General features: G+C 60.3%; 47 protein-coding genes, 2 tRNA genes and 2 riboswitches (1 of these 51 running past the window's edge). Of the genes, 26 read left to right on the top strand and 23 right to left on the bottom strand.

The features are described from left to right. Together ACA052_RS16610 and nfuA are read left to right on the top strand one after the other, a co-directional pair. Positions 1 to 556, top strand: partial view of an acyltransferase family protein gene (locus ACA052_RS16610; protein ID WP_497645840.1) — the 3' portion only. Its footprint begins 479 nt before the window's first position; 556 of the gene's 1,035 nt are visible here — the last part of the coding sequence; the start codon falls outside the window, past its left edge; it ends in the stop codon at positions 554 to 556. A gap of 57 nt (positions 557 to 613) precedes the next feature. Then, positions 614 to 1,198 carry a Fe-S biogenesis protein NfuA gene (nfuA, locus tag ACA052_RS16605; protein WP_007898222.1) on the top strand — a complete coding sequence of 195 codons (585 nt, stop codon included), beginning with the start codon at positions 614 to 616 and terminating at the stop codon, positions 1,196 to 1,198. A 149-nt stretch (positions 1,199 to 1,347) separates the two neighbouring features. Here nfuA and cobM read toward each other — a convergent pair whose 3' ends face one another. From cobM to ACA052_RS16585, 4 genes are all read right to left on the bottom strand, one after another. Next, positions 1,348 to 2,094 carry a precorrin-4 C(11)-methyltransferase gene (gene cobM, locus ACA052_RS16600; RefSeq protein WP_497645839.1) on the bottom strand — a complete coding sequence of 249 codons (747 nt, stop codon included), beginning with the start codon at positions 2,092 to 2,094 and terminating at the stop codon, positions 1,348 to 1,350. Between the two features lie 83 nt (positions 2,095 to 2,177). Beyond that, complete coding sequence (locus ACA052_RS16595; RefSeq protein WP_497645838.1) at positions 2,178 to 2,591, bottom strand: cobalamin biosynthesis protein; 414 nt, start codon at positions 2,589 to 2,591, stop codon at positions 2,178 to 2,180. After that, positions 2,588 to 3,292 carry a CbtA family protein gene (locus ACA052_RS16590; RefSeq protein ID WP_497645837.1) on the bottom strand — a complete coding sequence of 235 codons (705 nt, stop codon included), beginning with the start codon at positions 3,290 to 3,292 and terminating at the stop codon, positions 2,588 to 2,590. The genes ACA052_RS16595 and ACA052_RS16590 overlap by 4 nt, the downstream gene beginning before the upstream one ends. An 11-nt stretch (positions 3,293 to 3,303) precedes the next feature. Further along, complete coding sequence (locus ACA052_RS16585) at positions 3,304 to 3,495, bottom strand: CbtB domain-containing protein (protein WP_497645836.1); 192 nt, start codon at positions 3,493 to 3,495, stop codon at positions 3,304 to 3,306. 120 nt (positions 3,496 to 3,615) lie between these two features. Then, positions 3,616 to 3,843: riboswitch (cobalamin riboswitch) on the bottom strand. A 199-nt stretch (positions 3,844 to 4,042) separates the two neighbouring features. Further along, positions 4,043 to 4,255: riboswitch (cobalamin riboswitch) on the top strand. A gap of 97 nt (positions 4,256 to 4,352) precedes the next feature. Between ACA052_RS16585 and cobW the strand changes: the two genes are divergently transcribed. The 4 genes from cobW to ACA052_RS16565 all read left to right on the top strand — a co-directional run bounded on the left by cobW (position 4,353) and on the right by ACA052_RS16565 (position 11,098). Next, positions 4,353 to 5,420 carry a cobalamin biosynthesis protein CobW gene (gene cobW, locus ACA052_RS16580; RefSeq protein ID WP_497645835.1) on the top strand — a complete coding sequence of 356 codons (1,068 nt, stop codon included), beginning with the start codon at positions 4,353 to 4,355 and terminating at the stop codon, positions 5,418 to 5,420. Between the two features lie 3 nt (positions 5,421 to 5,423). Next, on the top strand, positions 5,424 to 9,290 hold the full coding sequence (gene cobN / locus ACA052_RS16575; RefSeq protein WP_497645834.1) for a cobaltochelatase subunit CobN: 3,867 nt from the start codon (positions 5,424 to 5,426) through the stop codon (positions 9,288 to 9,290). A gap of 153 nt (positions 9,291 to 9,443) precedes the next feature. After that, the gene (locus tag ACA052_RS16570) at positions 9,444 to 10,442 is read left to right on the top strand and encodes a magnesium chelatase ATPase subunit I (RefSeq protein WP_497645833.1); all 999 of its coding nucleotides are present in this window, start codon (positions 9,444 to 9,446) and stop codon (positions 10,440 to 10,442) included. 53 nt (positions 10,443 to 10,495) lie between these two features. Beyond that, positions 10,496 to 11,098 carry a vWA domain-containing protein gene (locus ACA052_RS16565; protein WP_497650342.1) on the top strand — a complete coding sequence of 201 codons (603 nt, stop codon included), beginning with the start codon at positions 10,496 to 10,498 and terminating at the stop codon, positions 11,096 to 11,098. Positions 11,099 to 11,185: 87 nt separating this feature from the next. Here the strand turns inward: ACA052_RS16565 and ACA052_RS16560 are convergent, their stop codons facing one another. Further along, a complete protein-coding gene (locus ACA052_RS16560) occupies positions 11,186 to 12,409 on the bottom strand; it encodes an NADH:flavin oxidoreductase/NADH oxidase family protein (protein ID WP_497645832.1) in 1,224 nt (407 codons plus the stop codon). Between the two features lie 77 nt (positions 12,410 to 12,486). On the opposite strand from ACA052_RS16560, the gene ACA052_RS16555 reads away from it, so the two are divergent. Continuing rightward, positions 12,487 to 12,897, top strand: a complete 411-nt coding sequence (locus ACA052_RS16555; RefSeq protein WP_497645831.1) for a MerR family transcriptional regulator — start codon at positions 12,487 to 12,489, stop codon at positions 12,895 to 12,897. Here ACA052_RS16555 and ACA052_RS16550 read toward each other — a convergent pair. Beyond that, positions 12,881 to 14,422 (bottom strand): MFS transporter, encoded by a 1,542-nt coding sequence (locus ACA052_RS16550; RefSeq protein ID WP_497645830.1) that lies wholly within the window; start codon positions 14,420 to 14,422, stop codon positions 12,881 to 12,883. The genes ACA052_RS16555 and ACA052_RS16550 overlap by 17 nt on opposite strands. A 165-nt stretch (positions 14,423 to 14,587) precedes the next feature. Between ACA052_RS16550 and ACA052_RS16545 the strand changes: the two genes are divergently transcribed. Then, positions 14,588 to 15,457: a LysR family transcriptional regulator gene (locus tag ACA052_RS16545; protein WP_497645829.1), complete on the top strand. Its 870-nt coding sequence runs from the start codon at positions 14,588 to 14,590 to the stop codon at positions 15,455 to 15,457. Positions 15,458 to 15,541: 84 nt separating this feature from the next. On the opposite strand, the gene ACA052_RS16540 is transcribed toward ACA052_RS16545, so the two are convergent. The 4 genes from ACA052_RS16540 to wecB are packed head-to-tail and all read right to left on the bottom strand — an operon-like array spanning position 15,542 to position 22,897. Beyond that, the gene (locus tag ACA052_RS16540; RefSeq protein ID WP_497650341.1) at positions 15,542 to 16,411 is read right to left on the bottom strand and encodes a DUF4434 family protein; all 870 of its coding nucleotides are present in this window, start codon (positions 16,409 to 16,411) and stop codon (positions 15,542 to 15,544) included. Between the two features lie 2 nt (positions 16,412 to 16,413). After that, positions 16,414 to 19,575: an NfrA family protein gene (locus tag ACA052_RS16535; protein ID WP_497645828.1), complete on the bottom strand. Its 3,162-nt coding sequence runs from the start codon at positions 19,573 to 19,575 to the stop codon at positions 16,414 to 16,416. Beyond that, the gene (gene nfrB / locus ACA052_RS16530; protein ID WP_497645827.1) at positions 19,572 to 21,746 is read right to left on the bottom strand and encodes a cyclic di-3',5'-guanylate-activated glycosyltransferase NfrB; all 2,175 of its coding nucleotides are present in this window, start codon (positions 21,744 to 21,746) and stop codon (positions 19,572 to 19,574) included. Before nfrB ends, ACA052_RS16535 begins: the two co-directional genes overlap by 4 nt. Then, positions 21,743 to 22,897, bottom strand: coding sequence for a non-hydrolyzing UDP-N-acetylglucosamine 2-epimerase (gene wecB, locus ACA052_RS16525; RefSeq protein ID WP_497645826.1), 1,155 nt, complete (start codon positions 22,895 to 22,897; stop codon positions 21,743 to 21,745). Before wecB ends, nfrB begins: the two co-directional genes overlap by 4 nt. Positions 22,898 to 23,564: 667 nt before the next feature. Between wecB and ACA052_RS16520 the strand changes: the two genes are divergently transcribed. The 8 genes from ACA052_RS16520 (at position 23,565) to ACA052_RS16485 (ending at position 30,288) form a co-directional block, all read left to right on the top strand. After that, positions 23,565 to 24,413, top strand: a complete 849-nt coding sequence (locus ACA052_RS16520; protein ID WP_497645825.1) for a transporter substrate-binding protein — start codon at positions 23,565 to 23,567, stop codon at positions 24,411 to 24,413. Between the two features lie 51 nt (positions 24,414 to 24,464). After that, positions 24,465 to 25,127, top strand: a complete 663-nt coding sequence (locus ACA052_RS16515) for an amino acid ABC transporter permease (protein WP_008015908.1) — start codon at positions 24,465 to 24,467, stop codon at positions 25,125 to 25,127. A gap of 8 nt (positions 25,128 to 25,135) precedes the next feature. Continuing rightward, positions 25,136 to 25,798, top strand: a complete 663-nt coding sequence (locus tag ACA052_RS16510) for an amino acid ABC transporter permease (RefSeq protein ID WP_497645824.1) — start codon at positions 25,136 to 25,138, stop codon at positions 25,796 to 25,798. Next, positions 25,795 to 26,601, top strand: coding sequence for an amino acid ABC transporter ATP-binding protein (locus ACA052_RS16505; RefSeq protein ID WP_497645823.1), 807 nt, complete (start codon positions 25,795 to 25,797; stop codon positions 26,599 to 26,601). The genes ACA052_RS16510 and ACA052_RS16505 overlap by 4 nt, the downstream gene beginning before the upstream one ends. A gap of 44 nt (positions 26,602 to 26,645) precedes the next feature. Next, positions 26,646 to 27,035, top strand: a complete 390-nt coding sequence (locus ACA052_RS16500) for a RidA family protein (protein WP_414879754.1) — start codon at positions 26,646 to 26,648, stop codon at positions 27,033 to 27,035. Between the two features lie 132 nt (positions 27,036 to 27,167). Further along, positions 27,168 to 27,932, top strand: a complete 765-nt coding sequence (locus ACA052_RS16495; RefSeq protein ID WP_497650340.1) for an IclR family transcriptional regulator — start codon at positions 27,168 to 27,170, stop codon at positions 27,930 to 27,932. Between the two features lie 41 nt (positions 27,933 to 27,973). After that, a complete protein-coding gene (locus ACA052_RS16490; protein ID WP_497645822.1) occupies positions 27,974 to 29,191 on the top strand; it encodes an amino acid deaminase in 1,218 nt (405 codons plus the stop codon). Between the two features lie 161 nt (positions 29,192 to 29,352). Beyond that, complete coding sequence (locus ACA052_RS16485) at positions 29,353 to 30,288, top strand: sugar kinase (RefSeq protein ID WP_497645821.1); 936 nt, start codon at positions 29,353 to 29,355, stop codon at positions 30,286 to 30,288. Positions 30,289 to 30,392: 104 nt separating this feature from the next. On the opposite strand, the gene ACA052_RS16480 is transcribed toward ACA052_RS16485, so the two are convergent. Both ACA052_RS16480 and ACA052_RS16475 read right to left on the bottom strand, forming a co-directional pair. Then, positions 30,393 to 30,668: a peptidylprolyl isomerase gene (locus tag ACA052_RS16480; RefSeq protein ID WP_007898282.1), complete on the bottom strand. Its 276-nt coding sequence runs from the start codon at positions 30,666 to 30,668 to the stop codon at positions 30,393 to 30,395. Between the two features lie 55 nt (positions 30,669 to 30,723). Beyond that, positions 30,724 to 33,261: a PAS domain-containing hybrid sensor histidine kinase/response regulator gene (locus ACA052_RS16475; protein WP_497645820.1), complete on the bottom strand. Its 2,538-nt coding sequence runs from the start codon at positions 33,259 to 33,261 to the stop codon at positions 30,724 to 30,726. Positions 33,262 to 33,597: 336 nt separating this feature from the next. On the opposite strand from ACA052_RS16475, the gene ACA052_RS16470 reads away from it, so the two are divergent. Continuing rightward, on the top strand, positions 33,598 to 34,707 hold the full coding sequence (locus ACA052_RS16470) for a PilT/PilU family type 4a pilus ATPase (protein ID WP_497645819.1): 1,110 nt from the start codon (positions 33,598 to 33,600) through the stop codon (positions 34,705 to 34,707). 143 nt (positions 34,708 to 34,850) lie between these two features. Here the strand turns inward: ACA052_RS16470 and ACA052_RS16465 are convergent, their stop codons facing one another. The 11 genes from ACA052_RS16465 to ACA052_RS16415 form a co-directional block, all read right to left on the bottom strand. Beyond that, entirely contained in the window at positions 34,851 to 36,806 is a 1,956-nt protein-coding gene (locus tag ACA052_RS16465; protein ID WP_497645818.1) for an acetoacetate--CoA ligase, read from the bottom strand. A 121-nt stretch (positions 36,807 to 36,927) separates the two neighbouring features. Beyond that, positions 36,928 to 37,701 carry a 3-hydroxybutyrate dehydrogenase gene (gene hbdH, locus ACA052_RS16460; protein ID WP_497645817.1) on the bottom strand — a complete coding sequence of 258 codons (774 nt, stop codon included), beginning with the start codon at positions 37,699 to 37,701 and terminating at the stop codon, positions 36,928 to 36,930. A 7-nt stretch (positions 37,702 to 37,708) separates the two neighbouring features. Continuing rightward, positions 37,709 to 39,100 carry a GntP family permease gene (locus ACA052_RS16455; protein WP_497645816.1) on the bottom strand — a complete coding sequence of 464 codons (1,392 nt, stop codon included), beginning with the start codon at positions 39,098 to 39,100 and terminating at the stop codon, positions 37,709 to 37,711. A 282-nt stretch (positions 39,101 to 39,382) separates the two neighbouring features. Beyond that, complete coding sequence (locus ACA052_RS16450) at positions 39,383 to 40,798, bottom strand: sigma-54 interaction domain-containing protein (RefSeq protein WP_497645815.1); 1,416 nt, start codon at positions 40,796 to 40,798, stop codon at positions 39,383 to 39,385. Between the two features lie 118 nt (positions 40,799 to 40,916). Continuing rightward, on the bottom strand, positions 40,917 to 42,488 hold the full coding sequence (locus ACA052_RS16445) for an ABC transporter ATP-binding protein (protein WP_497645814.1): 1,572 nt from the start codon (positions 42,486 to 42,488) through the stop codon (positions 40,917 to 40,919). Positions 42,489 to 42,502: 14 nt separating this feature from the next. Continuing rightward, entirely contained in the window at positions 42,503 to 43,525 is a 1,023-nt protein-coding gene (locus tag ACA052_RS16440; protein WP_497645813.1) for an ABC transporter permease, read from the bottom strand. After that, the gene (locus tag ACA052_RS16435) at positions 43,525 to 44,586 is read right to left on the bottom strand and encodes a microcin C ABC transporter permease YejB (protein WP_497645812.1); all 1,062 of its coding nucleotides are present in this window, start codon (positions 44,584 to 44,586) and stop codon (positions 43,525 to 43,527) included. The genes ACA052_RS16440 and ACA052_RS16435 overlap by 1 nt, the downstream gene beginning before the upstream one ends. Then, on the bottom strand, positions 44,586 to 46,454 hold the full coding sequence (locus ACA052_RS16430) for an extracellular solute-binding protein (protein WP_497645811.1): 1,869 nt from the start codon (positions 46,452 to 46,454) through the stop codon (positions 44,586 to 44,588). The genes ACA052_RS16435 and ACA052_RS16430 overlap by 1 nt, the downstream gene beginning before the upstream one ends. Positions 46,455 to 46,587: 133 nt before the next feature. Next, on the bottom strand, positions 46,588 to 46,869 hold the full coding sequence (locus tag ACA052_RS16425) for a peptidylprolyl isomerase (RefSeq protein WP_497645810.1): 282 nt from the start codon (positions 46,867 to 46,869) through the stop codon (positions 46,588 to 46,590). Positions 46,870 to 46,962: 93 nt separating this feature from the next. Further along, positions 46,963 to 47,844: a lipase family alpha/beta hydrolase gene (locus ACA052_RS16420; RefSeq protein ID WP_497645809.1), complete on the bottom strand. Its 882-nt coding sequence runs from the start codon at positions 47,842 to 47,844 to the stop codon at positions 46,963 to 46,965. 227 nt (positions 47,845 to 48,071) lie between these two features. Further along, positions 48,072 to 49,145, bottom strand: a complete 1,074-nt coding sequence (locus ACA052_RS16415; RefSeq protein ID WP_497645808.1) for a 3-deoxy-7-phosphoheptulonate synthase — start codon at positions 49,143 to 49,145, stop codon at positions 48,072 to 48,074. 625 nt (positions 49,146 to 49,770) lie between these two features. Between ACA052_RS16415 and ACA052_RS16410 the strand changes: the two genes are divergently transcribed. From ACA052_RS16410 to ACA052_RS16370, 9 genes are all read left to right on the top strand, one after another. After that, positions 49,771 to 50,529, top strand: a complete 759-nt coding sequence (locus ACA052_RS16410; protein WP_497645807.1) for a carbon-nitrogen hydrolase family protein — start codon at positions 49,771 to 49,773, stop codon at positions 50,527 to 50,529. After that, positions 50,529 to 50,972, top strand: a complete 444-nt coding sequence (locus tag ACA052_RS16405) for a GNAT family N-acetyltransferase (RefSeq protein WP_497645806.1) — start codon at positions 50,529 to 50,531, stop codon at positions 50,970 to 50,972. Before ACA052_RS16410 ends, ACA052_RS16405 begins: the two co-directional genes overlap by 1 nt. A 126-nt stretch (positions 50,973 to 51,098) precedes the next feature. Then, positions 51,099 to 51,740 (top strand): response regulator transcription factor GacA, encoded by a 642-nt coding sequence (gene gacA / locus ACA052_RS16400; RefSeq protein WP_008015884.1) that lies wholly within the window; start codon positions 51,099 to 51,101, stop codon positions 51,738 to 51,740. Positions 51,741 to 51,742: 2 nt separating this feature from the next. Beyond that, on the top strand, positions 51,743 to 53,566 hold the full coding sequence (uvrC, locus tag ACA052_RS16395) for an excinuclease ABC subunit UvrC (protein WP_497645805.1): 1,824 nt from the start codon (positions 51,743 to 51,745) through the stop codon (positions 53,564 to 53,566). 32 nt (positions 53,567 to 53,598) lie between these two features. Then, positions 53,599 to 54,159 (top strand): CDP-diacylglycerol--glycerol-3-phosphate 3-phosphatidyltransferase, encoded by a 561-nt coding sequence (pgsA, locus tag ACA052_RS16390; RefSeq protein WP_059405901.1) that lies wholly within the window; start codon positions 53,599 to 53,601, stop codon positions 54,157 to 54,159. A gap of 63 nt (positions 54,160 to 54,222) precedes the next feature. After that, positions 54,223 to 54,298 (top strand) — tRNA-Gly (locus ACA052_RS16385). Between the two features lie 46 nt (positions 54,299 to 54,344). Next, positions 54,345 to 54,418: transfer RNA gene (locus ACA052_RS16380), tRNA-Cys, on the top strand. 1,107 nt (positions 54,419 to 55,525) lie between these two features. Next, complete coding sequence (locus tag ACA052_RS16375; RefSeq protein ID WP_497645804.1) at positions 55,526 to 56,272, top strand: substrate-binding periplasmic protein; 747 nt, start codon at positions 55,526 to 55,528, stop codon at positions 56,270 to 56,272. Between the two features lie 176 nt (positions 56,273 to 56,448). Next, complete coding sequence (locus ACA052_RS16370) at positions 56,449 to 57,597, top strand: SH3 domain-containing protein (protein WP_497645803.1); 1,149 nt, start codon at positions 56,449 to 56,451, stop codon at positions 57,595 to 57,597. The last annotated feature ends 74 nt before the right edge of the window (positions 57,598 to 57,671 follow it).

The following is a 57,671-nucleotide window of genomic DNA, read 5'->3' as shown; positions in this document are numbered from 1 at the left end:
GCTGATCGTCGCGGCGCTGCTGTTCGCGGTGTGCCAGGCCTGGACGGGTTATGGCTGGGTCAGCGAGTTTTATCGCTCGAATATCGTCTATGAGTTCCTGCTGGGGATCACCATCGGCATGGTCTACCGCCGAGGCTGGATCAAACCGGGGTTATGGCTGCCGTTGCTGGGGATCGGCGGCGCGCTGATGGCGATTTACCTGCTGCCGCCGGCACCACGATTGCTGGCCTGGGGCTTGCCGAGCGCCGTCCTGGTCATGGCGTGCATCGCATTGGAGCGCCATTTCGTGAACAACCGGGTGTTTGAACTGCTCGGCAATTGTTCCTACTCGGTGTACCTGATGCATGTGTTGGTGCTGTCGACCGGTGGATTCGTCGCACAACGCTACGGCTTGAATCCCTACGTCATGTTCGCGGTTTGCGCGGCGACTATCGGTCTGGCGTCCTGGGCAAGTTACGAATGGGTGGAAAAGCGCAGCTATCGGTGGCTTAAAGGCTGGATTGACGGCGAAACGGCCGCTCAACCGGCGCCGGCTCTTTCCCGACAAAAATACTAGGACTTTGTGCGGCGCGATGATTGGCGTAAACTGCGCCCAAGCCTGCGAGGAGTTTCCATGACCGCTATTACCATCACCGACGCCGCCCACGATTATCTGGCTGATCTGCTCTCCAAGCAGAACACCCCAGGCATTGGCATCCGCGTCTTTATCACCCAGCCTGGCACCCAGTACGCCGAAACCTGCATTGCTTACTGCAAGCCGGGCGAAGAAAAACCTGAAGACACGGCATTGGGGCTGAAAAGCTTCACTGCCTACATCGATTCGTTCAGCGAAGCCTTTCTCGATGACGCAGTCGTTGACTACGCCACCGACCGCATGGGCGGTCAGTTGACCATCAAGGCGCCAAACGCCAAAGTCCCGATGGTCAACGCCGACAGCCCGGTCAACGAGCGCATCAACTACTACCTGCAAACCGAGATCAACCCGGGGCTCGCGAGCCACGGCGGTCAGGTCAGCCTGATCGATGTGGTCGAAGACGGTATCGCCGTGCTGAAGTTCGGCGGCGGTTGCCAGGGCTGCGGCCAGGCGGACGTCACCTTGCGTGAAGGCATCGAGCGCACCTTGCTCGAGCGTATTCCCGAGCTCAAGGGTGTTCGTGACGTGACCGACCACACGCAGAAAGAAAACGCCTACTACTAAGTAAGGTGTTCGCTGCAGAAACGAAAAAACGGCGCCCCGTGAGCGCCGTTTTTTTATGGGTGAAGCTTTAAAAGATCGCAGCCTTCGGCAGCTCCTACAGGAGAGCGCATCCCCATGTAGGAGCTGCCGAAGGCTGCGATCTTTTGATCTTAGGGGCGATACAAATGCGCATGCCCCGCACGGTACAACGATGAATCGCTGAACTGATCGCTCCCCAACACCCGACCCACCAAAATCAACGCCGTACGCCGAAACCCCTTGGCTTCGACCTTCCCGGCGATATCCGCCAGCGTTCCCGCCACCCAATCCTGATCCGGCCAGGTCGCACGGTGGATCACCGCAATCGGACAATCCGCGCCGTAATGCGGCAGCAATTCAGCCAATATTTTCTGCAGATGATTCACCCCGAGATGAATCGCCATGGTTGCCCCATGCTGCGCCAGGCTCCCCAACTCTTCACCGGCCGGCATCGCAGTCTTGTCGGCATAGCGAGTCAGAATCACGCTCTGAGACACGTCCGGCAAGGTCAGTTCCGCCCCCAACAGCGCGGCACACGCCGCCGTCGCTGTCACACCGGGAATGATTTCAAACGGAATATCGAGTTTACGTAAATAACGAATCTGCTCGCCAATGGCCCCATAAAGACTCGGATCACCGGAGTGCACCCGTGCCACGTCCTGTCCGTTCCCGTGGGCCGTCTTGATCAGCTCGATGATTTGTTCCAGATGCAATTCGGCGCTGTTGACCACCTGTTCGGCGCAATGACCGTCGAGCACGGCAGTGGGCACCAGAGAGCCGGCATAGATGATCACCGGGCAGCTGCGAATCAGCCGTTGGCCTTTGACGGTGATCAACTCCGGGTCGCCCGGACCTGCGCCAATGAAGTAGACGGTCATCGTCGGTTCCTGTGAGAAAAAAGGGCCTGGGCAGGCTTCAGATGAAGATTGCTCATGATCGAAGGTGGTGATTATCGGGGATTTTACGCAGCGCAGGCCAATGCCAGGGTCGCCTGGGCATATTTTTGCCGCGAAATGAGCAATTTCGCCGGTGCCTGTGTCAGTTGTTCCACGAGGGCGAGGGCGGCACTTTCTGCAACGCCGTAGCAACCGGTGCGCTCGAAAGCGATGTCCGAACGGTGGCTGAGTCGCGGTTCATAGTCGGTCAATTGCGCGCTGCTGAAGTACATCAAGGGCAGCTCGAGTTGTGCAGCGAGTTCGAGCAGGCCAGGTTCATCACGCTTCAGGTCGATGCTGGCCAGCGCCTTGATCTGGTGAAGTTCGATTTGATGCGCCTGTAACGCCTGCTCGAGTAGCGCGCGCAGCGTGCTGACGGGGCAGCCGCGCTGGCAGCCCAGGCCGACCACTAAGGTCGGCGCTGTGCTGGCATCCGTCATGCGTGGTATTGGCCATCGCTTTTGCGGCGGAACAACCAGGCGCTGATCAGGCCCAGGGCCAGCCAGAATCCCATGTTGGTCAGCTGCGAAGCGATTTTGAACTGGGCTTCCAGGGCTTCCGGCGCGAGCATCGAGTGCACTTCCGGTTGTGGCGCGCCGATCACGTGTGGAACCACCAGGATGGCGGCACCCAGCACTTTCATCAGCCAGTGACGGCTGAACACGATCAGTGCGATACCGACAGCCGTGGAGGCGGCAGTGCCGATCCACCAGATCTGCCGTTGCGCCAGATCGGCTGCGACCGTGCCCGGCAGTTCCGGTGGCAGGCCCAGCGTCGGCGCCAACACGAAGGTCGCGTAACCGGCCAGGCCCCAGAGCAGGCCCTGAGAAGTTTTGGTCGGAGCACGCAAGGTGTAGAGACCGGCGAGCATCAAAGCGAAGCCGACAGCGACCACCAGGTTACCGCCAGTGGTCGACAGCACGCGCTGCCAGCCGTCTTCCGGCTCCCAGGCTTCGGCATCGTGGGTGTGCCCGGCCAAGGCAGCGTCGGCGTGTTCGTGAACTTCAACGGCCGGTGCGGCCTTCTCGTAGGTTTCCGCCTGAAGAATCAGCGGCGCCACCCAGAAACTTTGCAGCAGGGTCAGCAACAGGGCGGCCAGCAGCCCGGTGAAACCTGCGGTTTGCGCAATACGCTTGATCATGTCAGCAGGTCTCAATGGCACGGGAACGCGGAGCTGTGTCGGGTATCGTGCGCGGCGTTGTGCACGGCTTCGATGTGCGAGAAACCGGCGAAATACACCAGGCACGCGCCAAGGATTGACGCACACACGGCGGCGGTCAGACGTTGAGTCAGGGTCGTGGTGGTGCTGGCGGTGCTGTGGTCGGTGCTGCTGATGATCGACATGGCGCTTCCCTCTGGTCTGTCAGCGGGTGAATAGAGCGCATGGAGGACCCCTGCGAATCGGGCACGCAGAGATTCAAACAGCGCCCGCCCACCGCGGGTTTGTTATTCAGTGAACGTAATCGTCACTTTGTGTTGCGGGCCGGTCTCCGGGCTCACGAGGGGCTTTGGCGTCAGCCGAAACCTGCAAGAATCACCTTCCCATGCCGAACTGCTGTCACAGTGGATTTGATTCTTCGCTCGCTTACCGTTGCGGGGGCAGCACCGGACTGACATGGCTTTGAGTAAAGCACATGATTCACCGGTTTCCCGTTTCACCCTGTGAAGGGCACCCGTAACAAGATGCGTAGGAGAGCATGGGCGGGGGTTGGGCGTCAATTGGCAAGGGTTCTCAACTGCATGCCGGAACCCCGACTGGTCCCCTGTAGGAGCTGCCGAAGGCTGCGATCTTTTGACTTTGTTTTTTAAAAACAAGATCAAAAGATCGCAGCCTTCGGCAGCTCCTACAGGAGTAGCGGCAGGTCACGATTGACCCGCCCTCACACCATGCGTAGCCTTGCGCTTTCGAGGTTCTTCGGCGATTGCCGAAGCTAAGAAGGGAACGCGGTCGATGCCGCGGCTGCCCCCGCAACTGTGAACGGTGATGTTCGCTGCCACGCCACTGCACGCTTCAGCCCTGAAGCCCGCGGGAAGGCGCAGCAAACGCCAGTCTAGCGACAGGCACACCGTCAGCCAGGAGACCTGCCTCGAAACGAATTCTCACTACAACCGGGCGGGGTGATCCGGTGGCGAAATCTTCCGCGCGTTCAATCGCTGCGGTCGTCGTCCCGTTTGCCCGCCACCTTGCCAAAGGGCATCCGATGAAAACACTGGCCAAACTCCCCGTCACCATCGTTACCGGCTTCCTCGGCTCGGGCAAAACCACCTTGCTGCGGCACATGCTCGACAACGCACAGGGCCGCCGCATTGCGGTGATCGTCAACGAGTTCGGCGAGCTGGGCATCGACGGTGAAATCCTCAAGCAATGCTCCATCGGCTGCACTGAAGAAGAAGCCAACGGCCGCGTCTACGAACTGGCCAACGGCTGCCTGTGCTGCACCGTCCAGGAAGAATTCTTCCCGGTGATGCGCGAGCTGGTGGCCCGGCGCGGTGACCTCGACCACATCCTCATCGAGACCTCGGGCCTGGCGCTGCCAAAGCCTCTGGTCCAGGCCTTCCAGTGGCCGGAAATCCGCAGTGCCTGCACCGTTGACGCGGTGATCACCGTGGTCGACAGCCCGGCCGTGGCGGCTGGCACGTTTGCCGCGTTCCCGGATCAGGTCGATGCCCAGCGCAAACTCGACCCGAACCTGGACCACGAATCGCCACTGCACGAACTGTTCGCCGACCAATTGGCCAGCGCCGACCTGGTGATCCTCAACAAGGCCGACCTGATCAGCCCTGAAGACCTGGCCCGTGTTCGCCTGGAAGTCGCCGAAGAACTGCCGCCAGCCGTGAAGGTTATCGAAGCCAGCAGCGGTCGGGTGCCACTGGACGTGCTGATCGGCCTCGGCGCCGGTTCCGAAGAACACATCGACAGCCGTCACAGCCACCACGACCATCACCACGATGGCGACGATCATGACGACCATGATCACGATGCCTTCGACTCCATTTCCATCGAGCTGCCGCAAGCCGACGAAAGCCTGCTGATGGACGCGCTGACCCAACTGGTGGTCAAGCACGGCATCCTGCGGGTCAAAGGCTTCGCCGCGATCCCGAACAAACCGATGCGTTTGCTGATCCAGGGTGTGGGCACGCGTTTCGACAAGCACTTCGACCGTCAGTGGGGCGCCGATGAAGCGCGCACCACACGGCTGGTGTTGATCGGCCAGGAGCTGGACGCCGCTCAACTCGAAGCGCAATTGCGCGCTGCGCTCAGCGTTTAACCCATGCACCTGCTCAGGACCCAGCCCGGCGGTTTCGTGTCGGATGACAACATCGCCGACCTGGGACAAACCCCCGCCGAGCTGGTGATTCTGTGCAGCGGCGATTCCAGCCTCGCGCTGCTCGCCGAAGCCGCGCAGCAACTGCCCGACGATTACCCGAGCGTGCGCCTGGCCAACCCGATGCAGGTGCAGAACCATGCCTCGGTCGATCTGTATGTCGACGAAGTGCTGCGCCACGCCAAGGTGATCCTGATCTCGCTGCACGGTGGCATCGCCTATTGGCGTTACGGCGTCGAGCGGCTGGTTGAGCTGTCCCAGCGGGGCGTGCAGCTGATTCTGGTACCCGGCGATGATCGCCCGGACCCGGAGCTCAGCGACTTGAGCACCGTGGTCGCTGAAGACCGGGATCGGCTCTGGCAGTTTCTGCGTCAGGGCGGTATGCGCAATGCTCTGGATTTCTTCCGTTGCCTGGCCAATCGTTGGCTGGATCGCGACTACGCCTGGGCCGAGCCGCAAACCCTGCCGCGCACCGCGATCTACCACCCGCACAAAAGCCCCGCTGAACTGAGCGATTGGCAAGCCGACTGGCAGGCCGGTCAACCGGTGGCGGCGGTGCTGTTTTATCGCTCGCATTTGCAGGCGGCGAACACTGCTTTCATCGATGTTTTTTGCCAGCGTTTGCAGGCGGCGGGATTGAACCCGCTGCCGATCGCGGTGGCCAGTTTGAAAGAGCCCGGCTGCCTGACGGTGGTCGAGGACCTGCTGGATGAAACCGAAGCCGGCGTGATTCTCAACACCACCGGCTTCGCCCAATCCAGCCCCGAAGCGCCGCACTTGCGGCCGTTCCGACGCAACATTCCGGTGATCCAGGCGATCTGCGCGCAGGACAACGAGCCCGGCTGGCGTGCCAGCGAACAAGGCCTCGGCCCGCGCGACCTGGCGATGCACATTGCGCTGCCGGAACTCGACGGGCGGATCATCAGCCGACCGATCAGCTTCAAGGATCTGGCGTGGCGCAGCGAGCGCAGCCAGTCCGACGTCGTGTGTTATCGGCCGCAACCGGAACGCATGGATTTTGTCGCTGAACTGGCGCGGCGCTGGATTGATCTGGCGCGAGTGCCGAATGCTGAAAAACGCATCGCGTTGATCCTCGCCAACTACCCGACTCGCGACGGTCGCATTGGTAATGGAGTTGGCCTCGACACCCCGGCCGCTGCGCTGAATATCCTGCGTGCACTTCATAAAGAAGGTTATCCGCTGCCGGCCGAGTTACCGGACAGCGGGACCGCGTTGATCCAGCAATTGCTTGGTGGTGTCAGCAACGATCTCGACACCCTCGACCAGCGTCCATGTCAGCAAAGTCTGGCGATGGACGACTATTTGCTGATGTTCAACGCCTTACCCGAAGCCAACCGTCAAGCCGTAATGGATCGCTGGGGGGCACCTGAAAGCGATCCGATGTTTCGTGGCGGCCGGATGATGATCGCCGGTCTGCGTTTTGGCCTGACCTTCGTCGGCATTCAACCGGCCCGCGGTTATCAGGTTGATCCGAGCGCGGTCTATCACGACCCGGACCTGGTGCCGCCACACGCCTATCTGGCGTTCTACTTCTGGCTGCGCAACACCTACGGCGCCCACGGCGTGATTCACGTCGGCAAGCACGGCAACCTCGAATGGCTGCCGGGCAAAGGCGTCGGGCTCTCGGAAAATTGCTGGCCGGACGCGCTGCTCGGGCCGCTGCCGAATATTTACCCCTTCATCGTCAACGACCCGGGCGAGGGTGCCCAGGCCAAGCGCCGCACCCAGGCAGTGATCATCGATCATTTGATGCCGCCGCTGACCCGCGCCGAAACCTACGGGCCGCTGCGCAACCTTGAGCTGTTGGCCGACGAATATTACGAAGCGCAACTGCTCGATCCTCGCCGCGCCCGCGAGTTGCAGCGCGACATCCTGCAACTGGTGCGCGATACGCACATCGACCGTGAACTGCAACTCGACGAGAAACTGGACAGCGACGCCGATGCGGCGATCTGGCTGCCGCGCCTGGACACGTACTTGTGCGATTTGAAGGAATCGCAGATCCGCGATGGCCTGCACATTTTCGGCGAATCGCCGACCGGGCGCTTGCGTATCGATACCTTGCTGGCGCTGCTGCGGATTCCCCGTGGCGACGGGCGTGGGGCGCAATCGAGTTTGCTGCGGGCGTTGGCCAAGGCGTTCGAATTGGGCTTCGATCCGCTGGATTGTGCGTTGGCCGAGCCATGGGCCGGACCTCGTCCAGCTGAATTGCAGCGCGTCGCTGATGAAGTCTGGCGCACCGCCGGTGACACCCGCGAACGCCTCGAGTTGTTCGCCGCACAATTGATCTCGCAGACACTGGATCAATCTCAAGCCACGCACGGACCCTGTGGGAGCGGGCTTGCTCGCGAAAGCGGAGTGTCAGTCGACGTTGATTTGTCTGACATACCGCTTTCGCGAGCAAGCCCGCTCCCACAGGGGGCAGGTTGGTCCGAAGTAGGCGCCATCATCGACAACCTGCGCGAAGTCGTCGCGCCACGCCTGGACGCCTGCGGCCCTGCGGAAATGCGCGGCCTGCTCGACGCCCTCAGCGGTCGTTTTGTCCCCGCCGGCCCCAGCGGTGCGCCAAGTCGCGGTCGCCTGGACGTGCTGCCCACCGGGCGCAACTTCTATTCGGTGGACGTGCGCAACCTGCCGACCACCACCGCGTGGCGCATAGGCTTCCAGTCGGCCAACCTGATTCTCGAACGACATTTGCAGGACCACGGCGATCACCTGCTTCAGCTTGGCCTGTCAGTCTGGGGCACCGCGACCATGCGCACCGGCGGCGATGACATCGCGCAAGCCATGGCGCTGATGGGCGTGCGTCCGGTCTGGGCGACGGGCAGTCAACGAGTCGATGACTTTGAAATCCTACCGCTGAGCCTGCTCGACCGACCGCGGGTGGACGTGACCTTGCGCGTGTCCGGGTTCTTCCGCGATGCGTTTGCCAACCTGATCCGTCTGTTCGATGCGGCGGTGCAAGCGGTTGCCGCGCTGGATGAACCGGATAATTTGAACCCGTTGGCCGCCAAAGTCCGCGCCGAGCGTGAAGCGCTGATGCAATCGGGATTGGATGAAGAGGCGGCGAGACGCCAGGCCGGCTGGCGCATTTTCGGGGCCAAACCCGGTGCGTACGGCGCGGGTGTGCAGGGCGCCATCGACGGTCGTCTGTGGCAAAGCCGCGACGACCTGGCCGAGGTTTACCTGAACTGGGGCGGCTACGCTTACGGCGGCTCCGACGAAGGCACCGCCGCCCGCGAACAGTTCGCCCAGCGCTTGAGCCAGGTGCAAGCGGTCCTGCAAAACCAGGACAATCGCGAGCATGACTTGCTCGACTCAAACGACTATTACCAGTTCCAGGGCGGCATGCTCGCTGCCGTGGAAAGCCTCAGCGGCGAAGCGGCAGCCAGTTACCATGGCGACCACAGCCAGCCGGACCTGCCAAGGATTCGAACCCTGAAGGAAGAGCTGAACCGGGTGATTCGTTCCCGAGCGGCTAACCCTAAGTGGATCGATGGCGTGAAGCGTCACGGCTATAAAGGCGCGTTTGAACTGGCGGCGACGGTCGATAATGTGTTCGCCTTCGACGCCACGACGCAACTGATCGATGATCACCAGTATGCGTTGCTTGCGGATGCGTATCTGCTGGACCCGGCGACCCGGGATTTTGTCCGGGAGCATAACCCTCATGCGTTGCGCGACATGACCGAGCGCATGCTCGAAGCGCAGCAACGGGGGATGTGGAAGGAGCCGGGCGAGTATCGCGAGGCGCTGGAGAATTTGTTGCTCGATATAGAAGAAGACAGCTAGTGCACCGCGAATCCTGTGGGAGCGGGCTTGCTCGCGAAGGCGGCGTGTCAGGCAACATCAATATTGCATGACCCACCGCATTCGCGAGCAAGCCCGCTCCCACAGGGGAGGAGTTGCAGCTGATAGATCACCGACCATGACCGAGAATTAATAATGACCGACACCCCCCATTTCCCGCTCTCCGCCGTGGTCGGCGCCGACGATCTCAAGCTCGCCCTGTGCCTCACCGCCATCGACCCGAAGATCGGCGGCGTACTGATCGAAGGCCCGCGCGGCATGGCCAAATCGACCTTGGCTCGAGGTCTCGCGGACCTGCTCGCCAGCGGTCAATTCGTCACCTTGCCGCTCGGTGCCACCGAAGAGCGCCTGGTCGGCACCCTCGACCTTGACGCGGCCCTGAGCGAAGGGCGTGCGCAATTCTCCCCCGGCGTATTGGCCAAGGCTGACGGCGGCGTGCTTTACGTCGACGAAGTCAATCTGCTGCCGGATCACCTCGTAGACCTGCTGCTCGATGTAGCCGCCAGCGGCACCAACCTGATTGAGCGCGACGGCATATCCCACCGCCATTCGGCGAAGTTCGTGCTGATTGGCACCATGAACCCTGAAGAGGGTGAATTGCGTCCGCAGCTGCTTGACCGTTTTGGCTTGAACGTCGCTCTCAGCGGTCACACCGCGCCAGCCGAACGTGGCCAGATCATCCGCCGTCGCCTCGATTTCGACAGCGATCCCCAAGCCTTCTGCGCCCACTGGGAAAACCAGCAGCAATCGCTGCGTGAGCGTTGCGAGCACGCACGCAGCGCGCTGGCGAACATCCCGCTCGACGACAGCGCACTGGCACAGATCACCGAGCGCTGTTTTGCTGCCGGCGTCGACGGCCTGCGTGCCGATCTGGTCTGGTTGCGGGCGGCCCGTGCCCACGCCGCGTGGCGAGGGGCGAGCGCGATCAGCCTTGAGGATATCGACGCGGTGGCCGAGTTCGCCTTGCGTCATCGTCGCCGCGAGCAATCGCCACCTGCACCGCAACAGAACCAGGCGCCCTCCAATCAAACCGCCAGCCCCAGCGAAGGTCAGGGCCAATGGGGCGAAATGCCGGCCCAGACGCTGCCGGTCGGCGCCCGACGTGAAGTGCCGAGCTGGCCAAAAAAGCCCTAGGCATTCGCCCTCGATCTGACGCGGGGGCGGATGCCAGGCCCCGTGCCGGACGGCTGGATAACGGCAAGCAGGGCAAGCGTCACGCCGCGCGTAGCGGCTCGGTCAATTGGCCCGGTACCTTGCTTAACGGCCGCCCGCGTCAGCGCGAGGATGTGTTGTTTCACCTGCGCACCCGCTCGCCCCATGAACTGTGGCTGGTAATCGTTGACGCCTCGGCCTCGACGCGGCGCCATCAAGCATTAAGCGATGCCAAGGGTTTGCTGGCCCAATTGTTCGACGACGCCTACCGCCAGCGCGCACGCCTGGCCTTGCTCACGGCCAGCGGCCACACGCCGAAATGGCAGGTGCAAGGGTTGAAAGCGTCCGCCGGTTTGCGCGACTGGCTCGATGGATTGGGCGCGGGCGGCGGCACGCCGTTACTGGCGGCGCTGGGCGAGGCAGGGCGCTGGTTGGGGGCTCGGCAGAAGCGCTTTCCAGCGGAAAAGCAGCGACTGTTGTTGGTTACCGATGGCCGTTTGAAGGACTGGGCGATGTTGCCCGCGTTCGACTGCCCGGGGCTGTTGATCGACATCGAGCGTGGGCCGATCCGGTTGGGACGTGCGAAGCAGTTGGCATTAGAACTACAAGCCGATTATCGGCATATCGATGATATGTAGTGCATCGAAAAGATCGCAGCCTTCGGCAGCTCCTACAGAAGCATGCGTACTCCTGTAGGAGCTGCCGAAGGCTGCGATCTTTTGATCTTACTTGCCCATCGCCTGTCGGTATTGTCGAGTCCGCCGAGCGATGTACACCTGATCCAGAATCAACGCCAGCAGCGCCGAAACCCCTGGCCGAGTCTGACGCCCGCGGCTCAGGCGATGGAGCTGGAACTTCACCACCGCCATGCTCGCCAGTGCGGCCAGCGGCTTGCGTTTCCAGCGGATCGGCGGCAATTGCGGATGACTGTTGCGGCCTTCGCGCCAGTGTTTGACCAACTGCGGTTCGAGCGCCAGCGCGGTGCCGATCCCGGCCATGGCGATGCCGCTGTCCAGCACCTGTTCGACGATCGCCAGGCGTCGAATCCCGCCGGTCACCATCACCGGCATGCGCGCCACACTGGCCAGTTCGCCGGCCATCTCCAGGAAATACGCCTCGCGCGCCAGCGTCCGGCCATCCCGTGCCTCGCCTTGCATGGCCGGTGCTTCGTAACTGCCGCCGGAGAGTTCCAGCAGGTCCAGCGGCTGATCGTTGAGCCACTCAATCACTTGCCGCGCATCATCGGCATCGAAGCCGCCGCGCTGAAAGTCTGCGGAATTGAGCTTCACCGCGACGCAAAACTGCGGCGACACTGATTGACGCACGGCGCTGACCACCGCCAGTAGCAGGCGCGCGCGATTTTCCACGGACCCACCCCAGTGATCAGTACGGCGATTGGTCAGCGGCGAGAGAAACTGGCTGATCAGGTAACCGTGTGCGGCATGAATCTGTACGCCAGTGAACCCGGCTTTTTCCGCCAGCGCGGCGCTGGTGGCGAAGCGTTGAATGACCTCTTCGATATCGCGCTCGCTCATGGGCTTGGGCTCGGCAAACAGCTTCGAAAACCCGCCCAGATCCAGGGCCACCGCCGAAGGCGCCAACGCCTGCTGACCGAGGTTGGCCATGGTCTGGCGGCCGGGATGGTTAAGCTGCACCCAGAACTGCGCCCCGCCGGAGCGGCCAATCGTTGCCCATTGGCGGAAGCGATCAAGGTGGCGATCGTCTTCCAGCACTACGCCCGCGGGCCCGGTCATGGCGCGGCGGTCGATCATCACGTTACCGGTCAGCAGCAGGCCGGCCTCGCCGTCGGCCCACGCCTGATACAGCTGGAACAACGCATCGGCCGGTGCCTGCGCGGTGTCAGCAAGGTTCTCTTCCATCGCGGCTTTGGCGATGCGATTGCCGATGGTCTGGCCGTTGGGCAAATTCAACGCTTGGAAGGGCGACATGCTTGACTCCTCATCAGTGAAGAGCAGAGGCTAAGCTTAAAGTTAACTTTAATGTCAAGCAGGCAAATGAGGTCGTGATGAAGATTGGTGAATTGGCGCAGTTGAGCGGGTTGAACGCGTCGCGTATCCGGTTCTACGAGGCGCAGGGACTGATTCAGAAAGTGGAGCGCCGGGCGAATGGCTACCGGCATTATCCCGACCAAGTGCTGCAAACGCTGAATCTCATCGCCTGTGCCCAGCAAGCTGGATTCAGCCTGGAAGAGTTGAGGCAGCTGTTGCCGGACACCGCCACCGGCGAGTTCAAGCATGCCGAACTGGTGGCGGGACTGAGGCGCAAAGTCGATCAGATCGAAGAAATGCAGCTGCACCTGGCGCAGAGCAAGGCGAAGCTGCTATCAGTGATCGACGACATTCAGGCGCGGCCCGACGGTATGGGCTGCGATGCGAATGCCGAGCGGGTGTTGGCGTCATTCAAGCATTCGCGCTGATGGCGGTAGCTGATGGGGCGGGAATCGGATGGCGCATCAGCGTGCCGACCACCAGCGCTCCTAGCAATGCCAGTAAACCGGCGACCCACAGCAACAGGCTGAACCCGCCGACAAAGGCTTGCCGCGCCAACGGCTCGACCATCGAGCGAGCGCTGTCGGGTAACAGGCTCATCGCCGCCGCCATGTCCCCGGCCACCACCCGCGAGGCGATGCCCTGGGTTTGGCCAAGCCATTGCGCGCCCTGTGCCGACAGACTGCTGCGCAACAACAGTTCGGTGTGGCTGGCGAGCAACGCACCGAACACGCCGATGGCCAGCACGATCGCGCTGAAACGCATGGTGGTGCTCATGCCGGACGCCATGCCGGTGCGCTCCCGTGGCACGCAGGCCATGATGTTCTTTTGCGTGTCGCCATTGAGCAGCCCGGCACCGGCGCCGGTCACGGCAATCGCCAAGGCGAAGGGCCAATAGCCGCCGCTGCTGACGGCCCAGGCACTGAGCAGGTTACCGCAGCCGACCAGCGTCAACCCCGTGGCCATCAGCGTCGACGGCGTATACCGCCCCGTCAGGCGAGCGCCGATGCGCGGGCCAATCAGCATGGTCAGGGCAAACGGCAACATGCCCAGGCCCGAGGCGATGGCCGAAAACCCCAAGCCGTTCTGTAAGTAAAACGGCAGCAGGGTCATCATCACCTGGGCGCATCCGGCGTAGGCAAACATCCCTAAGAGCGCGCCGATGAATCGCGGGTGTTTGAATAAACTCAGGTCGACCATCGGCCGCTGTTGCATCCGCTCAATCACCACGAACAGCCCCAGCAGCAGGGCGCCGCCGATGAGTCGGGTGTAGGTCAGCGGATGGTTCCAGCCGACCCGGTTGGCCTCGATCAGGCCCCAGATCAGGCACAGCAGGCTCGCACTGAACGCCAGGCTACCCCAGGGGTCGAGGCGTGCCGATTGGGTGTCGCGAGAGTCGGGCACGGCGCGCCAGACCATCGCCATCAGGAACAGGCCCACCGGCACGTTGAGGTAAAAAATCCAGCGCCAGCCAATGTATTCGGTAATCAGCCCGCCCACCGTCGGCGCGGCGGTCATCGCCACGCCCATGCAAGCGCCCCAGAAGGCCCAGGCCTTGGCCCGTTCTACTTCGTCGTGAAAAGTGTGACCGATGGAGGCCAGGGCCGACGTCAGCAGCAGCGCCGCGCCAACGCCCTTGAGCGCCCGGGCGATGTCGAGGAACAGCGCGTTGGGCGCCGCACCGCAACCCACGGACGCGAGAATAAAAAGACCGAGACCGCACAGCAGGGTTTTCTGGCGGCCGAAGCGGTCGGCGATGCTGCCGGCCGGGAGTAACAGCGCGGCGAACGCCAGCATGTAGGCGCTCACCACCCATTCGATGTCAGCAAAGTTCGCCCCAAGATCCCGGGCAATGCTGGGCAAGGTCACGGCGACGATATTGGTATCGAGCACGATCAGCGAACACACCGCCGACGCGGTGAGCAGGGTCAAGCGTGGACTGACCTGGTTCATGGCGTGGTTACCTGTTGGGCAAGGTCGTGGGTGGTGGCGGTGACAAGGGGTTTGACGTGCATAGTGTGGGCTCTCTACTGTGATTGCAGAGCGAGCTTATCGCGACCTCTTGCGGGCTTTGTTAGCCAGGCATCGGGACTTCATTACCTTTGAGCTAATGCACCCATGGACATACGGCATTTCCGCTACTTTCTGGCCGTTGCCCGGCAAGGCAACTTCACCCGCGCCGCTGAGCAACTCGGTATCGCTCCGCCGACCTTGACCCGACAGATCCAGGACATGGAGAACGAACTCGGCACGCGACTGTTCGTGCGCCAGACACGTGAAGTCAGCCTGACCGAAGCCGGCGCCGCACTGGTGATCGAAGCCGAGGCGACGGTGCGGCAATTTGAATACGCCCAGCACAATGCCCAGCGGGCAGGGCGTGGGGATATTGGGCATATCGAACTGGGTTACGTGGCGTCGGCGGTGTACTCGGGTTTGCTGCAAAAACAGGTGCAGGCCTTCAGCCGCGAATGTCCGGACGTCAGCCTGAACGTTCGGGAAAGCCCCATGGTGTCATTGCCGGCGATGGTGGTCGAAGGGCGATTCGACATTGGTTATGTCCGCTCACCCATGACCTTGCCCGAAGGCCTGGAGGCGATTCGCCTGGCTGCGGAAGGCTTTGTGCTGGCGCTGTCCAGCGAATCCGGGTTGTGTCGTTTTACGCAGATCAGTCCGGAGCATCTGCAAAACGAGACGTTTATCTTGCCGGAGCAAATCAACGGCACATTGCAAGTCGCCGCCGAGGGCGGGTTCTCACCGAAACTGGGTGCGCAACCAGGCGGGCTGGTGGCGGTGATTGCCTTGGTGTCATTGGGGCAGGGCGTGGCGGTGGTGCCGGCATCGGTGGTCGGGCATGTCGGATTACCCGGCGTGGTGTATCGGCCAATCAAGGGGTGTGAAGCGAGCTCCTGGCTGTCGTTGATTCATCGGCGCTTCGAGAAATCCCGGGCGGTGGTGAGGTATATCGAGCAGGTCAAACAGTTGGGGTAGATTCAAAAGATCGCAGCCTTCGGCAGCTCCTACAGGGGAATACGTACCTCTGTAGGAGCTGCCGAAGGCTGCGATCTTTTGATCTTATTTGACATCGCCAACCTTGCCCTTGAGCTGGTTATCAAGAATCACCTTCCCCCAAGGCCGATAACGCAGCGAAAACACCGCCGTCGGATGGCAACCCGCCGGGGACGCGTCCGGCGTGGCCGGCTCCGCACGGAACGGTTGACCGTCAGCACTGACCTGACGGAACGCTTCACGCACGATGCCGACCGAGCAAGGCAGTGCGCTGGCGTAGCCGGCGCGTACCAGCGCAGGCAAGCGCCCGGTGCCCGCGCCGTCCTGCCACCAGATGTGAACTTGGTTCGCCGCCAATTCCCCCAGCCACTGCGCATTCACCTGGGGTGCGAGCTTGCCAGCGCTGAACGCGCTGACATGCAACGGCGCATCGAGTTTTTCGGCGAAGTCCTTGAGCTGGCGCAGCAGGGTTTGCCGGCGATCGGGGGCCAGAAAGTGCACGTCATCCAGCTCCGGCGGCAGGTACCAGCCGATGACCGGAAGTTTCCAGTCCTGGCGCAGCCGCTGTTGTTGCGCCAGCGATTGTCCGAGTTGCGCTTGCCAGTACATCGCCAGTCCGGCGCTGTCCAGTTCATTGACGCGCTGGTAATAGGCCGGGTCCATGGCCAGGCCCACCACCAGGTTCAGTCCTTGCTCATGGGCCAGTTTCAAGCTGCTGGCGAGCCACCCCGTGGGACCACCGAAGTCCGAATCGCCGTACGCCGTCCATTGCACAATCAGTGTGTGCACGCCTTGCCTGGCCGTGTCCTGCCAGATCTTCTGCCATTGCGCCTGGCTAAGGCTGGCGTCGACGTTCAGCGGTTGGTAGAAGATCCGCTCATCGGCCCGCGCCAACAGACTGCCAAGTAACAGGCACACCACCCACAGAAATCGCATCATCAGAAGTTCAACTCCACGCCCAGCAGCACGCCGTTGCCGCCCTCATACAGGTTGCCGCCCAGGGATTGCTGATATTCGGTGCGCACGGTCAGGTGTGCGCGGTAGGCATTGTAGAGGTCATCGTCGAACCACCATTGCCAGCGCAGGCCGATGCCAGTGCGCAGGTCCTGGCGCCAGTCGTTGCTCGGGTCTTGGCTGGCAAATTCGAGAAAGCCATAAGGCATGAGGGTTTGCGCGCCGTTGAACGGTAGTTTCCAGGTGTGGCCCTGCTGGAACCGCGACAGCCATTGGTGATCACCAGCCTTGGTCCACCAGGCGGCGTCGAGGTACAGAAAGCGTTCTTCCCAGTCGCTTTCATCGACGCGCCAGTCGTTGCGGAAACGGCCCTGGTCGAGGAACGAAGCGGTCGCGCGCAGCAGGTAATCAGTGGTGGTGTGGCCATCCTGACGGTGATCGTCGACCTGGTCTGACAGCTTGTCGGGATTGAGCGTTTCGCCCAGGCTGAGGCCATGATTGTCCTTGTCGTCGAACTGGCTCTGTTTGTAGAACTCGCCATAGAAGTTGATGTTCGCCGTGCCCCACGGCTTGTAGCGCAGCCCGACACCGGTGGCGATGGATTCTGCGTAACTCGACCGACCCTGGCCACCGAGCAAGGCCCGGCCATAGACCGACAGCGTGCTGCCGGCGCGGCTGGGTTCTTCACCGAGGGCGTGGTCCCACATGGCCAATTGCACGTTCTGCGAGGTCGAGCGGCGTTGCGAGCCGGTGCTTTCGTCAGGACGCAAGAAATCGTTGGTCGAGACCCCGGCCGGCGACCAGGTGCTGGCGACGGTGCGGCTGTCGCGACGGGACAGGGTTTCGTGAGCGCGGCGCTGACGATAACGCCGCGCTTGCATGCTGCCGTCTTTGTCGTCGGCGGCCACCGGGTTTTGCTCCAGATCGATCACCCGGCGCAGTTCCTTGCGCGCCTGAGCGCTGTCTCCCACTTCGTCATAACGCACGGCGAGGGTTTCGCCGAGGCGGTAGTCCTCCGGGAAATCCCGGGTGGCGCTTTGCAGGTAAGGGATGGCTTTGGCGCGATCTTCCTGGGTCGAGGCGCCCGCGAGACGCATGCCGTAATCGGCCCGATAACGCGGATTGCTCGGCTCCCGGCGCACGGCTTCCGCCAGCCAATCCGTGCTTTGCTGCCGTTCCCCGGCCTTTTGCGCCGTCACCGATGCGGCATAGAAATGCCCTGCATCGGGCGCCTGCTGCAAGGCGCTGCGTTGACGCTGCAAGGCGAGGGCGTAATGACCCCGAGCGTCGGCAATCGCTGCGCCCAAGGCCCATTCATTGGCACCCCGGGCGCGGCTTTGTTGCCAGTAACGTTCGGCCGTCTGAGCATTGCCAGCCGTCAGCGCGCTGCGGCTGGCGGTGAGCCGGGCGTTATCACTCAGTTCGGCCTCGGGGATGCTGCGCCAGATCACCATGGCGCCGGACGAATCACCGGCCGCTTCCAGGGCATAAGCAAGCGGCAGACGGCTTCCACGGTCGCCGAGTTTTTCCGCCGCTTGGTAATAGACCACCGCTTCCCCGGGCCGCTCTGGCATGGCGCAACGTCCGAGGGCGCGATAGTCGCCTGCCGCTTGTGGGTGAGCGCCAATGGCTTGCTGCACCGTATCGCACTGACCGCTCTCGGCCAGTTGCGCCAACAGTTGACCACGGGTGGCGGAGTCGACATGGCCGAGCAGCGACACGATGCGTTGCTGCTGCGCCGGGGTCGGTGTCGATGAGGCATAGAGCCCCGCGAGGCGTTGCAGCAGGGCGACGGGCAGCTTGCCGCCGTGACGGTCGTAAGCAGTTTCCAGTAGTTGCTGCGTGTGCTCACGCTGGCCGGCGTTCAGCGCCAGATAGGTCGCCTGATTGAGCGAAGCAAGATTGCCGGTTTGCTGGTAATGCTGCTCCCACAACGCCGCCGCTTCGGTGTTGCGTCCTAACGCCTGAACCAGCTCCGCTCGACGCTTCAGCACCTCGGCGGTCTGCGGCTGGCTGGCGAGCCAGGCCATGACGTTGTCGCTCTGGCCCTCGGCTTGCCAGATGTCCAGCAAACGGGCCTGGCGCCGGCTGTCCCAAGGTTCCGGCAGGCGTGTGCCTTGCAGCAGTTCAGTCGCGTGCAGGCGCTGGGCGAGAACCAGCCAGGCTTGTGGATCGTCATCCGCCCGGCAGCCACGCAATTGACTGAGCGCCGCTTGCGGATCGCGCCGCGAAAGCCACTCCGCGGTCTCCAGGCACGGGCGCTGCAGCTCGGCACTCAAGCGCTGAACCGTCTCGGTGTCGCCGGTTTGTCGGGCCAGCTCCCACAGTCGCTGTTGCTGGGCAGGTTCGGCGAGGTCGCTGGCCGGTAGCGATTGAATCCAGCGTTGGGCTTGCGTGATGTCGCCCATGGCAATTGCCCGATCAGCCATCGCCAACCGCGTTTTGCGCGCTGCTTCTGGGCTCGGCGCCTGTTGCAGCAGTTGCTGCAAAGGCTTTTCGTCGAGGCGTTGCACATACGCGTTGGCCAGTCGCTGCCAGCCTTCGGCGTCCAATTGATGGCTGGCTGCCAGGGGGGCCAATTGGGCGATGGTGCCGTTCCAGTCGCGCAACTGCTCGGACCAGTTGGAGAGGGCCAGGTGCAGAATCTTGTCGTCACCTTTGGGCACCAATTGCGCCAGCCAGTCGTGCGCTCGGCCGGCGCCGCCGAACTTGGCCAGGCTCAGGCTGTAGGCTTGCCACAGGCGCACGCGCTGGTTGAGATTGCTGGTGGCCATCCACTGTTCGACTTGTCCGCTGCCGGGTGGGTCCTGTTCGATCCAGGTCAGACGCAGGTTGAGCAGGGCGTCGTTGTTGTCGGGGTTGTCCGGCAGCGCATGCACGGCGTCCTTGTACCGCCGTTGCTTGGCCAGCGCCTCCACCAGCAACGCCCGGGCCTCCTCGTTTTTCGGCACCTTGGCCAGCAGGTGGCGCATCAGCCGTTCGACTTCGGCCCAGTTACCTTTTTTTGCTTCACGGTAGCTGCGGTCCATGTAGGGAAAACTGCGGAATTGTTCGAAGTCTGTCAGCGCTTCGGCCTGCACCCACGCGGCGGCACCTAGGCACAGCACCAGGGCGGCGAGCAGGGCATGTCGACGGGCGGGCTTCATTCGACCTCCCGGGCAATGCGGTAGGCGGCTTGCTGTTCGCTGGCCTGTTCAAGCAGCGCCTGTTCGAGCACTTCCTGGGTGATCATGCCGCGTGAAATCAGATGTTGGCCTAGCGACATGTGCTCGGCATCGAAGTCGATCAATGCCTGGTTGAACAGGCTCGGCGGGACCATCCCGCGCACTTGCAGCAGATTGCCCAGCAGGATCTGGTGACGACCGACGCGTTCGAGCAAGTCTTCATCGTTCTGATGCCGCTCCAGCACTTCGAGCATGTGATGCACGTCTTGATTCTGGTGGCGGCTGGCGTACCAGTAGCGAATACCCAGCGTGACCCGGCCCTGCGGCGCGAGGCGGCAGCGCACCGGGCGTTTCAATTGGCGGCTGATGGCGCCCAGTGAAACCTGGCTGACCGGCCCTTCGCAAGCCAGGACCAGCGTGTCGCCTTCTTCGGCCACCGGCAGCACGCCGTAGTGCGAGGCGACTTTGCGCGGTACGAGATCGATCAGGCGCTGGTCCAGTTTGAACGGGTTGAGCGGGGCCCATTCCATGTCCAGTTGCTCGGCCAGGGTTTCCACCAGTTGGGTGCTGTTGATGTGTTCGCGCAGGAGCAATTCATGGCCCAGCCGACGCCGCACCGGGCTGGTGATCGCCGCTTCCAGTTGCGCTTCGGTGAGCAGGCCTTTTTCCACCAGTCGATGCCCCAGCGGTGTGCGCTGAGTCTTGGTCAGGGCCGGGAATTCATGGGTGGTCTTGTCCCAGGCCACGCGACGCGAGTCGCCCATTTCAATAACCTGGCGCAGCGCCCGCAAATTGGCGAAAAAATTGACGAAGTTGCTCCAGACCATGCGCGGGGCCGACAACAGGCCTTCGCCCAGGCCGTAATAACGGGTGACGAACCATCCGCGCTGGAACAGTCGATTGAGCAGCATCAGGCCGTTGAGCCAGAGCAACATCGAGAGCAGCGGGCTGTCAGAAAGAATCGACGGGTAGCGCCAGGCATTCGGCGACACCACCGTCACCAGCCACATCGCCAGCAGCACCAGGAACAGCAGGTTGACCAGGAAACTCAGCAGGTAAGCGATCAACCCACGGCGGTCACGCCACAGGAAATAGTTGAGCCGTCCGTGGGCGCTCCATCCGAGGTTCTTGGTGCCCTGGAAAACGATGCCGACGATCCATCGCGATTTCTGGCGGATCGCGTGCTTCAAGTCGCGGGGGAAGTGCTCGCGCACGCAGATCACCTGGGAAAACGCGCGGTCCATGCCAAACACCCAAGGCTGTTCGAGGGCCAGTTTCGGGTCGGTCACCGAGTAGCGGGCGAAGATGCATTTCATGCCTTTTTGCTTGAGACGAAAACCGATGTCGTAGTCCTCGGTCAGGCTCTGCACGTCGAAGGCAATGCCGTCGCCGTCTTCGAGCAGAGCACTGACGGCCTTGCGGCTGAAGCAGGTGCCGACCCCGGCGCTGGGCACTTGGCCGGTCATGGCTTCGCGGACAATCACGTCCTTGCCGTGGTTTTCGGCGAACTCGTCGACGTAGTGGCCGGCGGTGAAACCTCGCCACTCCGGTGCGTAGGGGTAGACCGGAATCTGGATCAGGTCCTTGCTCGGCAGCAGGTAGTTGAAGAGGCGCAACTCCATGGGAGAAATCACGTCTTCGGCGTCGTGCAGGATGAACCCGGCGAACTGGATCTTTGCTTCGCTTTCAAAGCGCAGGATCGCGTCGATGATGTTGTTCAGGCAGTCGGCCTTGCTGGTCGGACCGGGGCGCGCGCACACCACTTTGTGCACGTTGGGATAATGCCGGCAGACCGCGTCGACATCCGCCTGGGTTTCGGCGTCGTTGGGGTAGGTGCCAACGAAAATCTGGTAATTCTCATAATCGATGGTCGAGGCCGCCAGCCGTGCCATTTCGCCAACCACGCCGACTTCGTTCCAGGCCGGGACCATGATCGCCAACGGTTTTTCGGCAATGGCGTAGAGCCGCTCTTCATCGGCGCGCTTGAATTTTTCATAGATTCGCCAGCGCCGGATCAGCTTGCGGCTCCAGTACACCACGTCGATGAACAGGTCATCGAGCCCGAGCACGAACATCAGCAGGGCCAGGGTGATCGCGAAGTATTTGAGGCCGAACAGCACATAGGCAAAGAAGTCAACGAGACCCAGGCTCATACGGTTTTGCCCGCTGCAGCGCGGTGTTTCAGCCAGATGCACAGGCGGTTGGCGATACGTTCGCTGGCGTGGCCGTCGCCGTAGGGGCTGTGAACGCGGCTCATGCGCTGGAACGTGGCGTCGTCATCGAGCAACAGGCTGGCTTCCTTGACGATGCGCTCGGTATCGGTCCCCACCAACAGCACGGTTCCGCCCTCGAGCACCGATGGCCGTTCGGTGACATCGCGCAATACCAGCAGCGGTTTGCCGATGGCCGGGGCTTCCTCCTGGATGCCACCGGAATCGGTGAGGATGAAATGCGCACGACCCATCAGCCAGACGAAATGCTGGTAGTCCTGCGGTGCGACGAGATAGATGTTGGGGGTGTTCGACAGCACGCTGTACACCGCGTTTTGCACCTGTGGATTAAGGTGCACCGGGTAGACGAATTGCACGTCGGGGTAACGTCGGGCGAGCTCGGCAAGGGCCAGGCAGATGTTGCGGAAACCGCCGCCGAAACTCTCCCGGCGATGGCCGGTGATCAGCACCATCCGCCGAGTGTCGTCGAGTACGGCCAAAGGCGAGTCAGCCGCCGGGTGCCACTGAATGTCCTGTTGATGGGTGCGCATCCACAGCAGCGCATCGATCACCGTATTGCCGGTGACTTCGATATCGGCGTTGGGCACACCTTCACGCAGCAGATTCGCTTCGCCCTTGGTGGTGGGCGTGAAATGCAGGTCGGCGATGACGCCCGTCAGGCGCCGATTGGCTTCTTCCGGCCAGGGCGAGCGCAGGTTGCCGGTGCGCAGGCCCGCCTCGACATGGCCAATGGGCAAATGACGATTGAACGCGGCGAGGGCGGCGATGAAGCTGGTGGTGGTGTCGCCATGGACCAGCACGATGTCGGGTTTTATCCGCTCGTAAGCCTGGTCGAGGTGAATCAACAATTGTTCTGACAGGCCGTTGAGCGTCTGGCCCTGGGTCATCACTTGCAGGTCCTGGTCGACCGTGAGCTCGAAGGAGTCCAGCACCTGCTTGAGCATTTCCCGGTGTTGGCCGGTGGAACAGATGTTCAGATCGACACCTGGCCATTGACGCAACACTCGGGCCAGCGGGGCCATCTTGATGGCCTCCGGACGAGTACCGAAAACCATCATGACTTTGAAAGACATTGGCCCTCCGGGACAGCTTGCGCCGGGTGCCTCCTGGCCATTGAGACTGCGTATTACCTGATCTTTCAATAAAGCAGCCGCAGACGAGGTTGTCCAATTCCGGGTCAGCCCGTTAAGCAGCAACGCAATCCGTAGCAGCTGGCGAAGCCTGCGTCCGGCGGGGTAGCAGCTGTCGAGCTTGCGAGGCTGCGTTCGGCTGCGCAGCAGTCGTGAAATCAGGTAGCGCGGTCCTTCAGGATTATTTCATGCTCAGGTTTTTACGACTGCTGCGCAGCCGAACGCAGCCTCGCAAGCTCGACAGCTGCTACAGCGCCGAACGCAGCCTCGCAAGCTCGACAGCTGCTACAGCGCCGAACGCAGCTGCTACGAGCGCCGGACGCGGGCTTCGTTCAGCTGCCAAAAGGTGTGTGGCGTGCTTTGCTTCATTGTGAGTCGCGGTTTCGCATTTGTGGTGCGAGTACCCGTTCGTTGTAGCCAACAGTAGCGTTCGTCAGGTGTGCGATTAGTAACGCCATTTTTGGCCTGTTGTGCATCCTCCTGATTCAAAACACTTTTCAATCTCCCCAACACACCCCCCACAACCTGTGGCACACTTTCTGCTGTCTATTCCGTTGTTACACACCAACTTCCGGTATAGCGGAATACACATCACCCTGGAGTGCTTGCCATGCATCGCCGACCTTCCTTGTTAAAAGCGTGTGTTTTTCTTGTCGCAGCTTCTGCTGCTGCCATGGGCGTGGCCCAGGCGGCGGACAGTAAGCTCGATAGCGTGCTGGCCCGTGGCAAGTTGATTGTGGGCACGGGCAGTACCAATGCGCCGTGGCACTTCCAGGGCGCGGACGGCAAATTGCAGGGTTTCGATATCGATATCGGGCACATGATTGCCAAGGGCTTGTTCAACGACCCGAGCAAGGTTGAGTACGTGGTGCAATCGTCCGATGCGCGGATTCCCAACCTGCTGACCGACAAGGTCGACATCAGTTGCCAGTTCATTACCGTCACCGCCAGCCGTGCCCAGCAAGTGGCGTTCACGCTGCCGTACTACCGCGAAGGTGTCGGCCTGCTGCTGCCGGCGAACAGCAAGTACAAGGAAATCGAAGACCTGAAGGCCGCCAACGACAGCGTGACCGTGGCCGTGCTGCAGAACGTGTACGCCGAAGAATTGGTGCACCAGGCGTTGCCTAAAGCCAAGGTCGATCAGTACGACAGCGTTGACCTGATGTATCAGGCCGTGAACTCCGGCCGTGCCGATGCCGCTGCCACCGATCAGTCGTCGGTGAAATACCTGATGGTGCAAAACCCTGGCCGCTACCGCAGCCCGGCCTACGCCTGGAGCCCGCAAACCTATGCCTGCGCGGTCAAGCGCGGTGATCAGGACTGGCTGAACTTCGTCAATACCACCTTGCATGAAGCCATGACCGGCGTTGAGTTCCCGGCTTACGCGGCCTCGTTCAAGCAGTGGTTCGGTGTCGATCTGCCGACACCGGCGATTGGTTTCCCTGTCGAATTCAAATGATCCCGTGAGAGTGGGGCGCTTTGACGCGCCCCGCTCAAGGTACTGCTGACCATGAACTATCAGTTGAATTTTGCCGCCGTCTGGCGCGATTTCGACACCTTGCTGGCGGGGCTCGGCCTGGGTCTTGAACTGGCGCTGGTGTCGATCGCCATCGGTTGCGTGATCGGCCTGATGATGGCGTTTGCTCTGCTGTCGAAGCACCGCGCGTTACGGGTGCTGGCGTCGGTGTATGTGACGGTGATCCGTAACACGCCGATCCTGGTGTTGATTCTTTTGATTTACTTCGCGTTGCCGAGCCTGGGGATTCGTCTGGACAAGATCCCGTCGTTCATCATCACCCTGTCGCTGTATGCCGGGGCGTACCTGACCGAAGTGTTCCGCGGCGGGCTGTTGAGCATTCCCAAGGGACAACGTGAAGCCGGGCTGGCCATCGGCCTGGGCGAGTGGCAGGTCAAGGCGTATGTCACCGTGCCGGTGATGTTGCGCAATGTGCTGCCGGCCCTGTCGAACAACTTCATTTCACTGTTCAAGGACACCTCGCTGGCCGCGGCGATTGCCGTGCCGGAGCTGACCTATTACGCGCGCAAGATCAATGTCGAGAGCTACCGGGTGATTGAAACCTGGCTGGTGACCACGGCGCTCTATGTTGCGGCCTGTTACCTCATTGCCATGATGCTGCGTTACCTCGAGCAGCGTCTGGCGATCCGCCGATAGGAGGCCCCATGTACGAATCCCCCAGTTGGATGCATGAGTTATGGGTTGCCCGTGAAGTGTTGTGGCAGGGCTTCCTGACCAGTGTGCAGGTCTCGGCGCTGGCGATTTTGCTGGGCACGATGGTTGGCATCGTCACGGGCCTGGTGCTGACTTACGGCAATGTCTGGATGCGTGCGCCGTTTCGCTTTTATGTCGATCTGATTCGCGGTACGCCGGTGTTTGTATTGGTGCTGGCCTGCTTCTATATGGCGCCTGCGTTGGGCTGGCAGATCAGTGCGTTTCAGGCCGGCGCCTTGGGCCTGACGCTGTTTTGCGGCTCTCACGTTGCCGAGATCGTGCGCGGCGCGTTACAGGCGCTGCCCAGCGGCCAGATGGAAGCGAGCAAGGCGATTGGCCTGACGTTCTACCAGTCGCTCGGCTACGTGTTGTTGCCCCAGGCGCTGCGGCAGATCTTGCCGACCTGGGTCAACTCGTCAACCGAGATCGTCAAGGCCTCGACACTGTTGTCGGTGATCGGTGTGGCCGAGTTGCTGCTCAGCACCCAGCAGATTATCGCCCGGACGTTCATGACGCTCGAGTTCTACCTGTTCGCCGGATTTTTGTTTTTCGTCATCAACTTCGCCATCGAATTACTCGGCCGGCACATTGAAAAGCGGGTGGCCTTGCCATGACTCAACCTTCGCTCTCTAACGTAAAAGATGCTCAAAACGGCCAGGCCCTGCTGGACATTCGCGGCCTGCACAAACAATACGGCAAGCTCGAAGTGCTCAAGGGCGTCGACCTGACCATGCAGCGTGGCAATGTCGTCACGCTGATCGGCTCCAGCGGTTCGGGCAAGACCACGCTGCTGCGTTGCGTGAACATGCTCGAAGAGTTCCAGGGCGGGCAGATCATGCTCGATGGCGAGTCCATCGGTTATGACGAGATCAATGGCAAGCGCGTACGTCACGCGGAGAAAGTCATTGCCCGGCATCGGGCCATGACCGGCATGGCGTTCCAGCAGTTCAACCTTTTTCCGCACCTCACCGCGTTGCAGAACGTCACTCTCGGGCTGCTCAAAGTCAAAAAGCTGCACAAGGATGAAGCGGTCGCCCTCGCCGAAAAATGGCTGGAGCGGGTTGGCCTGCTGGAGCGGCGCGATCACTATCCCGGCCAGTTGTCCGGCGGCCAGCAACAGCGCGTGGCGATTGCCCGGGCGATTGCGATGAACCCGAGCCTGATGTTGTTCGACGAAGTCACCTCGGCCCTCGACCCGGAACTGGTGGGCGAAGTGCTGAACGTGATCAAGGGCCTGGCCGACGAAGGCATGACCATGCTGCTGGTCACTCACGAAATGCGTTTTGCGTTCGAAGTCTCGGACAAGATCGTCTTCATGAATCAGGGGCGGATCGAAGAGCAGGGGCCACCCAAGGAACTCTTCGAACGTCCGCAATCGCCGCGTCTCGCTGAATTTCTGAAGAACACGCGGTTCTGATTTTTTTCAAAAGTATTTTCACGACTCAATCAGGAGAAACACTCATGAGCATTACTCGTTACGGCACCGGCAGCACCGCCGCTGGCGGTCAGCCCCGTCCTTTCGCCCGCGCCGTTGAAGCCGATGGCTGGCTGCACGTGTCCGGCCAGGTACCGGCGCTGGATGGCGAAATTATTGTGGGCGGCATTGTCGAGCAGACCCACCAGACCATGAAGAACCTGATCGCGATTCTCGAAGAGGCCGGTTATGGCCTGGAAGATGTGGTGCGTGCTGGCGTGTGGCTGGAGGACCCGAGGGATTTCACGAGTTTCAACAAGGTATTCTCCGAGTACTTCAAACCCGAACACGCCCCGGCCCGCGCCTGTGTGCAGGCGAACATGATGGTCGACTGCAAGGTCGAGATCGACTGCATCGCGTACAAGAAAAAAGCCTGAACCAAGGTGGCTCTTGTAGGAGCTGCCGAAGGCTGCGATCTTTTGGCGATTTTGGAAGTGCCATAAGGGCAAGATCAAAAGATCGCGGCCTGCGGCAGCTCCTACAGGGCGAATTTTATGGGAACCACTGACATGACCGAAGACACCATCAAGCGCCGGGCTCGCGGTCTGGACCGGGCGTTCGATATCCTCGATTTTCTCAAGGAGATCGGCCAGCCGCTGCGCCCGAATGAAATCGCCAGCGGCATCGGCAGCCCGAAATCCACGGTCTACGAACTGGTGGCTTCCTTGCTGGAGCGGCGGATTCTGGAGCCCGTGGGCAAGGACGGTCACGTCTACCTCGGCCGTCAGCTGTACTTCCTCGGGCAGGCGCATTTGCGCCATTTCGACCTGACCCGCGAGGCCGATCACGCCTTGCAGGAGATTGTCAGCCAGACCCATGAAACCGCGCAGATGTGCCTGCTCAACGGCCGTAAATACACGGTGGCGTTGATGAAAGAAGGGGAGCGGCATTTCCGCATCTCCTCCGACATCGGCGAAAACGCGCCCATCCCCTGGACCGCTTCCGGACGGCTGCTGCTGTCGCACCTGAGTGACCAGGAGATCATCGACCTGATCGACCACGATGACTTCATCCTGCCCAACGGTGAGCGCCTGCCACTGGAACAGTTTCTGGGTGAAATCCGTCAGGCCGGCATCGATGGGTTCTTCTCCTTCGATAGCGTCGCCGACACCTTTACCCATTGCTTCGCCGCCCCGGTCAAAGACCCGAACGGCGTGGCCATTGCGACCCTGTGCATCGTCGCCCCACGGGCCGATGCCAAGACTCATTACAACGAATATCGCCGGGTGTTGATCGACAATGCCAACAACCTGGCCCGTCGTATAAACGAATAACAGCGGCTGCTCGCGGCCGCGAAAACGTAAGGAGTTCGACCATGTCTTCTGCCAAAAATACGGCCGCCGTGGAAAAGGGCTTTGCCCATACGGGTGCCAGCCTGGTGCGCGATGTCAGCCTGCCGGCGCTGGTGTTGCACCGCGAAGCGCTGGAACACAACATTCGCTGGATGCAGGACTTTGTCAGCAACAGCGGCGCCGAACTCGCGCCTCACGGCAAAACCAGCATGACGCCGGCCTTGTTTCGCCGCCAGCTGGACGCCGGCGCGTGGGGTATCACCTTGGCCAGCGCCACGCAAACCCGCGCAGCGTATGCCCATGGCGTGCGTCGGGTGTTGATGGCCAATCAATTGGTCGGTACGCCGAACATGGCGCTGATTGCCGACCTGCTGGCAGACCCGACATTCGACTTCCATTGCATGGTCGATCACCCGGACAACGTCGCGGACCTGGGGGCGTATTTCGCTTCTCGCGGCGTGCGGCTGAACGTGATGATCGAGTACGGCGTGGTCGGCGGTCGTTGCGGCTGCCGGTCAGAAGAGGAAGTGGTGGCGCTGGCCAAGGCCATCGCCGCACAACCGGCGTTGGCGCTGACCGGCATCGAAGGCTACGAAGGGGTGATCCACGGCGATCACGCCGAGAGCGGCATTCGCGCGTTCGCCGGTTCTTTGGTGCGCCTGGCCGTGCAGTTGCAGGACAGCGGGGCGTTCGCCATCCCCAAGCCGATCATCACCGCGTCGGGTTCGGCCTGGTATGACTTGATCGCCGAGGAGTTCGAAGCGCAAAACGCCGCAGGACGTTTCCTCAGCGTCCTGCGCCCCGGCAGTTATGTGGCACACGACCATGGCATCTACAAAGAGGCGCAATGTTGCGTACTCGACCGTCGCAGCGACCTGCACGAAGGCCTGCGCCCGGCGCTGGAAGTCTGGGCGCATGTGCAGTCGTTGCCGGAACCAGGGTTTGCAGTGATTGCCCTGGGTAAACGCGACGTGGCCTACGACGCCGGTTTGCCAGTGCCGCTGCTGCGCTATCAGGCGGGCGTAGTGCCGGCGACGGGCGACGATGTGAGTGCCTGCAAGGTGACGGCGGTGATGGACCAGCATGCGTTCATGACGGTGGCGCCGGGGGTTGAGTTGCGGGTGGGCGATATCATTTCGTTCGGCACCTCGCACCCGTGCCTGACGTTCGACAAGTGGCGCACGGGGTGCCTGGTGGATGAGCAGCTGAATGTCATCGAAACCATGGAAACCTGTTTCTAAGGTTTGATTCGCGTCCGGCCGTTTTGCGACCGCTTCGCGCTCGAACGCAGGCTTCGCCAGCTGCTACATAAAGCGAGTTCGCTGAGCTTTATGTAGCAGTTGCCGCAGGCTACGTCCGACTGCGCAGCAGTCGTGAGCGGGCTAACATGAGAATTCATTTAATGAACACCATCAACACCCTCGGCCCCAACACCCCGCGCATCGCCCTGATCGGCGAGTGCATGATCGAGTTGCAACAACGCGCCGACGGCAGTCTGCAACAAAGCTTCGGTGGCGATACCTTGAACACGGCGGTCTACCTGTCCCGGGAGCTGGGTGAAGCCGGCACGGTGGATTACGTTACCGCCCTGGGCGATGACAGTTTCAGTGATGCCATGTGCCAGAGCTGGGCCGCCGAAAACATCGGGCTGGGCATGGTTCAGCGATTACCGGGGCGCTTGCCCGGTTTGTATTGCATCCAGACCGACGCCGCCGGCGAACGGCGTTTTCTCTACTGGCGCAACGAAGCGGCCGTCCGCGATTGCTTCACCACCCCGGCCGCCGCGCCGATCCTGCAAGTGCTACCGGATTACGACGTGCTGTATTTCAGCGGTATCACCTTGGCGGTGCTCGGTGTACAGGGGCGGGAGAAATTGCTGGAAACCCTGGTCGAAGCCCGGCAGCGGGATGCGCGAATCGTGTTCGACAACAACTATCGGCCGCGGTTGTGGGCCTCGGTCGAAGACGCTCGGGCGGCATATCGCAGCGTTTTGCCTTACGTGGACCTCGCGTTGTTGACGGTCGATGACGAACAGGCGTTGTTTCATTTTTCCGATTGCGACGCGGTGTTTGCTGCGTACGAGCAGATCGGCACACCTGAGGTTGTGCTCAAGCGCGGTGCCGAAGCGTGTTTGATTCGCTGCGATGGCGAATCGTTTGAAGTGCCGGCGCAGAAGGTAGAGCGGGTGGTGGACACCACGGCCGCGGGAGATTCATTCAGCGCGGCGTATCTGGCCAGTCGCCTGAAGGGCGGCAGTCCGGCAGAGGCGGCCGAAGCCGGGCACCGGTTGGCGAGCCGAGTGATTCAGGTGCCTGGAGCCCTGATCCCCCGCGGCTGAAACACAACCCCCTGTAGGAGCTGCCGCAGGCTGCGATCTTTTGATCTTGATCTTAAAAACAAGATCAAAAGATCGCAGCCTGCGGCAGCTCCTACAGAAATTATTCAATCCCGGTAAAACACCTGCACCAGGTGATACCCGAATTTACTCTTGATCGGCCCATGCACCACCCGCAGTGGCTTCTTGAAGATCACCGCATCGATCACCCCGACCATCTGGCCCGGCCGCACTTCGCCCAGGTCGCCGCCGCGTTTGCCGGAGGGGCAGGTCGAGTATTTCTTGGCCAGCACATCGAACGCTTCACCCTTGGCGATGCGTTGTTTGAGCTGCTCGGCTTCTTCCGAGGTTTTCACCAGGATATGGCGGGCTTGAGCTTTCATTGGGGCAACTACCTTGCAACAGTGCTGACAGCGGGGCGCGCGATTATGCCTCAACTCAGTCCGGTTGGCCGATCATCGTGCGAATCTTGTTAGCCAGCAGGTCGATGGAAAACGGTTTGGCCACCATGTCCATGCCTTCCTCCAGGAAACCCTGGCGTTCGGTGGCTTTCTCCGCATAACCGGTCATGAACAGCACTTTGAGTTGGGGTCGGTGCTGACGAGCTATCTCCGCCAATTGCCGACCGTTCATACCCGGCAGGCCGACATCGGTCACCAGCAGGTCCACCCGCAGATCAGACTCGAGCAAGGGCAGGGCGGTCATCGCGTCTTCGGCTTCATGGGCGTGATAACCCAGCTCATTGAGCAGGTCCAGCACCAGCATCCGCACCGCCGGGTCATCTTCCACCAGCACCACGGTCTCGCCGGCATTAGCCGCCGGGGCTTCGCCAGTCACTGGCATCAATACGTTTTCCGGCGCCATGGCGTGCAGTCGGGGCAGGTACAGCCGAACACTGGTGCCCTCGCCGGGCAAACTGAACAGGCTGATATGCCCGCCCGACTGTTGGGCGAACCCGTAAATCATCGACAACCCGAGGCCGGTGCCCTGGCCGATGGGTTTGGTGGTGAAAAACGGGTCGAACGCCTTGGCCAGCACCGACGGCGTCATGCCTGTGCCGTTGTCGCTCACGGCAATCATCAGGTAATCCCCGGCCTTGACCGGTTCCAGCGTGGTGACATCGCTGCCGTCGAGGTAAGCGTTGGCGGTTTCGATCAGCAACTCACCGCCATCGGGCATCGCGTCCCGGGCGTTGATCACCAGGTTGAGCAGCGCGTTTTCCAATTGACTGACATCGGTGCTGATCGGCCAGACTTCGTCCGCCAGTTGCAGTCTGAGCGCGATATGGTCGCCCTTGGTGCGGCTGAGCAAGTCTTCCAGCGAATGGATCAGGTCGTTGGCGTTCAGCGGCTTGCGATCCAGCGACTGGCGGCGGGAAAACGCCAGCAGGCGATGGGTCAGCGCGGCCGCCCGGTTGGCCGAGGAAACAGCGGCCTCGGTGAAACGGCCGATCTCGGCGGCGCGCCCGTCGGCGATGTAGCGCTGCATCAGGTCAAGGCTGCCGATGATTCCGGTGAGCATGTTGTTGAAGTCATGGGCGATGCCGCCCGTGAGCTGTCCCACCGCTTCCATTTTCTGCGCATGCCGCAAGGCCTCTTCGGCGCGCTCGCGTTCGACCATTTCGTTTTGCAATTTATCGTTGGCTTCGGCCAACTGCCGGGTGCGGGCGGCTACCCGCTCCTCCAGGGTTTCGTTGAGGTTACGCAGGGCTTCTTCGGTCTGTTTGCGTTCGGTTTCGTCGATCACGAAGATGTAGAACCCATTCACCGCGCCGTCCGGGCCGTGGCGCGGCAGGTAATTCATCAGTGCCTGACGGGTGCTGCCGTCCCGGTGCGGCGTGCTGATGCTGAAACAGCAGGCTTTGCCCTTCAGCGCTTCGACGATGTGTTCGGCGCGCAAGGCATAAGCTGCGTCACCCAGCACTTCGCGAATGGTTTTGCCATAGAGTTCCTGGGGCGTCAGGCCGTACCAGTCCAGATAGGCGGCATTGTTGAGTCGAAAACGCTCTTCTTTGTCCACGTAGCTGATCAGGATCGGCATGGCGTTAATGATCAGTTGCAGCTCGGTCTGGCTCTGCCGCAGGGCTTGCTCGGTGTGTTTGCGATCGGTCAGGTCCAGCGCGGCGCCGAGGAAACGCATGGGCCGGCCGTGATGGTCCTTGTAGCAGCGACCTCGGGCAAACACCCAGCGCAACTGGCCATCGGGTTGCAGCAGGCGATATTCCTCGGCGTACTCGGTGCCATGGGTGATGCTGTTTTTTATGCTGCGCGCGATCATCGCCCGGTCTTCCGGGTGTACGCCGTGGAGGTAGGCGCTAATCGGCAATTCACCGGCCAGGCTAGGTTCGACGCCATGCAACTGGGCGAAATTCGCATCGGCAATGAAATGATCTTCGCCGATGTCCCAGTCCCAGGTGCCGACGGCATCGGTGGCGGCCAGCGCCAGTTGCAGGCGCTGTTCGGTGTCGCGCTGGGCCTTGAGGCTGGCAGCCGAGCGCTGTTCGAGTTCAAGGGCGATGCGCCGACGCTCGTTGGTCTCGATGGCCGTGACCAGAATGCCGGCAACCTCGGCATGTTCATCGCGGATCGGACTGTAGGTCAGGTCCAGCCAGCAGTCGGACTCCACACCATCGCGTTGCAAGGTAAAACGCTGCTCGCTGTAGGTCCGCACCTGGCCCTGTAGGACGGCGCTGTAAATGGGGTCGGTAAAGTCCTTTAATTCTGGCCAGATAAGATGCGTGGGCTGTCCGAAAGCGTGTGGGTGATTGCTGCCGGCGAGGAGGGCGAAACCGTCGTTGTAGATCTGCGTGAGCTCCGGTCCCCACAGCAATAGCATCGGCATCGGCGAATGAATCACGATGTCCACGGCGGTTCGCAGGCTCTGTGGCCAGGTGTTGGCGGCGCCTAACGGGGTGCGCGTCCAGTCAAGTCTGGTAATCAGGGCCTGGGCATCGCTGCCGGTGGGTGATGCGCTCATCGAAATGTCCTGCACTTAAGTCGGTGTGGCGGCGTCTACTATCCTTGCAGGGCGGTAGACGCTGGATGACCAGTTTTGGGGAATGCCGATCAGCCAAGTCGCAATCCGATTTGTGTAGCAGCTGGCGAAGCCTGCGTTCGGCTGCGAAGCAGTCGTAAACCCTGAGCACACGGTTTTCCTGATTCACCGCGTTGCCTGACTTCACGACTGCTTCGCAGCCGAACGCAGGCTTCGCCAGCTGCTACACAGACCGTATTACGGCTTAGATTAACTGACCGGCATTGCCCGTTTTGGGTCATTATTTTTTCATTGAATGCTTCGCGGATGCTTTTTGCCATGGAAATCGATGCACTGTTGAAGCTTTTGGCCAGCCAGAATGGCTCTGATCTGTATCTGTCGACCGGCGCACCACCCAGTGCGCGGTTCGACGGAATACTCAAAGCCCTGACAGAACGGCCGTTCAAACCGGGTGAAATCGCAGAGATTGCCGAGTCCGTCATGGACGCCGAACAGCGCCTGGAGTTCGAACGGGAACTGGAAATGAACCTGGCCATTTCCCTGGCCGGGATCGGACGCTTCCGGGTCAACATCTTCAAGCAACGAAACGATGTGTCAATCGTGGCACGAAACATCAAACTCGACATCCCACGCTTTGAAGACCTCAAGTTGCCGGCGGTGCTGCTCGAAACCGTGATGCTCAAACAGGGCCTGATGCTGTTTGTCGGCGCCACCGACTCGGGTAAGTCCACCTCACTGGCGGCGCTGATCGATTACCGCAACCGTCACAGCAGTGGCCATATCATCACCATCGAGGACCCGGTCGAGTACATCCACCGGCACAAGAAGTCGATCATCAACCAGCGCGAAGTCGGCGTCGATACCCGAAGTTTTCATGCGGCATTGAAAAACACCCTGCGCCAGGCACCGGACGTAGTGCTGATCGGGGAAATTCGCGACCGTGAAACCATGGAGCATGCGCTGGCGTTTGCCGATACCGGCCACCTGGTGATCTCTACCTTGCACGCGCACAACGCCCATCAGGCGCTGGACCGGGTGATCAATTTCTTCCCTGAAGACCGCCGGCCCCAACTGCTGCATGACCTGGGCAACAATCTCAAGGCCTTCGTTTCCCAGCGGTTGGTGCGCACCCGCGATGGTCAGCGCCGGGCAGCGGTGGAGGTGATGATCGGTACGCCGACCATCGGCGATTTGATCCGGCGTAACGAATTTGACGAGCTCAAGGGCATCATGGAGAAGTCTGCGGAACTGGGGATGCAGACGTTCGACGGTGCGCTTTATGCGTTAGCCGTGGAAGGTGCGATCACTGAAGAGGAAGCGTTGAAACATGCGGATTCGGTGAACAACTTGCGGCTGCGGCTCAAGTTGCACGCCGAAGCATCACCGGGCCCGCATGCACCGCCCGGCGAATGGGGACTGATGGACTGACATGAATCCATCCTGCAAAGGGGGCCTCATGGGCTGACATGAATCCCTGTAGAAGCTGCCGAAGGCTGCGATCTTTTGATCTTGTTTTAAAGAGCAAGATCAAAAGATCGCAGCCTTCGGCAGCTCCTACAGGGGGCGGTGTTTTAATCTTGAAGTTCGGGGCGATTGCGGAATTGCTCCAGCGCCTCGGGGTTGGCCAGGGCATCGGTATTTTTCACCGGCTGCCCATGCACCACATTTCTCACGGCCAGCTCGACCACCTTGCCGCTGATCGTCCGGGGAATGTCCGTCACCGCAACAACCTTCGCCGGCACATGCCGGGGTGTGGTGTTGGCGCGGATGACCTGGCGAATCTGCTGTTCCAGCCCGGCGTCCAGCGCCACACCGTCACGCAGGCGGACGAACAACACCACCCGCACGTCATCCTGCCATTGCTGACCGATGGCCACGCTGTCGATGACCTGCGGGACTTTCTCCACCTGCCGGTAAATTTCCGCCGTGCCGATCCGTACACCGCCGGGATTGAGCACCGCGTCCGAGCGCCCGTGGATCATCATCCCTCCGTGGGCCAGTTGCTCGGCGTAATCGCCCTGGGCCCAGACGCCAGGGAACTGATTGAAATAGGACGCGCGCAGTTTTTCGCCGGTGGGGTCATTCCACAGGCCGATGGGCATCGCCGGGAAGTGTCGCGTGCAGACCAGCTCGCCTTTCTCGCCGATGACCGGTTGGCCGTCGTCATTCCAGACCTCGATCGCCATTCCCAGGCTCTTGCCCTGCATCTCGCCACGGCGTACCGGTTGCAGCGGATTGCCGATTACAAAGCAGGACACGATGTCGGTACCGCCAGACATCGACGCCAGGCAAACGTCGGTCTTCAGGTCGCGATAGACGTAGTCGTAACTCTGCGGTGACAGCGCAGACCCCGTGCACAGCAGGATCTTGAGGCTGCCCAGGTCATGACTGTCGCGAGGTTTCACGCCGTTGCTTTCCAGCGTCGCCAGATACTTGGGGCTGGTGCCGAACACGTTGATGCGTTCGTCGTCGATCAAGTCGATCAGACGCTCCGGGTCAGGGTGAAACGGCGAACCGTCGTACAACACCACGGCGCTGCCCACGGCCAGGGCCGACACCAGCCAGTTCCACATCATCCAGCCGCAGGTGGTGTAGTAAAACAGCCGGTCGCCGGGGCCGAGATCGCAATGCAGGCCGTGTTCCTTGACGTGCTGCAGCAGCACGCCACCGGTACTGTGGATGATGCATTTGGGCACGCCAGTGGTGCCGCTGGAGTAAAGAATGTACAGCGGATGCGCGAAGGGCACGGCAACGAAGTCCGGTTCGCCGCCAGCGCTGTAGAAATCTTCCCACAGCGCCACGTCGGCCTGAGTGTGGAAGTCCTCGATACGCGCCTGTGGCCGTGCGTAAGGCACAACGATCAACTGGCGCAATGACGGCAACTGTTCGAGGATTTCGTTGACCTTGGTGGTCTGGTCGATCTCCTTGCCGGCATAACGGTAACCGGCACAGGTGATCAGCACCTTCGGCTCGATCTGGCCAAAACGGTCGATCACCCCTTGAGTGCCAAAGTCCGGTGAGGAACAGGACCAGACCGCGCCCAGGCTGGTGGTCGCGAGCATAGCCACCAGGGTTTGCCAGGTGTTCGGCATGCACGCGGCTACCCGGTCGCCAATGCCGACGCCAGCGGCTTTCAAACTGTTTTGAAAGCCGGCGACCTGCGCTGCCAATTCGGCCCAGGTCAGTTGTTCGCGTTGGCCGTTTTCGCCAACGGCGACCACCGCCACGGCATCGTCACGGCGTCGCAGCAAGTGTTCGGCGAAATTCAGGGTCGCGCCGGGAAACCACTGTGCGCTGGGCATTTGCCCGCCTTCCACCAGCACCGCGTCGGGTTGATCGTGAAAGCGGATATCGAAGAAATCGACGATGGCTTGCCAGAAGGCTTCCCGTTGATCGATGGACCATTGATGCAGGGCAGGGTAGTCGTCGACGTGGAGGTGGTGCCGCTGATTGATGAAGCGCCGAAAGGCCTCCATGCGGGTCTTGCCGATGCGCTCGGCGCTGGGTTGCCAGAGGATTTCGGACATTGTTTTGCCTCTTTATCTCTCTTGAGATCCATTCGCGAGCAGGCTCGCTCCCACATTGAAATGCGATCCCTTGTGGGAGCGAGCCTGCTCGCGAAGAACGATAACTCGGTCTAACGGCTGACTACTGCGCCAACCACCCACCATCAATATTCCACGCCGCGCCACGCACCTGGCTACCGGCTTCGCTGCACAAAAACAGCACCAGTTCACCCAGCTGCGGCGGTGTCACGAACTCCAGCGACGGCTGCTTCTCGGCCAGCAAGTCATGTTGCGCCTGCTGCGGATCAATCCCGGTGGCAATGCGGTCATCAATCTGTTTCTGCACCAGCGGCGTCAACACCCAGCCTGGACAGATCGCGTTGCAGGTGACGTTAGTGGTGGCCGTTTCCAGGCCCACCACCTTGGTCAAACCGATGACCCCATGCTTGGCCGCCACGTACGCCGCCTTGCCCACCGAACCGACCTGACCATGCACCGAGGCGATATTGATGATCCGGCCCCAATTCTTCGCACGCATGCGCGGCAGGCTCAGGCGGGTGCTGTGAAACACCGACGACAGGTTGATCGCAATGATCGAATCCCAGCGCTCCACAGGAAAATCTTCCACCGCGGCCACATGCTGGATGCCGGCGTTATTGACCAGAATGTCGATGCCGCCGAATTCACGCTCGGCGTAGGCAATCATGTCGGCGATCTGCGCCGGGTCGCTGACGTCGGCCGGGTGATGTCCGACCTTGCCGCCGAACTGCTGGACCTCGGCGATAACCTTGGAGGCATCGCCGAAACCATTGAGGACCACGTTGGCGCCAGCCTTGGCCAGGCTGAGGGCGATGCCCAGGCCGATGCCGCTGGTGGAACCGGTAACCAGTGCGGTCTTGCCCGAAAGAGTCGTCATGAAAACCTCACACAATGCCAGTGGCGTAGAAAGTGCCGATCACTACGAAGACCGCCAGGGTCTTGATGATCGTAATACAGAAAATGTCTTTATAGGCCTCGCGATGGGTCAGACCGGTGACCGCCAGCAAGGTGATCACCGCGCCGTTGTGCGGCAGGGTGTCCATGCCGCCACTGGCCATCGCGGCCACCCGGTGCAGCACTTCCAGCGGGATGTTGGCGGCGTGGGCCGCTGCGATGAAATCATTGGCCATGGCGGCCAGGGCGATGCTCATGCCGCCCGATGCGGAGCCGGTGATGCCGGCCAGCAAGGTCACGGTAATCGCTTCGTTGACCAGCGGGTTGGGAATGCTCTTGAGCCAGTCGGCCAGCACCAGGAAGCCCGGCAAGGAGGCGATCACCGCACCAAAACCGTATTCCGACGCGGTGTTCATCGCCGCGAGCAACGCGCCGCTGACCGCACTTTTACTGCCTTCGGCAAGCTTGCTGCGAATCGCCTGGAAGCCGAACACCAGCACCATGATGATGCCAACCAGCAACGCGGCCTGAACTGCCCAGATCGCCGTCAGTTTGGCGATTTCAGTGGTCACCGGCGCGGCCATGCCCGGAAGCTGAAGGTTGTGAGTCTTGCCGTACCACTGTGGAATCCACTGGGTAAACAGCAGGTTCATGATGCCGACGGCCAGCAGCGGTGACAGCGCGATCCATGGATTGGGCAGCTTGATGTCGGCCGCGGTTTCTGGCTCGTTGCGCAGTTCGGTGCCATAGCCTTCGCCTGAGCGTTGGGCCTTGTTGCGCTGGCGTTGCAGAAACAGCATGCCGGCGCAAAACACGAAAATCGTACCGACCAGGCCTAGCCATGGCGCGGCCCAGGCCGTGGTATTGAAGAACGTACTGGGGATGATGTTCTGGATTTGCGGGGTGCCGGGCAGGGCGTCCATGGTGAATGAAAACGCGCCGAGGGCGATGGTCGCCGGGATCAAGCGTTTCGGGATATTGCTTTGGCGGAACATCTCGGCGGCAAACGGGTAGACCGCGAACACCACCACAAACAACGACACGCCGCCGTACGTCAGCAGGGCGCAAACCAGCACAATCACCAGCATCGCCTGACGCGTGCCGAGCAACCGAATCGCCGCCGCGACGATGGAGCGCGAGAAGCCCGACAGCTCAATTAGCTTGCCGAACACCGCACCGAGCAGGAATACCGGAAAATACAGTTTGATGAAGCCGACCATTTTCTCCATGAACACCCCGGTGAAGGCAGGGGCGACGGCGGACGGGTCGGTGAGCAGGACAGCGCCGAGGGCGGCAATCGGGGCAAAGAGGATAACGCTGTAGCCACGGTAGGCCGCGAGCATCAGCAGCGCGAGGGCTGCCAAGGCAATGATCACACTCATGGTGTGTCTCCTGGATTGTTATTTTTTTAGGGTAGAACGTTGCGGGGGATGGCTATAGCGAGTTTCGTGCCATTCACTTAAGTGATTGAAATATAAGGATATATATTAATCTGGCAGAATGAATTTCAGACGATTATCTCTGTTTGGAGACTATCGGCGCCTGGAAAAGATCGCAGCCTTCGGCAGCTCCTACAAGGAAACGCAAAATCCCCTGTAGGAGCTGCCGAAGGCTGCGATCTTTTGATCTAAAAAATAATTCTATAAACGGAGATTAATGTCTCCTTACAGAGACTCAGCAATCCCCAACGCCACCATTTTCTTATACAAAGTAGACCGCCCCAGCCCCAGCCGCGCCGCCGCTTCAATCACCTTGCCCCCGCATTGCGCAAGGGCCGCTTCAATCAGCTGTCGATCAAACCGTTCCCGTGCCGCACTGAACGTCTCGTGCACAACCGCCTCAATCACCAACGGCGCCACGCGCTGCACCGGCATGAACGTCCCGATCGCCGCGCGGATATCCGTCGCATTTAATATCAGGTCGTCACTGAGCAACGCCGCCCGTTCCAGCACGTTGCGCAATTCACGAATATTCCCCGGCCAGGCATGCTGAGCCAACAATGCCAGCGCTTCGCGGTTCAACTCATGCTGGCTGCGCAGTTCTTCGAGAATCGCTTCACTCAGGGCCGGCAGATCATCCAGACGATCACGCAGCGGCGGCACATTGATCGGCAGTACGTTCAAGCGGTAATACAAGTCGGCACGAAATTCACCGCGTTTGATCGCCGCTTCCAGGTCGGTAGACGTCGCCGCGATGATCCGTACATCGCTCTGGATCACTTCGTTTGAGCCCACCGGCTCGAATTCCTTTTCCTGCAATACCCGTAGCAGCTTGCTTTGCAACGGCAACGGCATGTCGCCGATCTCATCGAGAAACAACGTACCGCCCTGGGCGATCTGCAACTTGCCGACGCGACCTTTGCGATCGGCGCCGGTAAATGCGCCGGGCGCAGTGCCGAAGAATTCGGCTTCGAGCAGCGCCTCGGGAATTGCCGCGCTGTTGATGCTGACAAATGCCTTGTGCGCCCGTGGCGATGCACCGTGAATGGCCTGGGCCAGCAATTCCTTGCCGGTGCCGGTTTCACCGAGCAGCAACACCGGCGACTCGGCACTGGCACTGCGCCGGGCCCGGCGTTTGACTTCCAGGCTGGCCGCGCTGGTACCGATGAAATGGGCGAAGTTGTACTTGGTCTGCCGTGCCCGCAACAGCGAACGGGTCGAGGCCAGTTCTTCCTGCATGCTCATGTAGCGCTTGAGCATCGGCGACAGGCTGCGCAATTCGTCGAACAGCGCAAACCCGATGGCACCGATCACCACGCCGGCATCGTCATGAATCGGCAGGCGCATGACCACCAGCGGTTCCTTGGGAGTGTCCTGCATGTCGAGCAGGATCGGCCGGCCAGTGCGCACCACTTCACGCAGCAGACTGCCGGGAATCACGCTTTCGCAGGCCTTGCCGATGGCGACTTCAGCCGATTCCAGACCAAAGCGCCGGGCGTAGCGCTCATTCATCCAGACAATGTTGGCGTCACGATCGACAATCACCGTGCCTTCGCTGGATTGCTCGATGATTTCGAACAATGAGCGGATCGCCAGCAAGCGCACGCGCTGGTAATCCTTGAGGCTTTCGGTGGTGTTCATGGCAGCGTCCAATGTCGAAGATCAAGATCAAAAGATCGCAGCCTTCGGCAGCTCCTACAGGGGAATGCGATCAGTGTAGGAGCTGCCGAAGGCTGCGATCTTTTCCGGTGGATTATGCCTACCGCGGATGCGCCGCCGCCAACAGCTCTTTGGTGTACGGATGCTGCGGTGAGTCGAACACCTCGTGGCTGGCGCCGCTTTCCACCACTTTGCCGTCCTTGATCACGATCATGTCGTGGGCCAGCGCGCGGACCACCGCCAGGTCATGACTGATGAACAGATAGGTCAGGCCGTGTTTTTCCTGAAGGTGGCGGAGCAGGGCCACCACTTGTTTTTGCACGGTACGATCCAGCGCCGAGGTCGGTTCGTCCAGCAGGATCAGCGCCGGTTTGAGCACCAGCGCCCGGGCGATGGCGATGCGTTGGCGTTGGCCCCCGGAGAATTCGTGCGGATAGCGATGACGGCTCTGCGGGTCGAGGCCGACTTCCTCCAGGGCGCGGATCACTTCGGCCTTGCATTCGTCGGCGGTCAGTTCGCTATGAACTTCAAGGCCTTCGCTGATGATCTGTGCCACGGACATCCGCGGGCTGAGGCTGCCGTAGGGGTCCTGGAACACCACCTGCATTCGTTTGCGCCACGGGCGCAGCTGCTTTTGCGTCAGGCTGTCTAGCGCCTCGCCCTCGAAGCGAATGCTGCCCTCGGAATCGAGCAGGCGCAGAATTGCCTGGCCCAGCGTCGATTTGCCCGAACCGGATTCGCCGACGATGCCCAAGGTTTTCCCACGCTGCACATTCAGGCTGATACCGTCCACGGCCGTGAGGTACGTCTTGCGTTGAAACAGTCCGCCACTGAGGGCGAATTTCACACTCAGGTTTTCCACCTCCAGGACTTTTTCACGCGCGTCCCGAGGCAACGCTTCGCCTTCCGGCTCGGCGTTCAGCAGCACGCAGCTGTAAGGGTGTTTCGGCTCGGTGAACAGCGTCTCGCTGGGCGCCTGTTCGACGATCTCCCCGGCCTTCATCACGCACACGCGCTGGGCAATGCTGCGCACCAGATTGAGGTCGTGACTGATCAGCAGCAATGACATGCCGAGCCGCTGTTGCAGGGATTTGAGCAGTAGCAGGATCTTGCGCTGTACCGTCACGTCCAGTGCCGTCGTCGGTTCGTCGGCGATCAACAACTCTGGCTCGCAGGCCAGGGCCATGGCGATCATCACCCGTTGGCGCTGGCCGCCGGACAGTTGATGCGGGTAAGCCTTGAGCCGCTCCTTGGGTTTCTGAATGCCCACCAGATGCAGTAACTCAAGAATCCGCGCTTGCGCCGCTTTGCCGGTCAGGCCTTTATGCAACAGCAGGGTTTCGCCGATCTGTTTTTCGACGCTGTGCAACGGGTTCAGCGAGGTCATCGGCTCCTGGAAGATCATCGCGATCCGGTTGCCGCGCAGCTCACGCAGCACCTTGGATGACGCGCCAAGCAGTTCCTTGCCGCGATAACGGATGCTGCCGGTGGACTCGGCGCCGGTCTCGGGCAGCAGCTGCAAGATCGAATGCGCGGTCACTGATTTGCCGGAGCCCGACTCGCCGACCAGGGCAAGGCATTCGCCGGGCAGGATGTCCAGGCACAAGTTGCGTACCACCGTCTGGCCGTTGAAGGCGACGCAGAGGTTACGGATTTCGATCAGGTTGCTCATATCATCCGTCCGCGTCATGACCGTGGGTCAAAGGCATCTCGCAACGCCTCCCCGATAAACACCAATAAAGAAAGAATCAGCGCCAGGGCGAAAAACGCCGTCAGTCCCAGCCACGGCGCTTGCAGGTTCTGCTTGCCCTGGCCGATCAACTCGCCCAGCGACGCGCTGCCGGCCGGCATGCCGAAACCGAGGAAATCCAGGGCCGTCAGCGTGGAAATCGCCCCGGTCAGAATGAACGGCAAATAACTCAGGGTCGCGTTCATCGCGTTCGGCAGGATGTGCCGCACGATGACTTTGCGGTCGGTCAGGCCCAGTGCGCGGGCGGCCTTGACGTATTCCAGGTTGCGCCCGCGCAGGAACTCGGCGCGCACCACGTCCACCAGCGCCAGCCACGAAAACAAGGCCATGATCCCCAGCAACCACCAGAAATTCGGTTCGACGAACCCGGAGAGGATGATCAGCAGGTACAGCACCGGCAACCCGGACCACACCTCCAGCAACCGTTGACCGATCAGATCGATCCAGCCGCCGTAATAGCCTTGCAGTGCGCCAGCGGCAATGCCGATCAGCGCACTGACAAAGGTCAGCATCAGCGCAAACAGGATCGAGACCCGCGCACCGAAAATCACTCGCGCCATTACGTCGCGCGCCTGGTCGTCAGTCCCCAGCCAGTTGACGCTGGACGGCGGACTGGGCGCCGGTTTGTTCAGGTCATAGTTCGGCGTGTCGTCACTGAACGGGATCGGTGGAAACAGCAACCAGCCGCCATCCTGCTTGATCAGCTTCTGCACATACTCACTGCGGTAGTCGGCCTGGAAGGGCAACTGCCCGCCGAACTCCTGCTCGGTGTGACGCTTGAAGGCCGGGAAGTACAGCGAACCCTGGTAACTGACGATCAGCGGTTTGTCGTTGGCGATCAGTTCGCCACCCAAGGTCAGCAGGAACAGCCCGACAAACAACCACAACGACCACCAGCCGCGACGGTTTTTCTTGAAACGTTCGAAACGCCGACGGCCTAACGGCGAGAGCTTGAACATCAGGCGTTCCTCGCGGCGAAGTCGATGCGCGGGTCAACCAGGGTGTAGCAAAGGTCGCCGACCAGTTTTATCAAAAGGCCAAACAGGGTGAAGATGAACAGCGAGCCGAACACCACCGGATAGTCCCGCGATACGGCGGCTTCGTAGCTCATGCGACCCAGCCCATCGAGGGAAAAAATCACTTCGATCAGCAACGAGCCGGCGAAGAACACACTGATGAAGGCCTGGGGAATACCCGACACCACCAGCAACATCGCGTTGCGAAACACATGGCCATACAGCACGCGTCGCTCGCTCATGCCTTTGGCGCGAGCGGTAACCACGTACTGGCGGGTGATTTCATTGAGGAATGAGTTTTTGGTCAGGATGGTCAGGGTCGCAAAACCGCCGATCACGAGGGCGGTGACGGGCAGCACCAAATGCCAGAAGTAGTCGGCGATCTTGCCCACGGTCGACAGCGATTCGAAGTTGTCGGAGACCAGCCCCCGGACCGGGAACCAGTTCAGCGACGTGCCCCCGGCGAAGACCACGATCAGGAACATTGCAAACAGGAACGCCGGCATGGCATAGCCGATGATGATTGCAGTGCTGCTCCAGATATCGAAATGGCTGCCATGGTGCACGGCCTTGCGGATACCCAGCGGAATCGATACCAGGTAGGTGATCAGCGTCGCCCACAGCCCGAGGGAAATGGTGACCGGCATTTTTTCCAGGATCAGGTCGGTGACCGTGGCGCCGCGGAAGAAACTCTTGCCGAAGTCCAGGCGCGCGTAGCTGCTGAGCATTAACCACAGGCGTTCGTGGGCGGGCTTGTCAAAGCCGTATTGTTTTTCGATGTCCTTGATCATCTGCGGATCGAGGCCGCGACTGGCGCGCGAAGTGCCGGACATGGTTTCGCCGGAACCGCCGCCGACACTCGCGCCGCCAATGCCTTGCAGGTGCGCGATGGCCTGTTCCACCGGGCCACCCGGCGCGGCCTGGACGATGACGAAGTTGACCAGGAGAATGATCACCAGCGTCGGCAGGATCAACAACAGGCGCCGCGCGATATAAGCCCACATCAGTGCGGTCCTCCGGGTTTGCCACGGCTGATCAGTTCGTTGGTCATCTGTTGGTTGGTCAGCGGCGTCGTGCTGGTTTCCCACCAGCTCTCGATGGCTTCGTCATTGCTCGCCTGCTCGTTGGGCCTGCCGAAGCGGTTCCACCAGACGGTGGAGGTGCCCGGCGGGTAATAGTTGGGAATCCAGTAGTAGTTCCATTGCAGCACCCGGTCCAGCGCGTGGGCATAGCGCAGCATCTCTGGCTGGGTGGTGGCGCGGATCAGCCCGGTGATAAGGGTGTCTACGGCCGGGTTCTTCAGCACCATGTAATTATTGGCGCCGGGATCATTGGCCGAGACCGAACCGAAATAATTGAGCAATTCGCCCCCCGGCGACGTGGTGACCGGGTAACCGGTGACGATCATGTCGTAGTCGCGGCTCATCAGGCGATTGACGTACTGCGACGAATCGATACGACGGATATTCAGGTCGATGCCGATCTGTTTCAGCGTGCGTTTATAAGGCAGCAGCAATCGATCCATGCCGTTCTGGCTGACCAGGAAGGTGAAGCTGAGCGCGTGGCCGTCAGCGTTGACCAGTTGATCGCCATCGGGTTTCCAGCCGGCCTGTTCGAGCAAGTCCAGGGCTTGCAGTTGCTTGTCGCGGATCACGCCGCTGCCATCGGTTTTCGGGGCTTCGAAGACGGTGGTGAACACTTCGTCAGGAATCTGCCCGCGTAACGGCTCAAGAATCGCCAATTCACCGGCATCCGGCAACTGTCGGGCGGCGAGGTCGGTGTTGGAAAAAAAGCTCTGCTGGCGGATGTACATGTTGCGCATCATCTGCCGGTTGCTCCACTCGAAATCCCAAAGCATAGCCAGTGCCTGGCGCACCCGGCGATCCTGGAATATCGGGTTTTGCAGGTTAAACACAAAGCCTTGGCTCGGTTGCGGAGCTTGTTGCGCTAGGTGCGACTTTTGCAGGCGGCCGTCGCTCAGTGCCGGGCTTTCGTACCCGATGGAGTAACCGGTGGCGGAGAATTCCCGGTTGTAGTCGTAGGCGCCGCCACGCAAGACCTGGCGCGCCACGTCGGTATCGCCGAAGTACTCAATGCTGAAATGATCGAAATTGTAGAGGCCGCGACTGACCGGTAAATCCTTGCCCCACCAATCGGCATTGCGCTCAAAGGTGATGCTGCGCCCGGAGTCGACCTTGCTTATCTTGTACGGGCCGCTGCCCAGCGGGGCCTCGTAACCGCCACCGCTGGCGAAGTCACGGGTTTTCCACCAGTGCTCGGGAAACACCGGCAACGTCGCGACATCCAGCGGCAGCGTACGGTTTTCATTGCTTTTGAAGTCGAACCGAACCGTGAGCGGTGATTCCACTTCGACACCTTTGACGTCGGAGAACTGGGTGCGATAACGCAGGCTGCCTTGGGTCATCAGCAGGTCGTAGGTGTAACGCACGTCTTCGGCGGTGATCGGTGCCCCGTCGGCGAAACGAGCCTTGGGGTTGAGGTAGAAGCGCAGGGACAAGCCATCCTCGGATCGCTCCATTTTCTGCGCGACCAGGCCGTAGACGGTGTAAGGCTCGTCGAGCGAGCGCTGCGCCAGGGGCGAATAGAGCAAGCCGTCAACTTGCGTGACGCCGATGCCCTTGTCGATGTAGGGCAGGATATGGTCGAAGTGGCCGATTTCGATCGCCGAGCGACGCATCGTGCCGCCCTTGGGTGCTTGCGGGTTGGTGTAGGAAAAATGACTGAAGCCGGCAGGGTATTTTGCCGGTTCGCCGTACACAGTCAGCGCATGTTGCGGGGCAGCGTTCACACCAGCGACGCTCGACAGCAGCGCCACGGCAGTGAACAACAAAGTGGGGAAAGCCAGTCGCATCGTCAGCCTTAAAGCCGGGTGGTCAATATCCACAATTTGTACGCCAGCGGCGCGTCCCTCGCCAGCCGTATCGCGTTCCAAACACAACGGCCCACCATAAGGCGGGCCGAAGTTCAGGAAACTCAGGCGTTGATCAGTCCTGACGGCTGGTCACTTCCAGCAAGTGGTAACCGAACTGGGTCTTGACCGGGCCTTGCACGACGTTGATCGGTGCGCTGAAAACCACGGTGTCGAATTCCTTGACCATCTGGCCCGGGCCGAACGAACCCAGGTCGCCGCCCTGACGGCTGGACGGGCAGGTGGAGTTGGCTTTGGCAACGTCGGCGAAATCAGCGCCACCTTCGATCTGGGCTTTGAGTTCGTTGCACTTGGCTTCCGAGGCAACCAGGATGTGACGGGCAGTGGCTTTAGGCATAGGAAAATGCTCCTTTCAATGTTCAGTAAAGTGCTGAGCCTACCGGATTCAGTAGTCTATTTCTTCTCAAAGTTCCGCTGGGATGGCATTCCCTTACAAACCGGCTTTTCTGAGGCGCTCGACATGCTGCACATACAGACCGACCGGGTCGACACCTTTGCGCACGCGACCGGCGGTCTGGCCGATGCTGTCCAGATGATCCAGCGAATAATCCGAGCGGATCACTTTGCCCAAATGCGAACTGTAGCGCCCGACCACGCCATCGTTCTGCTCGGCTTCGGTGGTGAAATACCGGGAAAAAGCCCGGGATAGTCCTTGCAGCGGGTCGAACGCAGTCAGTCCTTCATCGAGGATGTTCCCGGTCAGGATGCCGCTCCAGGAATAGTAGCCAACACCGTTGACCCATTCGCGGCCCTTGCCGCCCCAGGTTTTCGGCAGCCCCTGAGGGTACTTGTCGTTGAATGCGCCTACGCCTTCGGTGGTCAGCGCGTTGAGCGCCGCGACGGCGTTCTGCGGCAGATCGGGGTTGCCGCTCAGCAATGACAGAAAGTCGGCGAACAGCGTGGCGACCGTCTCGGCCACATGTTCCGGCAAGCGTCCGGGCGTCAGGGCTTTACGCAGGAAATCGGCCAGTTCCGAGCCGTGGTTCGGCCCGCTGACAGAGGTCACGGAGGCGACGGCATGCGGTGCAATCGCCGCCGCATAACGCGCGGCGAGCGCGCCTTGACTGTGACCGATCAAGTTGACTTTGTCCGCGCCGGTTCCTTCCAGCACCCGTTCGATCTGTGCCAGCAGTTGGTCACCCCGAGCTTCGTTGCTATGGGTAGCCGACAGGTGCGGGATAAACACCCTGGCGCCGGCACTTCGGAGGGCTTGTTTGACGTCATGGAACAGTTCGACTTTGCCGATGCGATCGAAGCCGAAGAGCCCGTGGACCAGGAGGATCGGATATTGCGTGGCTGCATTCCGTTGCATGTTCATACCTTTTTCGCAGGAGTTCATGGGTGTGCTTGCGGCTCACTCTAAAGCACTCTGGCGTGCAGGCGATGTATGAAAAAGCCGCTGTAACCTGATGAAAACGGTATAGAAAAGGTAAGAAAGTTCGAATGTGGATGAGGTCTTTGTCGGACCATCCCGACGTCCTTTAACCGGAGGCAGAACACATTTGTGTAATGGCCTACCTCCAGAAGGTCATTTGCCTATTAGCTGTGTTGCGTTCGCAGTCGTTGCGCGGCCTCGCGCAACAGGTCTTCTGTTCCGGTCCATCCCAGGCAGCCATCCGTCACCGACACGCCGTATTGCAGCGACGAACTCAGCGGCTGACACCCCTCGAACAGATGACTCTCGATCATCATGCCGATCAGCGAGCGGTCACCTTGCAAGCGTTGTTCAAGCACATCGTTGAACACCGCCGGCTGACGCAGCGGATCTTTGCCGCTGTTGGCGTGGCTGCAATCGACCATTATCCGCGCCGGGATTTTCAGCCGGGTCAGGTCGCTGTGCACCTGGGCGACGCTGTCGCGGTCGTAGTTCGGCCCACGATGACCGCCGCGCAATACCAAATGAGTGTCCGCATTCCCCGGGGTCTGGATGATCGCGGGGTGCCCTTGGCTGTCGACACCGAAATGGCGATGCGGATGGGCGGCCGAGCGCATGGCGTCACTGGCGACGCCGACACCGCCGTCGGTGCCGTTTTTGAACCCGACCGGCATGCTCAGGCCGCTGGCCATTTCCCGATGGATTTGCGATTCGGTGGTGCGCGCACCAATGGCGACCCAGCTCAGCAGATCGTCGAAGTAACCGGCGGCCATCGGTTGCAGTAGTTCAGTGGCAATCGGCAAGCCGAGGCGGAGCATTTCGCGCATCAGTTCGCGGGACAGGGTCAGGCCACCGGCCATGTCATCACTGCCATCCAGTTGCGGATCGTAGGCCAGGCCTTTCCAGCCGATGGTGGTGCGGGGTTTTTCGATGTAGGCGCGCATCACCAGGAGCATTTCATCGCTGACGTCGGCGGCGAGTCGGGCCAGGTTGCTGGCGTATTCGAGGGCTGACTGCGGATCGTGAATCGAGCAAGGGCCGACAATCACCAGCAAACGGGAGTCTTCACCGTTGAGGATCGCGCGGACCGCATCGCGGTGGGCGGCGACTTGTCGGGTCAGGGCATTGCTGAGTGGCAATTGCTGTTTGAGTTGCAACGAGCTGGGCAGACGCAGGGTCAGCGCTTCATTGGCAGGGCTCAGGGCGGACAGCGGCAGAGCAGAGACGGACGAGTTCATATTCGGGCTTCCTGGGCTGGCGGCGGGTTCGCTCCCGCGCGCTCGGCCCTAGTGGGGTGTTCGACAATTGGCCGGATTGGCTGCGTGGGTGTGCTTGCCACCTGTGGGTGACCGATCGGAGGCGGCAGGCTGTCCCGAGCGGAGGCTGGTAAATCGCCAGGCGGTAAAACTGTCGTAACGGTAATAAGTGGCGTAGTTCATTTTTTGAATCCTCTGAATGTCTGGTGTGTCGCTAAAAAGTCTGGGGCTGAAAAAACAAAACCCCCGGTCGGGAAGCCGACCGGGGGTTGAGAATTCTCAGGTGGCGACCCGTTTAAAATGGGCGCCGTGTGGGTATCAGGCGCGCCAGTGGCTAAACCAATACCCAAAATAAAAGCTGACCGGAGCGCAAACGTCGTTCACCCGGGCAGCCGCAACCGAGCGCAGGGCGCTGACGGTACGAAGCGGTGAGAGGGCGTTGAACATGGTCTGTCTCCGATGGATGCGCCGAGCTTACTAGAGGCCGGTACGCGGATTCAATCAGAAATTGCTATGAGTTGCCGAGGGTGTTTTCTATCGCTTGAGTGCGTCAAAGGGTGTGGCACACTCGCAGCCCGGACCCAAGACACCGTCTCAAGGACGCCCCATGACGCCATTGATAATCGCCGCCGCTCAATCGATCTCCATCGCGGGTGATCTCGCCGCCAATATCGCCGGGCATCAGCGTTTCATGCAGGTGGCTGCAGAGCAGGGCGTGCAATTGCTGGTGTTCCCGGAGTTGTCGCTGACTGGGTACGAGCGAGGGCTGGCGGCCGAACTGGCCATTGCACCGGACGCGGAGGTCCTGCAGTCGCTGCGCGATTTCGCGCGGGAAGTCGGAGTAACGACTGTCGTCGGGATGCCAATTCAGCTGTCGGAAGATTCTCCAGTATTGATCGGAGCGCTGGTCTTGGGTGCCGATGGCTCGCTGGGGATCTACAGCAAGCAACATTTGCATGCAGGCGAGGAGCTGGTGTTTGCGCCGGGCTGCGGCGGCTCGACCTTGACCATCGGTGCCGACACTGTTGCGTTGGCGGTGTGCGCGGATTTTTCCCACGCCAGCCATGCGGCAGCGGCGGCGCAGCAGGGGGCTGATGTCTACGCGGCAGGCGTGCTCATCACGGAAAACGGCTACGCCCCGGATACCGCGCTCTTACAAGGTTATGCCCGCACCCATTCGATGGTGGTGCTAATGGCGAACCACGGTGGGGCGACGGGAGGTTGGGAGTCGGCGGGACGCAGCGCGATCTGGGCGTCGGGCGGTTCGCTGATCTCGGCCGCACCGGGGGCGGGCAATCTGCTCGTTGTGGCTCGTCGCGATGCGCGTGGCTGGACGGGGCAAACAGTCGCTGTGGCGCAGGCCTGATGGGGTTTGAATTACGCCCGGCGACGTCCGGCGACCTAGACTTTGCCCGCGATCTTACCTGTCGCAACATGCTGCGCTATTACATTCAGCACGATCTGCTGTGGCAGGACGAGGCGTTTGATGTGGCCTGGGCAGGGCGCGAAAACTGGCTGGTTGTGCGAGAGGATGTGTCGCTCGGATATGTCAGTCTGAGCCGTGACGCAAAGGCGTTGTATATCCGTGAATTGCACATGCTGGAAGCGTTTCGAGGGCAGGGCGCCGGTTCCTGGGTGATTGATCAGGTATTGGCGATGGCGTGCAGGGAGCGACGCCCGGCGTTGCGTTTGACGGTTTTTGAAAACAATCCGGCGAAAGCGTTGTATGAGAGAAAGGGCCTGGAGGTGGTCGGCGAAGACGAGTGTTTCCTGAGAATGCAGCGCGATGTCGATACACTGGATCGCTGAAACACGCATAAGACAAGCCTTTCAAGATGTATTGAAACTTTTTATATGACGCTTGCCGCTAGGTCTGCCAGTTGCTTTTTGCTAAGGTGTCGGCAACCCAATAGGACCATATCGCGAGGTGTCTGCTTGATTAGGGTGCTAGTAGTCGATGACCATGATCTCGTTCGTACAGGCATTACACGAATGCTGGCTGACATCGATGGCCTGCAAGTAGTCGGCCAGGCTGAGTCGGGGGAAGAATCCCTGCTCAAGGCGCGTGAGTTGAAACCCGATGTGGTGTTGATGGACGTCAAGATGCCCGGTATCGGCGGTCTTGAAGCCACGCGCAAACTGTTGCGCAGTCATCCGGATATCAAGGTTGTCGCGGTCACCGTGTGCGAAGAAGATCCGTTTCCTACACGCCTGCTGCAGGCGGGGGCTGCAGGCTATCTGACCAAGGGCGCCGGGTTGCCGGAAATGGTCCAGGCCATCCGGCTGGTGTTTGCCGGGCAACGCTACATCAGTCCGCAGATAGCCCAGCAGCTGGCGATCAAGTCTTTCCAGCCCACCAACGATTCGCCTTTCGACGCGTTGTCGGAGCGTGAAATCCAGATCGCGCTGATGATTGTCGGCTGTCAGAAAGTCCAGATCATTTCCGATAAGTTGTGCCTGTCGCCAAAAACCGTAAACACCTACCGATACCGCATTTTCGAGAAGCTTTCGATCAGCAGCGATGTCGAGTTGACGCTGTTGGCGGTTCGTCACGGCATGGTTGATGCCAGCCTCTGAAAATGACTGAAGCCTTCGATCCAAGCGCCTTCCTGTCGACGGTCAGTGGGCGTCCCGGTGTGTATCGCATGTTCGACAGCGAGGCACGCCTGCTCTACGTCGGCAAGGCCAAGAACCTCAAGAATCGCCTGTCGAGTTACTTTCGCAAATCCGGCCTTGCACCCAAGACCGCTGCGCTCGTCGCGCGGATCGCACAGGTCGAGACCACGATCACGGCCAATGAAACCGAAGCGTTGCTGCTTGAGCAGACGCTGATCAAGGAATGGCGGCCGCCTTACAACATCCTGCTGCGCGACGATAAATCCTACCCGTATGTCTTTCTCTCGGATGGCCAGTTCCCACGCTTGAGCATCCATCGTGGTGCGAAGAAGGCCAAGGGCAAATATTTTGGTCCTTACCCCAGCGCCGGTGCGATTCGCGAAAGCCTGAGCCTGCTGCAAAAAACCTTTTTCGTCCGTCAGTGCGAAGACAGCTATTACAAGAACCGTACGCGACCATGCCTGCAGTACCAGATCAAACGCTGCAAGGCGCCTTGTGTCGGCTTTGTGGAGCCGGAGGTCTACGCCGAAGACGTTCGACATTCGGTGATGTTCCTTGAAGGCCGCAGCAATGCACTGACGGATGAGTTGTCCGCCGGAATGGAGGAGGCGGCGATCAACCTCGAATTCGAGCGTGCTGCCGAGTTGCGGGACCAGATCTCGTTGTTGCGTCGGGTCCAGGATCAGCAAAGCATGGAAGGCGGGACGGGCGACGTCGACGTGATCGCCGCGTTTATCAACCCGGGCGGTGCGTGTGTTCATTTGATCAGCGTGCGCGGCGGTCGGGTGCTGGGGAGCAAGAACTTCTTCCCGCAGGTGGGCATTGAAGAAGACGTTTCCGAAGTGATGGCGGCGTTTCTCGGTCATTACTTCATCAGCAGCCCGGAACGCGACTTGCCAAGTGAACTCATCGTCAACGTGGTTCACGAGGACTTCCCGACCCTGATTGCGGCCATTGAAGAATTACGGGGTCGCGAACTGACCATCAGCCACAGGGTTCGTGGTACGCGAGCCCGCTGGCAGCAATTGGCGGTCACCAATGCCGAACAGGCGCTGGGCGCACGCCTGGCCAACCGTCAACACGTTGCGGCACGTTTCGATGCCCTGGCAGAAGTGCTGAACCTGGACGAACCACCGCAGCGTCTCGAGTGCTACGACATCAGCCATTCCAGCGGCGAAGCGACCGTGGCCTCCTGCGTCGTGTTTGGCCCTGAAGGCCCGATCAAGTCCGATTACCGGCGCTACAACATCGAAGGCGTCACGCCGGGCGATGACTACGCCGCGATGCATCAGGCCCTGACCCGGCGCTTCAGCAAGCTGAAGGACGGGGAGGGCAAGCTGCCGGACATCCTGCTGGTGGACGGCGGCAAGGGGCAGTTGTCCATGGCCCGCGATGTGCTCAATGAGCTGGCGGTGCCTGACCTTATTCTGCTGGGCGTGGCCAAAGGCGCAACGCGCAAGGCCGGTTTCGAAACCTTGTACCTGAACGATGCCGCCCATGAGTTCACCTTGCGTGGTGATTCACCCGCACTGCACTTGATCCAGCAGATCCGTGACGAAGCTCACCGTTTCGCAATCACCGGGCACCGCGCACGTCGTGGCAAAACCCGCCGCACGTCTACACTTGAGGGCGTCGCCGGGGTCGGGCCGACACGTCGCCGCGATTTGTTGAAACATTTTGGTGGATTGCAGGAGCTGTCTCGTGCCAGCATCGAAGAGATCGCCAAAGCACCCGGGATCAGTAAAAAGCTCGCAGAGTTGATTTATGCAAATCTGCACAGCGAGTAGAATGCCACCTCACCTCGTAGCCAGTTGTGCCGATGAATATCCCTAATCTGATTACCGTTCTACGCGTCCTGCTCATCCCGATCTTCATTTTACTGTTCTACCTGCCTTACCAATGGAGCTACCTGGCGTCCGCGTCGGTCTTCGCCTTTGCCGCCGCCACCGACTGGCTGGACGGGTATCTGGCGCGACGTCTGGAGCAAAGCACGCCATTCGGGGCATTTCTCGATCCTGTGGCTGACAAACTGATGGTCGCCGTTGCGCTGGTACTGCTGGTGCAAGAACACGGCAACCTGTGGCTCACGCTGCCCGCCGCCGTCATCATCGGCCGCGAGATTGTCGTTTCAGCACTGCGCGAGTGGATGGCCGAACTCGGCGCTCGTGCGCACGTCGCCGTGTCCAACCTGGGTAAATGGAAAACCGCCGCACAAATGCTGGCACTGGTGATTCTGCTGGCCAATCCGTCGGACTTCAGCTTCTGGGTCCTGGTGGGTTACGCCTTGCTGATGGTGTCCGCAGGCCTGACATTGTGGTCCATGGTCCAATACTTGCGGGCTGCCTGGCCGCATCTGAAGACCGACGTAGAAAAGAAATAAAACTTTTTTGAATCAAAGGGTTGACGGGGCTTCTGGATTCTATAGAATGCGCCACACCAAGACGCGGGAATAGCTCAGTTGGTAGAGCACGACCTTGCCAAGGTCGGGGTCGCGAGTTCGAGTCTCGTTTCCCGCTCCAAGTTTGTACACATTTGTTGTTGCGCTACATGACATCAAATGTTTGAGGCCGAGTAGCAAAATGGTTATGCAGTGGATTGCAAATCCACCTACGCCGGTTCGATTCCGACCTCGGCCTCCACTATAAACAAGCTCCGTAGATCTATGATTTACGGAGCTTTTTTATTGGCGTCCTCCTGAAAGATTTAGTCTTGAAAAGGAGGTTCGTGAACTTGCTTCACTGGGGCGGGATGTATATATTTCCCCCTCTGCCAAACAAGGCAGATTGCTGCATCGCGCTACCGCCCGAATGGCGAAACTGGTAGACGCATGGGACTTAAAATCCCTCATGTATTAGTTATTAAACTATTTAGTATACATCTGAAACCCGCGTGGCTTATGAGCTGCGTGGGTTTTTTGTTTTTCATTCAAAAATCCTCTGGTAACGTTTTGGTAACGCCAGGATATTAGTAGGATTTAAAGACAGGATTTGCTGCATGGTTTGGTAACAATTTGCCACCACGAAGGCGTTGAGAAGGGCACATGGACATTGAGTCTTTGACGAAGATTATCACGCGTGTTGGGGCAGTGATTGCCATCTGCACAGGCGTGTGGAGCCTCTGGCTACAGATGCGCGGCAATGCGACTGTCATACTGCCGGCCCAGGGACTATTCGCCCTGAGATCGCTTAGGAAGCAATTATGCATGTCGTAAGCAATTGCGATCATCCCCGATTGATTTGGCTGATTACGGCTTCATCGATCCGACTTTCAGTTTTCGTCAATTCCACTGGAGCAGGAGTTGTACGCATTCGACGACAGCCCCGTCTATACCCGTGGTGAAAGCAGTCTAGAAACCCGCAGCGACTATTTCTAAATTGGCTACATCCGCCGCGACTTTCCGATTGGTCCGTTTGCGAGGTCTGTCACTCAACCCGACCACGGATCGACTTCGCTTATGACATGGGTAATTACACAGACTTGAACAGTCATTTGCATCGGATTTGACCAAGACGGTTCGTGGGCATGACCGGCAGAGAACGGCGCCGAGCTGCCCGTGGCGACAGGGACAATCGGCCAGAAACATCCGTCGAGCGCCTACCAAACTACGATTCATCTTCAAAGTTTCCCTGGAGCAATAGCGTGCATATTTTCGGTTGCCTGATAGTCTTCAGGATTACTTGAAAGAGACCCTTATGACGATAAGAAGGCTACTTCTCTACTGCGGTTGCGCTTGGGTACTTTCTTGCATGACGCTGCGCGCTAGCGCAGAGAGTCTGGTGATCTATGGCGACAATAACTACCCGCCGATTATTTACCTGGATCACGATCAGCCCGCTGGAATCCTGCCGGCGATCTTCGCCAGACTGGAAAAAGATACCGGCGATACCTATGAGCTGCGCTTACTGCCATGGAAGCGAGCATTGAAGAATGCCCAAAATAGCGACGGCGGCATCACCAATATTTCGCGTAACAAGGCGCGCGAAAAATTCTACGATTTCTCATTACCGATTTACGACGACGACATTAGTTTGGTGGTTTTAAAAGGCCACGAGTTTGACTTCAATACACTCAAAGACTTGCAGGGTAAGCAGCTCGGCGGCCTGTCGGGTGCCAGCTATGGTGAAACCGTTGACCAGGCCATCAGTAACGGAGAGCTACACGTTGAACGTGAACACGGTGAGCAATCGAGGCTGCTAAAACTACTGGTCGGCCGCATAGATGTGGCGATTATTGGCAATGGCGTTTCCGGGCTTGAGGTAATACTGGCCTCGGACGCTCGGCTTAAGGCGAATCGAAGCCAATTTGTGCTGCTACCCAAACCGCTGGTTCGCGACTCTCTGCATTTGGCCTTTAGCAAAGCTATGAATTTGGAGCCAGCACTGAGGCGCTTCAATAAGGCGCTAGTGGCGCTAAAGCAAACAGGTGAGTATCAGAAAGTGATTCAGTCGGTCACTCAGCCCTCTGCAACCGCAGCTTTGGTGTTGAAGCCTTAGCGTACAGCCTGCTCGAATTGCTGATGAATCCCAAGGTCGCGCGGATGGCGTTTGACGTCCACTTTCGGCCAGCTTTCGCCTGTCGTGAAGGGCTGCCAACGACCCAAAATGGACACTCGCAAAAGGTGATCTACGATACCTTAGGCCCTCACAACTCTTGGCGAGAAGACTTTGGAATGAACGAGACGGAAAATGAGCGTATATCCCTTTTAGGTCCAACTGAAGCTCGGAATAACAGCGATGAGTTGAAGCAGCTCGCTGACCAGACCAAGGCTTGGGGCGATAACGCTCAGTTAAAGCAGCTCGCTGAACAGGCCAAGGCTTGGGGTAGCAACACTCAGTTAAAGCAGCTTGCTGAGCAAGCCAAGGCTTGGGGCGACAACACTCAGTTAAGGCAGATCGCTGAACAGGCCAAGGCTTGGGGTAGCAACACTCAGTTGAAGCAAATCGCCGAACAGATCAAGGATTGGGGCGACAACGCTCAGTTAAGGCAGATCGCTGAACAGGCAAAGGCTTGGGGAAGCAACACTCAGTTAAAGCAGATCGCTGAACAGGCCAGGGCATGGGATAGCAGCGCCCAGTTGAAGCAGCTTGCTGAGCAGGCGAAGGCTTGGGGTAGCAGCACTCAGTTGAAGCAGCTTGCTGAGCAGGCCAAAGCTTGGGGTAACAGTGCTCAGTTGCAGCAGTTTGCTGAGCAGACGAAGACTTGGGGCGACAACGGTCAGTTGAGGCAGATCGCTGAACAGACGCTAACTTGGGGCTTAACGTTCGATGCAGTGGTAGGCGAGCTTGTCGCTCGGTCAGATAAGAGCAGAGAAATATTTACAACAGAGGTAAAACCGGATCAAGTTATTGCTGATATCGAGGACTCGCTATCGATTGGAGACTACTTCAACGGGGAAGTGATTTTCGATCCCAGCGCAAGACCAGTACTTTCAGTAATTCCGACTTGGATCTTGTATTTGTGGCTGGTTTGTATTGCGCCTGCGTTGGCTGTGCTGATTAACTGGGAGGCAGTGCGAACGGGTTTGGTGGATATCAATGCGCGCATGCCGCAAACAAAATCCTTCGCGGAGTTAAGGCGTTTCATACACTCCAATCTCGCTGGCAAACCAGGTGATGTTCGTCTTGTAACTTGTTCTGACGTTCGACTGAGGGTGGCGCCGGGTATGAAATCGACGGTGATAATGACCCTGCCTCAATATGCTCCTGTAGTTGTCTTAGGAAAGGAGGATCGCACCTGGCTCTACGTATCATATGAGCACGATGGATTCTTGATAGACGGTTACATTTCCACTAAATTTTTGAAGAAAATTAGGAAGTAGATCGATTTAAGTTGCAAGCTTCGCGGTTAGGTTCGTCTTTCAAGAGGTGGTGCGGTGAATGGCTGCGCTTGCTT

Source organism: Pseudomonas sp. LBUM1644 (assembly GCF_059716195.1).
Note: the sequence above shows the minus strand (reverse complement) of the source record. Positions and strands in the feature narration are given on the sequence as shown.

Coding starts and splice junctions, on each gene's coding strand:
- ACA052_RS16520 (WP_497645825.1), top strand. CDS start 23,565: ATGCATCGCCGACCTTCCTTGTTAAAAGCGTGTGTTTTTCTTGTCGCA.
- ACA052_RS16375 (WP_497645804.1), top strand. CDS start 55,526: ATGACGCTGCGCGCTAGCGCAGAGAGTCTGGTGATCTATGGCGACAAT.
- ACA052_RS16550 (WP_497645830.1), bottom strand. CDS start 14,422: ATGAACCAGGTCAGTCCACGCTTGACCCTGCTCACCGCGTCGGCGGTG.
- ACA052_RS16410 (WP_497645807.1), top strand. CDS start 49,771: ATGACGCCATTGATAATCGCCGCCGCTCAATCGATCTCCATCGCGGGT.
- ACA052_RS16490 (WP_497645822.1), top strand. CDS start 27,974: ATGTCTTCTGCCAAAAATACGGCCGCCGTGGAAAAGGGCTTTGCCCAT.
- ACA052_RS16425 (WP_497645810.1), bottom strand. CDS start 46,869: ATGCCTAAAGCCACTGCCCGTCACATCCTGGTTGCCTCGGAAGCCAAG.
- ACA052_RS16510 (WP_497645824.1), top strand. CDS start 25,136: ATGTACGAATCCCCCAGTTGGATGCATGAGTTATGGGTTGCCCGTGAA.
- ACA052_RS16535 (WP_497645828.1), bottom strand. CDS start 19,575: ATGAAGCCCGCCCGTCGACATGCCCTGCTCGCCGCCCTGGTGCTGTGC.
- ACA052_RS16475 (WP_497645820.1), bottom strand. CDS start 33,261: ATGAGCGCATCACCCACCGGCAGCGATGCCCAGGCCCTGATTACCAGA.
- ACA052_RS16465 (WP_497645818.1), bottom strand. CDS start 36,806: ATGTCCGAAATCCTCTGGCAACCCAGCGCCGAGCGCATCGGCAAGACC.
- cobM (WP_497645839.1), bottom strand. CDS start 2,094: ATGACCGTCTACTTCATTGGCGCAGGTCCGGGCGACCCGGAGTTGATC.
- ACA052_RS16595 (WP_497645838.1), bottom strand. CDS start 2,591: ATGACGGATGCCAGCACAGCGCCGACCTTAGTGGTCGGCCTGGGCTGC.
- cobN (WP_497645834.1), top strand. CDS start 5,424: ATGCACCTGCTCAGGACCCAGCCCGGCGGTTTCGTGTCGGATGACAAC.
- ACA052_RS16585 (WP_497645836.1), bottom strand. CDS start 3,495: ATGTCGATCATCAGCAGCACCGACCACAGCACCGCCAGCACCACCACG.
- ACA052_RS16495 (WP_497650340.1), top strand. CDS start 27,168: ATGACCGAAGACACCATCAAGCGCCGGGCTCGCGGTCTGGACCGGGCG.
- ACA052_RS16455 (WP_497645816.1), bottom strand. CDS start 39,100: ATGAGTGTGATCATTGCCTTGGCAGCCCTCGCGCTGCTGATGCTCGCG.
- ACA052_RS16430 (WP_497645811.1), bottom strand. CDS start 46,454: ATGCGACTGGCTTTCCCCACTTTGTTGTTCACTGCCGTGGCGCTGCTG.
- ACA052_RS16500 (WP_414879754.1), top strand. CDS start 26,646: ATGAGCATTACTCGTTACGGCACCGGCAGCACCGCCGCTGGCGGTCAG.
- ACA052_RS16480 (WP_007898282.1), bottom strand. CDS start 30,668: ATGAAAGCTCAAGCCCGCCATATCCTGGTGAAAACCTCGGAAGAAGCC.
- ACA052_RS16515 (WP_008015908.1), top strand. CDS start 24,465: ATGAACTATCAGTTGAATTTTGCCGCCGTCTGGCGCGATTTCGACACC.
- ACA052_RS16540 (WP_497650341.1), bottom strand. CDS start 16,411: ATGCGATTTCTGTGGGTGGTGTGCCTGTTACTTGGCAGTCTGTTGGCG.
- nfrB (WP_497645827.1), bottom strand. CDS start 21,746: ATGAGCCTGGGTCTCGTTGACTTCTTTGCCTATGTGCTGTTCGGCCTC.
- ACA052_RS16405 (WP_497645806.1), top strand. CDS start 50,529: ATGGGGTTTGAATTACGCCCGGCGACGTCCGGCGACCTAGACTTTGCC.
- wecB (WP_497645826.1), bottom strand. CDS start 22,897: ATGTCTTTCAAAGTCATGATGGTTTTCGGTACTCGTCCGGAGGCCATC.
- ACA052_RS16445 (WP_497645814.1), bottom strand. CDS start 42,488: ATGAGCAACCTGATCGAAATCCGTAACCTCTGCGTCGCCTTCAACGGC.
- ACA052_RS16560 (WP_497645832.1), bottom strand. CDS start 12,409: ATGTCGCCCTTCCAAGCGTTGAATTTGCCCAACGGCCAGACCATCGGC.
- ACA052_RS16470 (WP_497645819.1), top strand. CDS start 33,598: ATGGAAATCGATGCACTGTTGAAGCTTTTGGCCAGCCAGAATGGCTCT.
- ACA052_RS16590 (WP_497645837.1), bottom strand. CDS start 3,292: ATGATCAAGCGTATTGCGCAAACCGCAGGTTTCACCGGGCTGCTGGCC.
- pgsA (WP_059405901.1), top strand. CDS start 53,599: ATGAATATCCCTAATCTGATTACCGTTCTACGCGTCCTGCTCATCCCG.
- ACA052_RS16420 (WP_497645809.1), bottom strand. CDS start 47,844: ATGCAACGGAATGCAGCCACGCAATATCCGATCCTCCTGGTCCACGGG.
- ACA052_RS16545 (WP_497645829.1), top strand. CDS start 14,588: ATGGACATACGGCATTTCCGCTACTTTCTGGCCGTTGCCCGGCAAGGC.
- ACA052_RS16450 (WP_497645815.1), bottom strand. CDS start 40,798: ATGAACACCACCGAAAGCCTCAAGGATTACCAGCGCGTGCGCTTGCTG.
- nfuA (WP_007898222.1), top strand. CDS start 614: ATGACCGCTATTACCATCACCGACGCCGCCCACGATTATCTGGCTGAT.
- ACA052_RS16485 (WP_497645821.1), top strand. CDS start 29,353: ATGAACACCATCAACACCCTCGGCCCCAACACCCCGCGCATCGCCCTG.
- ACA052_RS16415 (WP_497645808.1), bottom strand. CDS start 49,145: ATGAACTCGTCCGTCTCTGCTCTGCCGCTGTCCGCCCTGAGCCCTGCC.
- ACA052_RS16505 (WP_497645823.1), top strand. CDS start 25,795: ATGACTCAACCTTCGCTCTCTAACGTAAAAGATGCTCAAAACGGCCAG.
- ACA052_RS16440 (WP_497645813.1), bottom strand. CDS start 43,525: ATGTTCAAGCTCTCGCCGTTAGGCCGTCGGCGTTTCGAACGTTTCAAG.
- hbdH (WP_497645817.1), bottom strand. CDS start 37,701: ATGACGACTCTTTCGGGCAAGACCGCACTGGTTACCGGTTCCACCAGC.
- uvrC (WP_497645805.1), top strand. CDS start 51,743: ATGACTGAAGCCTTCGATCCAAGCGCCTTCCTGTCGACGGTCAGTGGG.
- ACA052_RS16370 (WP_497645803.1), top strand. CDS start 56,449: ATGAACGAGACGGAAAATGAGCGTATATCCCTTTTAGGTCCAACTGAA.
- ACA052_RS16435 (WP_497645812.1), bottom strand. CDS start 44,586: ATGTGGGCTTATATCGCGCGGCGCCTGTTGTTGATCCTGCCGACGCTG.
- cobW (WP_497645835.1), top strand. CDS start 4,353: ATGAAAACACTGGCCAAACTCCCCGTCACCATCGTTACCGGCTTCCTC.
- ACA052_RS16555 (WP_497645831.1), top strand. CDS start 12,487: ATGAAGATTGGTGAATTGGCGCAGTTGAGCGGGTTGAACGCGTCGCGT.
- ACA052_RS16570 (WP_497645833.1), top strand. CDS start 9,444: ATGACCGACACCCCCCATTTCCCGCTCTCCGCCGTGGTCGGCGCCGAC.